Origin of the sequence: Plantactinospora sp. GCM10030261 (assembly GCF_042666615.1) — a bacterium.
GTDB lineage: Bacteria > Actinomycetota > Actinomycetes > Mycobacteriales > Micromonosporaceae > KBS50.
On record NZ_JBHTDD010000001.1, the window covers coordinates 562,833 to 617,950 of the forward strand.

The following is a 55,118-nucleotide window of genomic DNA, read 5'->3' on the forward strand; positions in this document are numbered from 1 at the left end:
GTACCCGGCTGGTGCGGCGTACCCGGCTGGTGCGTTGGCCGCCGGCCGGCAACCCCAGCCACCGCCGTCCAGCCCCACGGCCGTACCACCCGGTCCCGTGGCATCGGCGTCCGGCCGGGCTTCGCCGGAAGCCGGGTCGTCACCGGCCGGCGGGGCGTCGGTGACGGATCCGCCGGAATGCCGGGCCGTGACCGGGGCGGGCGCGGCGGACGGCGACTGGGGCGAGGCGTGTTACCGGTCGACCGGGTCGCTCACCGAGTGCTGGATCGTCGCGGAGTACCCCGGCCCTCCCGAGCGGCCCTTCACCGGGCGGGTGGAACTGGCGGTCCAGGACGGGAACGACCGGGGGTACGCGGTCGTGACGAGCAACTGGTTGACCACCGCTGAGATCTCCGGGACCGTCTGCGGACTCGTCATGGACCAGTACTTCCCCCGGTCCGGAGCCACCGTGATGGCGCGGCCGGCCGACGGTGCCCTGCCCACGCCATGGCGGGCGGCGATCGGCGCCGCCGGGGGAGTGCTCGTCGCGACGACCGTGGCCGGTGCGTACCTGTTGCTCGTGCGGCGTCGTCGTCAACAGGCCGACCGGCCCGGCTGAGGTCAGCCATTCGGAGATCTTGGACAGTTTCCGTCGTATCTGGACAGGAACTGTCCAAGATCTCGGCCGGCTGCGGGGAGTGCTCGCCACGATGGTCGGCGGCGGGCTCCGCGGGCCGCTACGACCGGCGGCGGTCGGGCGTTGGCACCGCGGGCCCCTATGGCCGGCGGCGGTCAATGTGGGCACCGCGGGCCCCTATGACCGGCGACGGGCGGGCGTTGGCACCGCGGGCCGCGGTGGCCGGCGGGCCTGGGCGACCGGCGGTAGCGGGGGCGGGACGCGAGGGAGGAGCCGCCGGCCGACTAGCATCACTGGAAGCCTGGGCCGACGCGCCGGCCCGCCGACCGCCGAGGAGTTTCCGTGTCCGCAGCACAGCCCGCCCGCCAGCCGATGGAGCCCATCGTCGTGCCGGCCGGGACGACGGCCGCCGACGCGGTCGGCGCGGCCGGCCTGCCGGGCGCCGGCCCCAAGGCGATCGTCGTGGTGCGGGAGACCACCGGCCAGGACGCCGGGAAGTTGCGCGACCTGGACTGGGTCCCCGCCGCCGACACCACCGTCGAGCCGGTCAGCGTCGACTCCCCAGACGGCCTCACCGTGCTGCGACACTCGACCGCGCACGTGCTGGCCCAGGCGGTGCAGGACCTGTTTCCCGAGGCGAAGCTCGGCATCGGCCCGCCGATCGAGAACGGCTTCTACTACGACTTCGCCGTCGACCGCCCGTTCCAGCCGGACGATCTCGCCAAGCTCGAGAAGCGGATGCAGGAGATCGTCAAGTCCGGCCAGCGGTTCCGCCGCCGCCGGTTCGCCAGCCTCGACGAGGCCAGGGCCGAGCTGGCGGCCGAGCCGTTCAAGCTGGAGTTGGTGGACGTCAAGGGCGACGGTCTCGACTCGTCCGAGGTGATGGAGGTCGGCGGCGGCGAGCTGACCATCTACGACAACCTGGCCGGCGGCGAGGACAAGGTCTGCTGGTCTGACCTGTGCCGCGGTCCGCACCTGCCGAACACCCGGCTGATCGGCGCCTTCAAGCTGATGCGTTCGGCCGCCGCGTACTGGCGGGGTTCGGAGAAGAACCCCCAACTCCAGCGGGTGTACGGGACGGCCTGGCCGACCCGGGACGCGCTCAAGGCGTACCTGAAACTGCTGGAGGAGGCGGCCCGCCGTGACCACCGCAAGCTCGGCGCGGACCTGGACCTGTTCAGCTTTCCCGAGGAGATCGGGTCCGGGCTCGCGGTGTTCCACCCGAAGGGCGGGATCATCCGCCGTGAGCTGGAGAACTACTCGCGGATCAAGCACGAGCAGGCCGGGTACGAGTTCGTCAACACCCCGCACATCACCAAGGAACAGCTGTTCCTGACCTCCGGGCACCTGCCGTACTACGCGGACACCATGTTCCCGCCCATGCACCTGGAGGGCGCGGACTACTACCTCAAGGCGATGAACTGCCCGATGCACTGCCTGATCTTCCGGGCGCGTGGGCGGTCCTACCGGGAGCTGCCGCTGCGGCTGTTCGAGTTCGGCACCGTCTACCGGTACGAGAAGTCCGGAGTGGTGCACGGGCTGACCCGGGTGCGCGGGCTGACCATGGACGACTCGCACATCTTCTGCACCCGGGAGCAGATGGCCGACGAGCTGAAGTCGCTGCTGCGGTTCGTCCTCGACCTGCTCCGCGACTACGGCCTCGACGACTTCTACCTGGAGCTGTCCACCCGCGACGATTCGCCGAAGTTCATCGGCTCCGACGAGGACTGGGCGGCCGCCACGGCGGCGCTGGAATCGGCGGCCGAGGAGTCCGGCCTGGACCTGGTGCCCGATCCGGGTGGAGCCGCCTTCTACGGCCCGAAGATCTCCGTGCAGGCCAAGGACGCCATCGGACGGACCTGGCAGATGTCCACCATCCAGGTCGACTTCAACTTCCCGAAGCGGTTCGACCTCGAATACCAGGCGGCCGATGGCACCCGGCAGCGGCCCGTGATGATCCATCGGGCGCTGTTCGGGTCGATCGAGCGGTTCTTCGGCGTGCTCACCGAGCACTACGCCGGTGCGTTCCCGGCGTGGCTGTCGCCGGTGCAGGTGGTCGGCATCCCGATCCGCGAGGAGCACGTGGCGCACCTGCACGAGTTCGTCCGGCTGTTGCGCGCCGAGGGCATCCGGGCCGAGGTCGACACCTCCGACGACCGGATGCAGAAGAAGATCCGTACGGCGCAGCAGCAGAAGATTCCATTCATGGCGATCGCCGGCGACGACGACGTGGCGGCGGGCGCCGTGTCCTTCCGCTACCGGGACGGGTCGCAGCGCAACGGCGTGCCGATGGCCGAGGCGGTGGCGCACGTGGTGGATGTCGTCCGGTCCCGCGCGAACGCCGGTCCGTCAGCGGAGCAGGCCGGTTCGGGTCCGGCGGCTGGTGGCTCGGCCGGTTCCGGTCCGGCGACCGCCGTGGGATCGCCGGCGTGACTGGCGCGCGGCACCCGGACACCGGGTTGGCGGACGGGCTGGAGCGGCTCTGGACGCCGCACCGGATGACGTACATCTCCGGGCAGGACCGGCCGGCCGAGGGCTACGAAAAGCCGGCCGGCTGCCCGTTCTGCCTGGCGCCCGACCGAGCCGGGGCGGACAGCCTGGTTGTCACCCGCGGCGAGGTGGCGTACGCGGTGCTCAACCTCTACCCGTACAACCCCGGTCACCTGCTGATCTGCCCGTACCGGCACGTCGCGGACTACACGGAGCTGACGGCGCCGGAGACGGCGGAACTGGCCGCCCTCACCCAGCGGGCGATGGCGGTGGTCCGCTCGGTGAGTGGCGCGCACGGGTTCAACATCGGGATGAACCAGGGCGGTGTCGCGGGCGCCGGGATCGCCGCTCACCTGCACCAGCACGTGGTGCCGCGGTGGGGCGGGGATGCCAATTTCATGCCGGTGATCGGCCAGACCAAGGTGCTGCCGCAGTTGCTCGCCGACACCCGGGACCTGCTCGCCGGCGCCTGGCACACCGGCTAACGATGCCCGGCCCTCGGCAGCCCCTTGATCGACTCGATGTGCGGCATGTCGCGGGATCGCGACCGCGTCAACCACTCGACGTGCCGCACATCGAGTTGATCAGGGAGTGGTTGGGTGGCGGGCCGCGGGTCAGCCGGGTCGTCCGGGTCGTGGTCCGGCGGCGGACGCGGGTCAGCCGGGTCGTGGTCCGGCAGGGTCCGCGGTGAGCGCCGGCACCAGCTCCGCCCAGCCTTCCACCCGGTGTACGCCGGGCAGATGGATCGAGTGCGCCGCGACCTCGGTGTCCCGTGGGCGGAACAGGAACCGGTGCGGCACGGAGGTCAGGTAGGACAGCACCTCCAGCCGGTCGTCGACAAAGTGGGTAAGCCCGAGATCCCGGGCGATCGGCGCCTTGTCGGGCCGGTGCCGGCAGAACCGTACCCGCTCCGGCGGGATGCCGGTCTGGTGGTGGAAGTCGTGGTGGGCGAGCCACTCCAGAGTGCGTCGTTGGGTCTGCTCGCCGCACTTGGAGACCAGCCAGATCCGCTCGCCGAAGGTCCCGGCGAGCGCGGCGAGCCCGTCGAAGGCACCGGGCATCTGCGGCGTACGCAGGTAGTTGCCGCCGAAGAACGACGTGTCGGCGTCGTCGTCGGCCGGTTGGATGATGACGCCACCGATGTCCACACCGAGCCGGTTGGTCTCGTCGAGTGCCCGCACAGCGATGATCGTGCCCGCTCGCGCGCCACCGCGCCATCGACAAAAGTGTTGATCAAGAGGTCGGCGGGTGATTCAGAGATCGAAAAGCCCGCTAACCTTTTGATCAACTGGGGGAGGGATGGGGTTCGGGCTGCCTGGGTCAGTGGCCGGCGCGGGTGGCGTGTTCTTTGCGTACCTGCTCGACCAGGTGGGACGGCATCGGCTCGTAGCGGGCGAACGAGCGCCGGAAGGTGCCCGCTCCCGAGGTCATCGAGCGCAGCTCGACCGCGTACCGGACCAGTTCGGTGGCCGGCACCTCGGCGCGGACGAATGTGCGTTCGGTGCCGGCCGGGTCGGCCTCGGTGCCCAGCACCCGCCCCCGTCGACCGGACATGTCGCTCATCACCGCCCCGACGAAGCTGTCGGGCACCCGGATCACCACCTCGTCCACCGGTTCGAGGAGGGTGACCTGGCCCTTCTCCGCCGCGTCGCGCAACGCCAGCGAACCGGCGGTCTGGAACGCGGCGTCGGACGAGTCGACGCTGTGCGCCTTGCCGTCGACCAGGGTCACCAACAGATCGACCACCGGGTAACCGGCCACGATGCCGCGTTCCATCTGGGCCCGGACGCCCTTGTCGACCGAGGGGATGTAGTTGTGCGGCACGGCGCCGCCCACCACCCGGTCGGCGAACTCGTATCCCGATCCGCGCGGCAGTGGCTCGACCTCGATGTCGCAGACCGCGTACTGGCCGTGTCCGCCGGACTGCTTGACGTGCCGGCCGTGCCCCTTGGAGGCGACGGAGAACGTTTCGCGCAGGGCCACCCGCACCGGTTCGGTGTCGAGGTCGACGCCACCGCCCCGCAACCGGTCCAGCACCACGTCCGCGTGTGCCTCACCCATGCACCACAGCACCAACTGGTGGGTCTCCGGATTGCGTTCCAGCCGCATCGTCGGGTCACCGGCGACCAGCCGGGCCAGGTTCTTGGCCAGCGCGTCCTCGTCAGCGCGGCTCTTGGCCACGACCGCCACGGGCAGCAGCGGCTCGGGCATCTCCCAGGGGGCGATCAGCATCGGGTTGTCCTTGACCGACAGGGTGTCCCCGGTCTCGGCGGTGCCCGACTTGGTGATCGCACAGATGTCGCCGGCGACGCACTGACCCACCTCACGCAGCGCGGCGCCGAGCGGGCTGTACACGTGCCCGATCCGCTCGTCCGCGTCGTGGTCGGGGTGGCCCCGGTCGGCCATGCCGTGCCCGGCGACGTGAACCGTCTGCTCGGGCCGCAGGGTGCCGGAGAACACGCGTACCAGGGAGACCCGGCCGACGTGCCGGTCGATTGTGGTTTTCACCACCTCGGCGACCAGCGGGCCGTTCGGGTCGCAGGTCAGCGGGTCGCGCGGCGAGCCGTCCAGCCCGGTGACCGCCGGCAGGTCGTGTTCCAACGGGGTGGGGAACGCCGAGGTGAGCACCTCCAGCAGCGCGTCGATCCCGACGCCGGTTTCGGCGCACACCGGCACCACCGGATAGAAGTGGCCGCGGGCGACCGCCTTTTCCAGGTCTTCGACGAGCACCTCCACCTCGATGTCCTCGCCGCCGAGGTACCGGTCCATCAGCGTCTCGTCCTCGCTCTCCGCGATGACGCCCTCGATGAGCTCGTTGCGGGCCTCGACGATGGCCGGCAGGTGCTCGGGGTCGGGCTCGCGGACCTCGGCCGGCAGCCCGGCCGAGTAGTCGAACACCCGCCGGGTGATCAGACCGAGCAGGCCCACCACGGACTCGCCGTCGTCGCCCAACATGGGCAGGTACAGCGGCAGCACATTGTCGCCGAAGACGCGCTGGCACAGGGCCACGGTCTCGTCGAAGTCGGCCCGCTGGTGATCCAACCGGCCCACCGCCACGGCCCGCGGCATGCCCACCGCGGCACACTCCTCCCAGAGTGCGGCGGTGGCGGCGTCCATCCCGTCGACCGCGGAGACGACGAACAGCGCCGCGTCCGCGGCGCGCAGCCCGGCCCGCAGTTCCCCCACGAAGTCCGCGTAACCCGGCGTGTCGAGCAGGTTCACCTTGATCCCCTGGTGTGTCAGGGGCGCGCAGGCCAACGCGACCGAACGCTGCTGGCGGACGGCGGCGGGGTCGTGATCGCAGATCGTGGTGCCCTCGGTGACGCTCCCGGCCCGACTGATCGTCCCGGTGGCGGCGAGCAGCGCCTCCACAAGCGTCGTCTTGCCGGCGCCGGAATGTCCGACCAGCACCACGTTGCGGACCCTGCCGGGTTCGTCCACCACCGGCGCGGAGCCGGTGACCCCCTTCTCCTGACTCTTCTGCGCCATCGGCGCACCTCCCTAGCCGGTGGATGGTAGCGACCGCCTGCTGAGATCCCACACCTCGTACGGGGGTGGACACAACCCCACGGAGCGAACTCAACACCAAGGGCCATATCCGCCGGCCCGCGGCGCCCGTTATGGTGGGGACCGCCATGGCGAAGATCTTCCAAGTGACCGCTCGTGCCGCGCTGACCCGCGTCGTCGAGCCGCTCGCCCGTGTCCTGCTGCGCGCGGGAGTCTCCCCGAACGCCGTCACCGTGACCGGCACGGCCGGCGTGCTGGTCGGCGCGCTCGGCTTCGGCGCCCGCGGGCAACTCGTCGCGGGTGCGGTGATCGTGACATTTTTCGCGCTGACCGACCTGCTCGACGGCACCATGGCCCGGATGCGCGGCGGTTCGTCGCGGTTCGGCGCGTTCCTCGATTCGAGCATGGACCGGGTGGCCGACGGGGCGGTGTTCGGCGCCGTCACCTACTGGTTGGCCACCCGGGACGACCATCTCGGGGTGGCGCTCGGCCTGACCTGCCTGGTCACCGGCCAGCTGGTGTCGTACGTGAAGGCTCGCGCCGAAGGGCTGGGTCTGACCGCAAACGTCGGTATCGCCGAACGGACCGAGCGCCTGATCATCGTCGGGATCGGCGGTCTGCTCACCGGCGCCGGGGTCGGCTGGGGTCTGGCGGCCTCACTCGCCGTGCTCGCGGTGCTGTCGATCGTGACGATCGGGCAGCGGGTGGCCCACATCTACCGGGCCGCCGAGCGGGCCGACGCGGAGGACATCTCCACATGAACATCGCCGACCTCGGCTACGCGGCGGCGTGGCGGCTGACCCGGACGTTGCCCCGGCCGGTGGCCGCGGCGGCGTTCGCAGCGGGCGCCGACCAGGCGTACCGCCGTCGGGGACGCGGCGTGCTGCGCCTGGCCGGCAACCTGCGCCGGGTGATCGGGCCGGAGCCGTCCGAGGCCGAGCTGGACGATCTGGTACGCCGGGGGATGCGCTCGTACGCGCGCTACTTCATGGAGGCGTTCCGGCTGCCGGCGCTGACCCGCGAGCAGGTGCGCATCGGTTTCCGGCTGGACGGCGAGGAGGTGCTCGCCGCCGACGTGGCGGCCGGCCGCGGCGCGGTGGTGGCGCTGCCGCACGCCGGTAACTGGGACGCCGCCGGCGCCTGGGTGGCGGCGATGGGCTGGCCGCTCGCCACGGTCGCTGAGCGGCTCAAGCCGGAAAGCGTCTACCAGCGGTTCCTCGATTTCCGGCGCGGGCTCGGAATGGAGATCGTCCCGCTCACCGGGGGCGAGCAGGCGCCCATCGAGGTGCTGTGCGACCGGCTGGCCAAGGGGTACGTCGTCCCCCTGCTCGCTGACCGGGATCTGTCCGCCCGGGGCATACCTGTGGATTTCTTCGGTGGTCGGACCCGGATGCCGGCCGGTCCGGCGCTGCTCGCCCTGCGCACCGGCGCCCCGCTCTACACCGCGGAGATGTGGTTCGAGCCGGATGCGCCGTGTGCCCGGTTGGTCGGTCCGATCTCGGTCCCTGACCCGGGGACCGGCACGCTCGCCGAACGGGTGGCGGTGCTGACCCAACGGATCGCAGACCAGCTGGCCGCCGGAATCGCCGCCCATCCGGAAGACTGGCACATGTTGCAGCGGCTGTGGTTGGACGTGCCGGAGACAGCCGGACCGGCGGGCTCGACAGCCGGACCGGCGGGCTCGACAGCCGACCCGACCGGGTCGTTGGAATCGTCCTCCGGCCCGCCCGGCGCTTCGGGCCCGGCCTGACGGGGGAGGTCCTGTGCGGATCGGCATCGTCTGCCCGTACTCGTTCGACGTGCCCGGCGGCGTGCAGGGCCACGTGTCCGATCTCGCGGAGGCGCTGATCGCACTCGGCCACGAGGTGAGCGTGCTGGCCCCGGCCGACGAGGACGCGCCGCTGCCGGCGTACGTCGTGCCGGCTGGTCGTTCGGTGCCGCTGCCGTACAACGGATCGGTGGCCCGGATCGCGTTCGGTCCGGTCTCCACGGCCCGGGTCCGGCGGTGGCTGGCGCGCGGCGACTTCGACGTGCTGCACGTGCACGAGCCGCTGACGCTGAGCATCTCGTTGCTGGCGGTGCTGTCGGCGCGCGGACCGGTGGTGGCGACCTTCCATACCGCGATGACCCGATCCCGGGCGCTGGCCGCCGCCCAGGGCATCCTGCAACTCGTCCTCGAGAAGATCACCGCTCGGATAGCGGTGAGCGCACTGGCCCGCCGGGTGCAGGTCGAACACCTGGACGGGGGCGCTGTCGAGATTCCCAACGGGGTGGCGGTGGCCAAGTTCGCCACCGCCGAGCCGCTGCCCGGCTGGCCCGGACCGGGCGGCGGCACGGCGGGGGGGACCACACCTGGCGGTGCGGACGGCGCGGGTCGTTCGGGCGGTGCGGACGGCTCGGACGGTGGGGGAGCGCTGGGCTTCCTGGGCCGGTTCACCGAGCCGCGTAAGGGCTTCGGCATCCTGCGCGAGGCGTTCCTGCCGTTGGCCCGGGCCCGCCCCGGGCTGCGACTGCTGGTGGCCGGGCCCGGTGAGGCGGCCGACCTGTACGCGGGCGTGCCGGCCGACCTGCGCGACCGGATCACCTTTCTGGGCAAGGTCAGCGAGGAGGACAAGGCCCGGATGCTGCGCAGCGTCGACCTGTACGTGGCCCCGAACACCGGCGGGGAGTCGTTCGGGATGATTCTCACCGAGGCGATGGCGGCCGGTACCACAGTGGTCGCCAGTGATCTGGACGCGTTCCGTCGGGTGCTGGACGGTGGCCGCGCCGGTCGGCTGTTTCCCACCGGCGACGCCGCGGCGCTGTCCGCGGCGCTGGGGGAACTGCTCGACGATCCCGCGACCCGCTCGGAGTTGTCGGACCGCGCCCGGAAGGTGGTCGCCGCGTACGACTGGCCGGTGGTGGCGCGCCGGGTGCTGGAGGTGTACGAGACGGCGATCGAGGCCACCGACGGCAGGGTGATCGACGAGGAGTGGACCGGGCCCCGGTGACGGGCCTGATCGACGAGGAGTGACCGCACCCGGGTGACGGGTGTCCGGGTGACGGGTGTCCCCAGGCTGGTTGGGGGAACCCGGCGGGGATCGCGGGGGGAGGGGCGACACTACGATGCCGGGCATGTGGTGGCTGGTGGGCGGTTGCGTCCTGCTCGTCCTGGTGTCGGCGTACCTGGCCTGGACGGCGGCCCGGGTCGATCGGCTGCACCTGCGGGTGGCGGCGGCGGCCCGGGCGTTGGACGCGCATCTGGTCCGGCGGGGCGCGGCGGCCGCGGTGTTGGCCGAGGAGCGCTCCGGCACCGACCTGTACGCGGACGATCTGTACGTCGCTGCCCGGATCGCCCTGGATGCCGCTCCGGAGGACCGGGAGGCGGCCGAGAACGACCTGACCCGGCAGTTGCGGCGGGCTCCGTTGCGGGCCGACGATCCGGCGGCGGCGGGCGTCGTCGCGGCCAGCCGTCGGCTCGCGCTCGCTCGTCAGGTCCACACGGATCTGGTACGGGACGCGCTGTCCGCTCGCGACCGCCCGATCGTCCGACTGCTTCGGATGGCTCGGCGACACGAGCGCCCGCGCTACTTCGATATCGACGATCCCACGCTGGAACTGCAGCCCGACGTGTCGGTGGCCTGACCAGGCAACAACGAATGGGCCGTCCGCTCTCCCCACACCGCGGCTACCCCCAGGTACGTGCGCCTGCGACCAAGGTCACCCTCGATCCGGGATCCAGGGCCCTCAGCTGCCGGACGAGGGCCCTGGATCCCGGATCGAGGGTGACGTTGCGGGATGGGTGACCCGGTGACCCGGTGACCCGGGCGGCTCGGGGCGGGATGACCTGGACCACAGTGCAGGCCACCGGGGTTTGGATTGGCCGTCGGCCGGTGTTCCGATCGGTCGTAGCATCAGCCCCGACAAGCCCGAACATCGCCGTTGAGGAGCGCAGACCCGTGTCCGAGAGCACCCAACCGAGCACGCCCACCAGCCCCGTCGTCGGCACCGCCCGGGTCAAGCGCGGCATGGCCGAGATGCTCAAGGGCGGCGTGATCATGGATGTGGTCACCCCGGAGCAGGCGAAGATCGCCGAGGATGCCGGCGCGGTCGCGGTCATGGCGCTGGAGCGGGTGCCGGCCGATATCCGCGCTCAGGGTGGCGTCTCCCGGATGAGCGACCCGGACATGATCGACGGGATCATCAACGCGGTGTCCATCCCGGTGATGGCCAAGGCGCGGATCGGCCATTTCGTCGAGGCGCAGGTCCTGCAGGCGCTCGGCGTCGACTATGTCGACGAGTCCGAGGTGCTCACCCCGGCCGACTACGCCAACCACATCGACAAGTGGGCGTTCACCGTGCCGTTCGTCTGTGGTGCCACAAACCTCGGCGAGGCGCTGCGCCGGATCACCGAGGGCGCCGCCATGATCCGCTCCAAGGGTGAGGCCGGCACCGGGGACGTTTCCAACGCCACCACCCACATGCGGAAGATCCGGCAGGAGATCCGTCGCCTCCAGACGCTGCCGACCGACGAGCTCTTTGTCGCCGCCAAGGAGCTTCAGGCGCCGTACGAGCTGGTCAAGGAGGTGGCCGAGGCGGGCAAGCTGCCGGTGGTGCTGTTCACCGCGGGCGGTATCGCCACCCCGGCGGACGCGGCGATGATGATGCAGCTCGGCGCGGAGGGCGTGTTCGTCGGCTCGGGCATCTTCAAGTCCGGCAACCCGGCACAGCGGGCCGCCGCGATCGTCAAGGCGACCACCTTCCACGACGACCCGGACGTCCTGGCGAAGGTCTCGCGCGGGCTGGGCGAGGCGATGGTCGGCATCAACGTCGACGACATCCCGGTGCCGCACCGCCTGGCCGACCGCGGCTGGTGACGTCAGGAAGGGCACCCTCCGAGTCTTTCCGCACGGAGGGGACCCTGCTTACCGGATACGGAGGGGACCAGCGGTGATCGGCGTACTCGCCTTGCAGGGTGACGTCCGGGAGCACGTCCGCGCCCTGACCGAGGTGGGCGCCGCCGCTCGCCCGGTCCGCCGCCCGGCCGAGCTGGACGATGTGGCCGGGCTCGTGATCCCCGGCGGCGAGTCGACCACCATGAGCAAGCTGGCCGACGTGTTCGAGGTCCGCGACCCGATCCGCAAGCGGATCGCGTCCGGCATGCCGGTGTACGGCTCCTGTGCCGGCATGATCATGCTGGCCACCGAGGTGCTGGACGGCCGCCCGGACCAGCGCGGCTTCGACGGCATCGAGATGACGGTGCGACGCAACGCGTTCGGCCGGCAGGTGGACTCGTTCGAGGCGCCGGTGGAGATCGCCGGGGTGCCCGGGCCGCCGTTCCACGCGGTCTTCATCCGGGCACCCTGGGTGGAGCGGGTCGGTGCCGACGTGGCGGTGCTGGGCCGGGTCACCGACGGGCCGGCCGCCGGGCGGATCGTCGCGGTCCGGCAGGGTAACCTGCTGGCCACGTCGTTTCACCCGGAGCTGACTGGTGACCTGCGGGTGCACGCCCTGTTCGCCGATCTGGTGAAGGCCGCCGGTTGAGCGGACGCCGGCGCCGCGGCGGAGGTGTTAACAAGAGGCCCGTTCCGTGTTGACAAGCACCACCTTTCCGGTGGCCGCCCGCCGTTCCAGGGCGGCGTGCGCGTCCGCGGCGCGGTGCAGCGGGAAGCGGGTGATCGGCGGCACCGGGCCGCCGGCCGCCGCCCGATCCAGTGCCCGGCCGGCCAGCTCCCGCCAGCCGCCGACCGGGGTGGCGTTCGGGCCGATCGCCCAGCTCGCGGTCAGTTGGCGGGTAACGAGATCGGTGGTGTCCAGTCGGGTCGGTTCCCCACTCGCCCACCCGTACAGCAGGATCCGCCCACGTCAGCGCCCCCGGGCCGCGACGGCCGGTCCGGTGCCGGTCCGCAGGGCACGCAGCGCGCCGCCCCAGGCGACCAGTTCGTCGACCATCGCGCGGAGCTTGTCCGGCTGGTTGCCGCTCGGGCGTACCTCGTCACCGGCGAAGTCCCTGGACAGCACCAGGGGCACCTGGCTGCGTACGTCGGCGAGCCTGAGTTCGCCCGCGACGAGCCGCAGGTGCTCGACGGCCCTGGTGCCGCCGTCAACGCCGTAGCTGACGAAACCAGCGGCCTTGTCGTTCCATTCGGCGAAGAGGAAGTCGAGCGCGTTCTTCAGGACGCCGGATGTCGAGTGGTTGTACTCGGGGGTGACGAAGATGTACGCGTCGTACCCGGCGATCGTCGCTGACCAGTCCCGGGTGTGCGGGTTGAAGTACTTGCCCATCATCGGCGGCACCGGCTCGTCGAGGTGGGGCAGCGGGTGGTCGGCGAGATCCACGATGTCGACGGTGGCGTCGTCGTGCCGGGCGAGCCCGGCGACCCACCGGGCGACCGTGGCGGCCCTGCGGCCGGGGCGGGTGCTGCCGACGCCGACGGTCGGGCCGATCGCGGGGGCGAGGGTGACCGCGATGCCGAGGGTCGCCATCACCCGACCGAGCCGGCGTGGGCCGACGGCCCGGCCGAGGATCGTCTGCCCGGCCGGGATGAGCAGGCCGGCGGTGGCGCCCTGGGCGATCCGGGCGGCGATCAGCCAGCGGATGTCGGTGGCGACCGCGCAGAGCGCCGAGGTGACGGTGAATCCGGCGAGGGCGGCCAGCCAGAGCCGGCCGACGCCGATCCGCCGGCCGAGCCAGCCGCAGGCGGGCAGGGACATGGCCATCGCGACGAGGTACGCGGTGGCGACCCACTGCGTCGTGTCGATGCCGGCGTCCAGGTCGTGGGCGATGGCGCCCATTCCCACCGAGACGATCGACGCGTCGAGGCCACTCATGAACGCCCCGAAGACGATGACCAGCGCAAGCCGCCAGGTCCGCCAGGGGATCGGTGGCTCGGTCATCCGGTACCCTCCCTGACAATGTTGGTCCGTCCAACGTTGGCCTGGCCAACATAACAAGCGATTGGTCAGGCCAACAATCGAGGTAGGGTGTGGGAGTGACCACCAAGCCCATCCAGCCCGCCCCCGGACCGCCCGAGCGGCTCCGTTGCCAGCCGAGTTGGCTTGTCAACCACGTGGGCATCCCGGCGAATCGGCTGGTCGTCGAGCGGTTGGGCCGCCCCGGTGCGCGATCCGACTACGCGATCCTGGCTGCCCTGGCGGAGTTTGGCCCGGTGAGCCAGGCCACCCTCGGCCGTCGGTTGGGAATGGACCGCAGCGACGTGACCGGTGTGCTCGACAGCCTTCAGGAGCGGGGACATGTGGTGCGGACCGTCGACCCCGACGACCGGCGGCGGAACGCGGTAAGCATCACCGACTCCGGGCGGGATGCCCTCCACCTGCTCGACACGGAACTCGACGCCGCGCAGGACGCCCTACTCGCGCCGCTGAGTCAGCACGAACGGGAACAGTTCGTGGCACTGCTGCAACGGCTCGTCGACCACCACACCAGCCGACAGTCAGCCGGCGACGGCACGTAACTGACCGGGGCGTCGTCCGAGGAGCAGATCCAGCTTGGCTGCCGACCCGGCGTCGGCCGGCAGGTGGACGACGATCCGCTGGTGGGCTGCCTCGGCGACATCCAGCGTCTCGTACGCCAGACGCAGCGGCCCCACCTCCGGGTGCCGCATCGTCCGGACGCCCGTCCGGGGGGCGGCGACCGGGCGTCGTCGCCACCGGTCGGTGAAGGGCGCGCCCACCGTGCGGGCCAGCCGGTCGGCGAACTGGTCGGTGGCGGGATCGCCCCGGCGCAGCCGGTGCAGCTCGGTGACCTGCTGGTCGACCAGCAGGTCGCGGTCCGGGAAGTGGTCGCGGGCCCGGTCGTCGGTGAGCGCGAACCACAGCAGGTTCGGCCGGTCCCCGTCCAGCAGCCCGATCGGGCGGGCCAGCCGGTCGTAGGCGTCGTTCCAGGCCAGCAGGTCGGCGAGCTGGTTGCACAGGTAGGCGGGCGTGTCCCGCAACGCGTCGAGCACCGCCCTGGTGGTCGGGCGGACGGTCCGCGCGGCCCGTGGTCGCTGGTCGGGGCACAACTGGCGGCGATGGCCGACCGTGGCGAGCTGCTGGAGGTACTCGCGGTCGGCCTCGTCGAGGAGCAGCGCGTCGGCGAGGGCGCCGAGGATCTCGGGTGACGGCCGGGTGTCCCGGCCCTGTTCGAGGCGGATCAGGTATTCCACGCTCACCTGGGCCAGGGTGGCCAGCTCCGATCGGCGCAGTCCGGGGGCGCGGCGGCGGGGTCCCGCCACCAGGCCGACCCGATCCGGTGGCAGGGCCTCCCGGCGGCTACGCAGGAACGCGCCCAGTTCGCCGTCCATCACCCGCCCAGTGTGGCACCAGGTTGTCGCGCGATGGTGGCCCGGACAGGGCCACCATCGCGCCGGCCTCCCGGCCGTCCCGGGGGGCGGCCGATGATCGTCGGCATGGAAAGCACGAACAACACCCGACCGATCCGGATCGGTCTGATCGTCGGTAGTACCCGCCCCGGCCGCCGTGGCGCCGCCGTCGCCCGCTGGGCGGAGCGGGTCGCCGCCCAGCATCCGGAGGTACGGACCGGTGCCGCCGAGATCGAGCTGATCGACCTGGCGGACCTGGCCCTGCCGATGCTGGACGAGCCGGTACCCGCGATGTTCGCCGACTACCGGATGCCGCACACCCACCGCTGGAGCGGCGTGGTGAACGCCTACGACGGGTTCGTCGTCGTCACCGCCGAGTACAACCACTCGGTCCCGGCCGCGCTCAAGAACGCCATCGACTTCCTGTACGCCGAGTGGAACGACAAGGTCGTCGGCCTGCTCAGCTACGGCGTGCAGGGCGGCAGCCGGGCGGCCGATCACCTGCGGCTGATCCTGGCCGAGGTACGCGCGGTGGTGGTGCCCACCCAGGTCACAATGCCGATCTTCAGCGACTTCGACTTCTCCGGCTCCGACCCGAACGATCCAACCGCGCCGGGCACGATCAGGCCGGCGGACGGGCGGGAGGAGTCCCTGACGACCATGGTGACCGAGATCCTGACCTGGACCCGGGCTCTGCGCCTGGCCAGAGCGGACACCCCCGAGCTGGTGGGGTGACCGTGGACGCGATCTTCATCCAGTACCGGGTCCGGCCCGAGTGCCTCGACGGACACCTGGCCCTGCTCCGGTCCGTACAGGAGGAGGTGGCCCGGCGCCGGCCGGCCGGGCTGCGTCTGCTGACCCTCCGCCTGGCGGACGGGCGGACCTTCGTCGACGTGGCAATGGGTCCGGACCTGCCGGAACCGCTGCCGTCGTTGGAGTCGTTCCGCCGCTTCCGGGCCGACCTGGAGGAGCGCTGCGAGGAGCGGAGCATGTCCGAGGTGACGGTGCTCGGGTCGTACGGCTTCGGGGAGTGATCCGCCGGCCGGGCTCGTCGTCCAGGGATGACGGCCCGGGTCGGTGCCGTGCGGTGCGGCGCCGGCGCCGGTCGGTAGGATTGCGGAAATTCGGCAGGGCATCGGCCCGCCGCGGCTCTTTCCGGAGCCGACCGGCACCTCTCCGCGTGCGCCGGCGTGAGCGGGACATCAGGGGCGGTGCTGCCGGCAGGTAGCGACGGAGGTAATTGATGTCCGGCCACTCCAAGTGGGCGACGACCAAGCACAAGAAGGCGGTCATCGACGCCAAGCGCGGCAAGATGTTCGCCAAGCTGATCAAGAACGTCGAGGTGGCGGCCCGCACCGGCGGCGGCGACCCCGCCGGCAACCCCACGCTCTACGACGCCATCCAGAAGGCGAAGAAGAACTCCGTACCGAACGACAACATCGATCGCGCGGTCAAGCGTGGGTCCGGTCTTGAGGCCGGCGGCGCGGAGTACCAGACGATCATGTATGAGGGGTACGGTCCGAACGGTGTCGCGCTCCTGATCGAGTGCCTGACCGACAACCGCAACCGGGCCGCGACCGAGGTGCGGACCGCGCTGACCCGCAACGGCGGCTCGTTCGCCGACGCCGGCTCGGTGTCGTACATGTTCACCCGCAAGGGCGTGGTGATCGTGCCGAAGGGCGAGCTGATCGAGGACGACGTGCTGATGGCCGTCCTCGACGCGGGCGCGGAGGAGGTCAACGACCTGGGCGAGGCGTTCGAGGTGGTCTCCGAGCCGACTGATCTCGTCGCGGTGCGGACCGCGTTGCAGGACGCCGGCATCGAGTACGAGTCGGCCGAGTCGTCGCTGATCCCGAGCGTGAACGTGCCGCTCGACGAGGAGGGCGCGCGCAAGATCTTCAAGCTGATCGACGTGCTGGAGGACTGCGACGACGTGCAGAACGTCTTCGCGAACTTCGACGTGTCCGACGAGATCATGGCGGCCGTCGGCTGACGTCGGCCCCGACAGAACACGTCCCGAACATCCCCGTCCGGGAGGTGTTCTCATGGTTCGCGCCCGTCGCGTTCGGCGATGGCCGGCAGGGCGCGGACGAACGACGCGAGGCTCTTGCCCGGTTCACCGTCGAGAACCCGGGCGGCCAGCCCGAACGGGAACCCGGTCACGCCGAGCACCGAGATCGCCGGGCCGGTGCGTGAGCCGGCGGTCTTGCCACACCGATCAAATTCGATGTCGGCGTACTTGGGGGGGTCCGGGCGGTCCGGACACCCCAACTACGCCGACATCGAGTCGATTATGAGAGCCCAGCCGGGACTCATTGACGTGACTGGTGACCGGCATCCGCTCGGCGAGGGCCAGTCCGCTCTCGACGATTCTCGCCGGTGGCGGACGAGCAGTACCTCGTCGTCCCTGCGGCAGGTGGCGTACGCGGTCAGCCGGAACGTCCCGATCGTCATGCTAGGAACGCTTGCGGGCGCGCAGGGCGAACGTGGTCGGGACGGGGGAGCCGCCCTCGGTGAACCGGTCGAGGGTCAACCCGGCCGCCAAAACGTGGTGCAGCAGGTCGGGCAGGGGCCAGTGACTGGCGCCGACCCGGTTACGTACCCCCTCGGTGGTCCACGAGTCGGTGGTCCAGTGGCCGTCGAGGTAGCCGGGCCGGATCACCACCGCGGTCGGGTCGGTATGGTCGGCGAAGCCGCCGCAGAAGCACGGATGCACGCCGATGTGGACGAACGTGCCGCCGTTGGACAGCACCCGGGCCGCCTCGCGCAGCACCGCCGGGTAGTCCGGCAGGTCGGTGTGTGCCATCACGGTGACGACCGCCGGCAGCGAGCCGTCCCGGAACGGCAGCCGGGCGGCGTCCCCGCGCGCCACGGGCAGCCGGCCCCGGGCGTACCCCAGCATCGCCGCGGACAGGTCCACCCCGACGGGCGTCCAGCCGAGTCCGCGTAGCTGTTCGGCATGGATCCCGGTGCCACAGGCGATCTCCAGGCAGGGACCGCTGCCCGGCCCGAGGAGTTCGGCGAGTCCGGCACGGACGCCGATCGGATCGCCGTCGGCCTGTCGGGGCAGGAACTCCTGCTCGTACCAGTCGGCTATCTCGTCGTACGCGGCCACCGGTGCCATCGGGTCACCCTTTCACGCGGTCGGATCGAATGGTGGCCCGCCGCCGGGGGTCCCGGGCGGCCGGCCCGCTACGGTTCACGGCGTCGGAGGGCTCGTCGGGGAGTCCCAGACGACCAGGATGAACAGGAAGAACAGCGCGCTTACCACCCCGAAGCCGGCCACCAGCAGCGAGGCCAGGGCCATGCCGTGCGCCTCCTTGCTCTTGAGCGCACGGAAGCCCAACGGGAGAGCCGCCAGCGAGAGGATGCCGCCGAAGCCGTAACAGATCGAGGCGGGCAGCGCCATCAGGGCCAGGAGCAGCGCGGCGGTGGCCATCCCGCGTCGGTCGCCGACGGGTGCGGCGGGCGTGGCGACGGCCGGTGGTGAGGATCGGGGGTCCCAGTGGAACCGCGGTGGCAGGTCGGCCAGGTGCCGGACGATGTCGCCGACGGTGACGGCGGAATGCACGGCCACCGTCCGTTGGTCGTACTCCTCCAGATCGAGGAAGCCCTCGGCGAGCGCCTTCGACAGCTGGTCGGCGGCGGCCGTCCGCTGCGCCGTGCCGACCCGCTCGTTGGGGTTGCTGAGCGCGTCATGCTGGTGCAACCGTCTCTCCTCAGCTCTGCGGGTGGCGGCCCGTGCCGCTGTTCGGGCCTGTTCCCGGTCGGCGACCGGGGAACAGGCCCGTCGCGCCGGTGCGAAAGTCTACCCAGGACGGCTCCCGGCGAGCGGCCCGCACCGGTGGACGGACGATGGTCCGTCGGCCGCCTCGACCATGGCCACCACGACGTCGACGAGCGCGGGATGACGGACCGCAGTAGCCGAAGCCCGACCAGGTAGGAGGTGGGGTACCGAGGGAGTACCGCAGGCGTATGAGGCGGCGCGTTGGTCGGGTGGCCTGGATAGCATTTCGGACATGGATCTTGTTGAGGCGCGGCGGCTGTGGGATCCGCAGCCCGGTTGGCTGAACACGGCGAGCTACGGGCTGCCGCCCCGGCCGGCGTGGGAGGCGTTGCGGGCGACGCTGGAAGACTGGCGGGTGGGCCGGACGTCCTGGGAGGGTTGGGACGAGTACGTCGCGCGATCGAGGGCCGCCTTCGCCCGGCTGACCGGGGTTCCGGTGTCCGATGTGGCCATCGGCGGCACCGTGTCCGGGCTGCTCGCGCCGATCGCCGCAGCGCTGCCCGTCGGCGCCACCGTGCTGGTCGCGGAGGAGGAGTTCACCTCCAACCTGTTTCCCTGGCTGGCGCAGGCCGAGCGGGGGGTCGAGGTCCGGACCGTGCCGCTGGCCGGGCTGCTCGACGCGGTCGACGCCAGCGTGGATCTGGTGGCGGTGAGCCTGGTCCAGTCGGCGGACGGCAGGGTGGCGCCCTACCGGGAACTGGCGGCCGCCGCGTCGGCCGCCGACGCGTTGCTGGTCGTCGACGCGACGCAGGCGTGCGGCTGGCTACCGTTCGACGGCACGCTCGCCGACGTGGTGGTCGTCCACGCGTACAAGTGGTTGATGGCGCCGCGGGGTGCGGCGTTCGGATACCTGGGGCCGCGGGTGCGGGACCGCACGATCGCGTCGGCCGCCGGCTGGTACGCGGGCGCGGACGTGCACGAGTCGTACTACGGGCTGCCGCTGCGGTTGGCGGACGGGGCCCGCCGCTTCGACACCTCGCCCGCGTGGTTCAGCTTCGTCGGTGCCGCGCCGGCCATGGAGTTGCTGCTCGACGTCGGTCTTCCGGCGATCCGGGCGTACAACGTGGGCTTGGCCAACCGATTCCTCGCCGGGCTCGGCCGACCTGCCGGCGACAGTGCCATCGTCGCCGTCGACGTGCCGGACGCGGAGCGGCGGCTGCGCTCGGCCGGGGTGCGCGCGGCGGTGCGCAACGGCCGACTGCGGGCCTCGTTCCACCTCTACTCGACCGACGCGGACGTGGACATGACGCTGGCCGCGCTCACCGGATGATCCGGTGAGCGCCGCCAGCGTGCGGACTGGCCGGGTGCCTGGGGTCGGCGCGGCACGGGCCGGTGATCGGGTCAGCGCGCGTGCCGGCGGGCCTTGACGATGGTGTCGATGATGCTCCAGACCAGCACGATCGCGATGCCGACAAGCGTCAGGTTGGTCACCAGTTCCGTGCCGCCCTCGCGCAACCAGGCGAAGCGGTCGATGAGCGCCGGATTGAGCAGCCTCTCGGAGAGCAGCAGCCAGACGACCGGGACGGCGAACGCCAGTTGGACGGCGACGTTTGCCGCCACCAGCGGCCAGGTCCACCGACCCACCCGGTACTTCACGATCTCGAAGGCGGCACTGACCAGCAGGACGGCCAGCACGACCGGCAACCAGAAGGTCCACAGGTCGGGGTCGAGGATCGGGATGTCCGTGCCGGAACCGCCGTCGACGAAGGACTGGTAATGCTGCCACGGGAACCAGGCGGCGAAGAGCAGGATCATCGCGATCGAGGCGGCGGTGTCGACGAGCGAGATGTCCCGGTCGACGGGCGTGTCGGGCAACCGGTCGACGGTCCACCGCGGCAGGTCGACCGTGGCGTTGGTCCATTCGAAGATCGCGAACACGAGGGTCACCCAGAAGGAGATCTGCACCGCGACCTGGAAGGCGACCACGACGCCGGCGCCGACGGCTCCCGCCGGGGCGTCACCGTCGGTCGCCTCGACCACGGCCACCACGACTCCGACGAGCGCCGGGATGAAGGACAGCAGCAGGCGCAGCAGCCGCCACCAGACCAGGTAGTAGGTGGGGCCGATGAGGTACAGCTGGCGGCCGGCGTACCGGGCGGCGAGCTGGTCCGGGTCGCCCAGCTCGGTGAGGACGTCGCGCTCGGCGGCGGTGCGGTCCGCACCGGCCGCGGTGCGGTCGGAGATCATGTCTTCGATGGAGGCGCGTAGCTCGTCGGCGATCTCCGTGCGACGCCCGGCCGGCACGGCGCGCAGGGTGGCGGCGAGGTACCGCTCGGTCAGGGTGGTCATCGGTCGGCTCCTTCGATAAGGCCGGTAAGTGAGGTCTGCACGGCGGCGAGGTCGTCGAGGAGCCGGCCCAGCAGCGTCTCGCCCTCGTCGCTGGTCCGGTAGAACTTGCGCGGCCTGTTCTCCTCGGTGTTCCACTCGCTGGTGAGCAGGCCCTGCTCCTCCAGCCGGCGCAGGAGGGGGTAGAGCGTGTTGGCGTCCACCGGGAAGCCGTGCCCGGTGAGCCGTTGCAGCAGCGCGTAGCCGTAGTCGGGCCGGCGCAGCGCAACCAGGCTCGCCATCACCACGGTGCCGCGGCGTAACTCCTGAAGGTGAGTTCGCAGCACGTCCTCGTTCATGTCTCACACCATACTGTGTGTCACACACTAATGTCTATGGCACTCCGTAGTGCGAGATACGACAGTGGGTTGGAAGACACGAACGCATAGGCCGGCTTCGACGGTGGCGGGCCACATGAGCGCAACGCCCCGGTGACCGGTGGTCGCGTTGACGCTCCACCCGGCCCGTCGAGGGTGGCGCCTCAGCCCGGTTCCAGACCCCGGAATGTGTGGGACGTCGACATAGTTAGCCGTCGCTGCCTTCCGTAGGTTTCTGCGAACACCTGTGACACCAGTCACCGGAAGTCGGGAATGCTGCGAAGGGGAGGGCGATGGCGGGCCAAGGGCTGCTCACCGTACGCGGACTGACGAGAGACTTCCGGGGCTTCCGCGCGGTCGCGGGGGTGGATCTCGACGTGGTCGACGGCACGGTGCACGCCCTGGTGGGCCCCAACGGCGCCGGCAAGACCACCCTGTTCAACCTGCTCACCGGCTTTCTCCGACCCACCTCGGGACGGATCGAGCTGGATGGCCGGGACGTCACCGGCCTGCCGCCCGAACGGATCGCCCGGCTCGGCGTCGCCCGGTCCTTCCAGATCACCAGCCTGTTTCCCCAGTTGTCCGGCCAGGAGCACGTCGAACTGGCGCTGCAGAGCCCCAGCGGACTCGGCTGGCGGTTCTGGCGCTCGGCCAAACTCATGCGCCGGTACGCCGACCGGGCCCGCGAACTGCTGGACATGGTGGGCCTCGCCGACGTCGCCGAGGTGCCGGCCGAGGCGCTCGCCTACGGCCGGAAACGCGCCCTGGAACTCGCCATCGCGCTGGCACTGGAGCCGCGGGTGCTGCTGCTCGACGAGCCGACCGCCGGTATGGGCCTGGAGGACGTGGACCGCACCGTCGAGCTGATCCAGCGGGTCCGGCAGGGCCGCACGGTGGTGCTCGTCGAACACAACATGAGCGTGGTGGGGCGGCTCGCCGACACGGTCACCGTGTTGCAGGCCGGCAAGGTGCTGGTGGAGGGGCCGTACCAGGAGGTCCGGGCGGACCAGCGGGTGATCGCCGCGTACCTGGGGGAGAGCAGCGACAGTGACGACGGCGCCGGCACCGGCCGTGCCGCGCAGGGAGGGACGGCGCATGCTGCGCGTTGACGACCTGTCCGCCTGGTACGGCGAGGCGCAGGTGCTCCGCGACGTGAGCCTGCACGTCGAGGCCGGCGAGGTGGTGACCCTGGTCGGCCGCAACGGCGCCGGCAAGACCAGCCTGCTGCGCTGCGTGATGGGTCTGCACCGGCAGCAGCGCGGCCGGATCGAGCTGGCCGGCACCGACCTCGGCCGACTGCCGGCGCACCGTCGAGCCCGCGCGGGCCTCGGCTGGGTGCCCGACGACCGGGGCAGTTACGCCAGCCTGTCGGTGGTCGAACAGCTGACCCTGCCCGCCGTGGTCGGACCGGACCCGTGGCCGCTCGACCGCGTCTACGAGGCCTTCCCGATCCTGTACGAGCGGCGCGCCGCCCCGGCCACCACCCTCTCCGGCGGTGAGCAGCAGATGCTCGCGCTGGCCCGGGTGCTGCGGATGGGGGCCCGACTGCTGCTCTGCGACGAACCGACCGAGGGCCTGTCACCGCTGCTGGTGCAGAAGGTCGGGGAGATCCTCCGGCAGGCCAAGGAGCACGGGGTCACGGTCCTGCTCGTGGAGCAGAACCTGCATTTCGCGACAGGCGTCGCCGACCGGCACTACCTGCTGGCGCAGGGCAGCGTCGTCGAGGCGATGGACAACTCCGAGGTGCGCTCCCGGGAGCGCGAGCTGCTGACGTACCTCGGAATCTGACAGAAAGCGACCGCGAGCCGCGCGCCGACGCGCGGAGGTGGAGGGATTGGCAATGCGTGCAACCGCGGGTCTGGCCGGCGCCGCTGCCCTGATGATGCTGGCCGCCGGGTGTGGCGGCGGCGGGCCGCAGGGATCCGGCGACAGCAAGCTGACCGACGACAAGATCGTGCTGGGGGTGCTGAACGACCAGTCCGGCGTCTACGCCGACCTGTCCGGCAGGAATTCGGTGAAGGCCGTCGAGATGGCGATCGCCGACTTCAAGGCCAAGCACGGCGACAAGGCGGTGACCAGCGACATCTCGGTGGAGACAGCCGACCACCAGAACAAGCCGGACGTGGCGAACAGCAAGGCCGCAGAGATGTACGACCGCAAGGGCGTCGACGCCATCCTCGACGTGCCCACCTCGTCGGCCGCCCTCAAGGTCGCCGACATCGCGAAGACGAAGAAGAAGCCGTACTTCAACATTGGCGCCGCCACCACCGAGCTGACCGGCAAGAGCTGCAACAAGTACACGTTCCACTACGCGTACGACACGTACATGCTGGCCAACGGCACCGGTAAGACGGTGACCGAGCAGGTCGGCAAGAGCTGGTACATCCTGTACCCGAACTACGCCTTCGGCCAGGACATGGAGAAGAGCTTCTCGGCGGCGATCACCGAGGCGGGCGGCACCGTGGTCGGCAAGGACGGGGCGCCCTTCCCGAACGAGTCGGGTGACTACTCGACCTACCTGCTGAAGGCGGCCGGGCTGAGCCCCAAGCCGGCCGTGCTGGGCACCATGCAGGCCGGTGCGGAACTGGTGAACGTGGTGAAGCAGTACAACGAGTTCAAGCTGCGGGACAAGGGCGTCAACCTGGCCGTCGGGCTGATGTTCATCACCGACGTCCACTCGCTGACCCCGGCCGCGCTCGCCGGGACCACCTACACCGACGCCTGGTACTGGAACTTCGACGAGGAGAACCGCGCGTTCGCCGACCGGTTCCTCAAGGAGACGGGTGTCCGTCCGACATTCGCACACGCGGCGAACTACTCGGCGGCGACCCAGTACCTGGAGGCCGTGCAGGCAGCCGGTAGCGATGACGGCGACGCGGTGGTGAAGCAGTTGGAGGGCAAGACCGTCAACGACGTGTTCCTGCGCAACGGCAAGTTCCGGGCCGAGGACCACCGGGTGCTGCACGACGCCTACCTGGCCCAGGTCAAGCCGGCTGCCGAGGTCTCCGAGCCGTGGGACTACGTGAAGATCCTCAAGACCATCCCGGCAGAGGAGGCGTTCCGGGCGCCGAGCAGCGAGTGCCAGATGTCATGACGGGTTTCCTGCAGAACACCTTCAACGGGTTGGTGAGCGGGGCGTTCTACGCCCTGCTCGCCCTCGGGCTGGCGGTCATCTTCGGAATGCTCCGGGTGGTCAACTTCGCCCATGGCGCCTTCTACATGCTCGGCGCCTTCGGGGCGTACGTCCTGCTCACCGAGGCCGGCGTGTCGTTCTGGTGGGCGCTGCTGATCGTGCCGGTGGTGCTCGGGCTCGTCGGCATGGCGCTGGAGCGGGCCTTCATCCACCGGCTCACCCGGCTGGACCCGCTGTACAACTTCCTGCTCACCTTCGGGCTCACCCTGGTCCTGCAGGATCTGGTGAAGTCCCGGTACGGGGTGCAGTCCAGCCCGTACGAAACGCCGTCGGCGTTGACCGGGACGGTGAACCTCGGGCTGTTCCAGTTCCCCACCTACCGGGTCTTCATCCTGGCCTTCGCGGCCGCCCTCTGCGTTGCCGTGTGGTGGTTGCTGGGGCACACCCGGATCGGCATGATCATTCGGGCGTCGACCGAACGTCCCGAGCTGACCCGGGCGTTCGGTATCGACGTCGGGCGGTGGGTCACGCCCGTATTCGGTTTCGGCATCGCGCTGGCCGGGCTGGCCGGGGTGCTGGCGGCGCCGATGCGGGCGGTGAACCCGCTGATGGGGGCCGACCTGATCATCGTGGTCTTCGCCGTCGTGGTGATCGGCGGACTGGGGTCGATCTTCGGCTCGGTGGCCGCCGGGTTCGCGATCGGGCTTGTCCAGTCGTGGAGCCTGGTCTACCTGTCCGACTATCCGATCATCGGCCAGACCATCGTGTTTCTGGTGATGGCGGCCGTGCTGCTGTGGCGCCCGGCCGGACTGTTCGGCCGTGAGGAGGCACCGGCATGACGCAGGCACCCAGCACCTCCGACGGGACCGCGGCAGTCGGCGCGCCACCGGCCGCCGACGACAAGCCCGGCAGCGGCCGGCCGGCACCGTCGGTGCTGGCCGCGGTCGGCACCGCGCCGTCCTGGCTGCGGTACGCGTTGCTCGCCGTCGGCCTGGGCGTCGCGCTGTGGCTGCCCAACGGGCTGTATCCGGCGGTGGCCGTGGACATCCTCTGCTGGGCGCTGTTCGCGGTCGCCATCGACCTGCTGCTCGGCTTCACCGGGCTGCTGTCGTTCGGGCACGCCGCCTTCTGGGGCACCTCGGCGTACGCCACCGGGATGGTCGCGATCGAGTTCGGCGTGCCGTTCCCGGTGGCCGTGCTCGGTGGCGCGGTGGCCGCCGCGGTGTTGGCCGTGCCGATCGGCTACCTGGCGGTGAAGCGCACCGGAATCTACTTCGCCATGGTCACCCTGGCGTTCGCGCAGATGATGTTCGCGGTCGCCAACGAGTGGCGGGGGTTGACCGGGGGTGAGAACGGGTTGCAGGGCATCCCCCGGGAACTCGCCGGGCTGGACCTGTCCGACGAGTACTACTTCTACTACGCGGCGCTGCCGATCGTGCTGCTGGCGTTCCTCGCTGCCTGGCGGATCGTGAACTCGCCGTTCGGTCGGGTGCTGGTGGGCATCCGGGACAACCCGGCCCGCGCTCGGGCGCTCGGCTATCCGGTGCACCGGTACAAGTTGACCGCGTTCGTGCTGTCGGCGTTCCTGGCCGGCCTCGGCGGCGGTCTGTTCGCCATCGGCCACCAGTTCGTCTCGCTGGACGTGCTGCACTGGACCACCTCGGGCGAGGGTGTGATCATGGTGGTGCTCGGTGGCATCGGCACCCTGTGGGGTGGAGTGCTCGGCGCGGCCCTCCTGGTGCGGTTGGAGGACTGGCTGTCGTTCTCCGGCTTCGACACGATCGGGCTGGTCACCGGGACGATCTTCGTGCTGGCGGTGCTGCTGTTCCGGCGCGGCCTGTGGGGGACGGCCGCCGATCTGGCCCGCCGGTACGCCGCCCGCCGCCGAGGCTGACCCGGGAAGGGGTCCCTCGTCGACGCATCACGTTGACGAGGGACCCCTTCCCGCATCCGGGCGCGGGGTCACCGGCGAACTTCCTGGGAGGACGTAGCGACCCCGGGGGGTGCGGCACGGTGCGTATCGGAGCGCCATGGGACACGGACCATTCGGACCGGACGCGGCTGGCGGCGGCCGCCGGCGAACTGGACACGGATCGGGTGGCGGTGCTGACGGTGACGATCGGGCGGCGGCGTGGCGTGGTCGCCCTGTGGGAGCGGGTGTGCGTACCGCTGCTGCGCGAACTGCGCGGGTCGGACGGTGTGGGCGTCGCGGTCGAGCATGCCCTCTCCGAGGGCATCCGGGCCGGTTTGGACCGGCTCGCCCGGACGGTGGGCCGGCCCGGGGCACCGGCCGGGGTGCTGCTGGCCGGTGCCGACGAGGAGGCGCACTGCCTCGCGCTGCACGCTCTCCGCGTCGCCCTCCGTGAGCGGGGGCAGGGCAGTCTCTTCCTGGGCGCGGCCGTGCCCTGGCCGGCGTTGCGTGGGGCGGCACGGCGGATCCGGCCGCACACCGTGGTCGTCTGGGCACAGACCACCCGGACCGGCCGCCGGCCCCCGCTCGACGCGCTCGCCGCCGACTGCCGGTGGGCCCGGGTCTACGGCGCCGGACCCGGTTGGTCCACTGTGGTGCCGCCGGTCGGGTCGGCCGTTGATGGCGCGATACCACCTGTCGGGTCGGCCGTTGATGGCGCGATACCACCTGTCGGGTCGGCCGTTGATGGCGTGCTGCCGCCCGCGTCCGCGTGGCTCTCCTCGCTTCCGGTCGCGCTGCTGGCCTGCCGGGTGCCGGGAGACGTGAATCACATTCGAAACGAAACGGTACCGTATCGCTAATCCGCTCCCTAGGCTGCTTCCCTAATACGAGTCTGTTCCGTATCGGATTTCAACGGGGTTCCGATCCCGCCGAGCCGACCGAGCCGACCGATCCGAATCCGCGGAGCAACCTGGGGGAAGCGGAGACATGGAGCTACGAGACAACACCGGGCATCCCCGCCGCTGGGCGATCCTGGGTGTCCTGGTCGTCAGCCTGCTGGTGGTGGTGCTCGACAACACGATCCTGAACGTCGCGCTGCGTACGCTGGCCGACCCGGTGCGCGGGCTGGGCGCCACCCAGGGCGAGCTGGAGTGGTCGATCAACTCCTACACCCTGGTCTTCGCCGGTCTGCTGTTCACCTTCGGGGTGCTCGGTGACCGGTTCGGCCGCAAGCGGTTCCTGCTGTTCGGGCTCGCGCTGTTCGGCCTCAGTTCGCTGCTGTCCGCGTACGCCCAGTCGCCCGGACAGCTGATCGCGGCGCGCGCCATGATGGGCTTCGGCGGCGCGGCCATCATGCCCGCCACCCTGTCGATCATCTCGAACGTCTTCGACCCCCGCGAGCGGGCGAAGGCCATCGGCATCTGGTCCGGCGCGGTCGGACTGGGCGTGGCCATCGGGCCGATCCTCGGCGGGGCACTGCTGGAGCGTTTCTGGTGGGGCTCGGTCTTCCTGATCAACGTGCCGGTGGTGCTCGGTGGCCTGCTGGCGGTGGGGCTGCTGGTCCCGGAGTCGCGGGATCCCCGACCGGGGCGGATCGATCTGGTGGGCGTGGCCCTGTCGGTGGTCGGCCTCGTCGCCCTCTCGTACGGCATCATCGACGGTGGTGAGCACGGCTTCGACCGGGGCGTGGTCTGGGCGGCCATCCTCGGCGGCCTCGCGGTGCTCGCCGGCTTCGTCGCCTACGAGCGGCGGATCGACCATCCATCGCTGGACGTGCGGCTGTTCCGGGTGCCCCAGTTCGCCGCTCCCGTCGCGGTGATCGGGTTGGTCTTCTTCGCCGCCATGGGCGTCATGTTCTTCAGCTCGTTCTATCTGCAACTGGTCCGCGGCTACACCCCCCTGCAGACCGGCCTGCTGTTCCTGCCGTTCGCCGTCGCCCAACTGGCCTTCGCGCCGCGCAGCGCGGCGATGGTCCGGCGATTCGGGGCCCGCGCCGTCTCGGCGGTCGGACTGACCCTGACCACCACGGCGTTGACCGCGTTCGCCCTGGTCACCGCCGACACTCCGATCTGGGTGGTGGGAGCCGTGTTCTTCGTGCAGGGCGTCGGGATGGCGAACATCATGCCGCCGGCCATGGAATCGATCATGGCTGCGCTTCCCCGTGAGCGGGCCGGGGTGGGTTCGGCGGTCAGCAACACGGTCCGGCAGGTCGGCGGTGCGCTCGGCATCGCGGTGCTCGGGTCCGTCCTCGCGGCCGTCTACCGCGACCGGATCGCCGACACCACCGGGGCGCTGCCCGTGCCGGCGCGGTCCGCCGCGAACGAATCCATATCCGGGGCATACGGCGTGGCCGGGCGACTCGGCGACGGCGGCGCGGCTGTGGTGTCCGCCGCGAACGACGCGTTCGTCTCGGCCATGCACTGGGCGGCCGCCCTGTCCGCGATCATTGCCGCGGCCGGCATCATCGTGGTGCTGCGCTGGATGCCCGGCCGTCCCGCGCGGCCGCCGGTCGAGCCGGAACCGGTGGGCGAGCCGGAACTGGCCACCGCGTGAGGGGTCGGAAACAATGGGGGACATGACCTCCACCTCCACGGACGCTCCGCGGTCGCCCGGGCGGCCGCGGAGCGTCCGCGCCGACGAGGCGATCGTCGACGCCGCGCTCGACCTGCTCGCCGAGGGGAGCACGATCGAGGCGCTGTCGATCGAGGCGATCGCCACCCGGGCCGGAGTCGGCAAGGCCACCATCTACCGACGGTGGCCCGGCAAGGAGGCGTTGCTGCTGGACGCGCTGCGGACGCTCAAGGGCCCGCCGCCCGAGCCGGCCGGACGCAGCGTCCGGGAGGACCTGATCACCCTGCTGACCGCGGCCGGTCGCCAACCCGATCCGCGGGCGGTCCGGATCATGCCGTGCCTGGTTCCCGAGGTGCACCGCAGTGCCGAACAGCACCGGCTCTACCAGGAACTGATCGAGCCACGCCGCCAGGCCATGCGCGAGGTGCTGCGTCGCGGCGTCACCACCGGTGAATTGCGGCCGGACATCGACGTCGAAGTCTGCATGATGATGATCACCGGTCCGATGTTGATGCACCGGTTGCTGCGGTGGCGCCCGGACATCGAGGACCGGGAACTCGCGGAGCGGATCGTGGACGCCATCTTCGCCGGGCTGACGGACTTGACCACGCGGGTGGCACCGGGCGGCGTCCATTCCGCGCCCGCCGATTCCGCGCCCGCCAATTCCGCGCCCGCCGATCCGGCGCCCGCCGATTCCGCGCCCGCCGGCGATGGCGAGGCGGTCCGATGACCCGCGACGAGGTGCTGGCGTTCTGCCTGGCCAAGCCTGGTGCCTGGCAGGATATGCCGTGGGAGGGCGACGTGGTGGTGAAGGTCGGCCCCAAGATCTTCGCGTTCTTCGGCGACGCCGGCCCCGCCGCCACGATCGGGGTCAAGTGCGGGCCGAATCGGGACGTGGCCGACGAGTGGCTGGCCCGCTACCCGGACGACGCGTCGGTGATGGCCTACATCGGTCGGTCCGGCTGGAACACGCTGCGCATCGGCGGCGCCATTCCGGACGACGAACTGATCGAGGCGGTCGACGCGTCGTACGCGGCGGTCGTCGCCAAACTCCCCAAACGAGACCGCCCCCCAACCTGACCCACCCGTCCCGCCACCCCACGCCACCCCCGCGCCATCTGCGGTGATCTTGCACTTTGGGTTGCGTCAAAAGGGTAGGAGAGCCATAAAGCGCCAACCCAAAGTGCAAGATCGGTGGGGGTGGGGGTGGGGGTGGCGCGGGTGGGGGTGGGGGTGGCCGCCGGGGGGAAGAGGTCCGCGATCGCGCGGGCGGTCGCCGTGGCCTCGGTGGTCGGGAAGTAGTGACCGCCCTCGACGACCCGACTGGACAGCACCCGTTCCGGCGGCAACCGGGACGCCACGGCGGCCGGGGTACAGAGCTGGTCACCGGCACCGATCAACACATGCACCGGAACGGTGACCGGACGGTCCAGCCCACCGGGCGCGAGTGCGACGTCCCGGCGGAACCTCGGCAGCAGCAGGCGGGCGATCTCCTCCTCGGTCAGCGACGTTTCCGGGAGCAGCCCGACCCGGCGTAGCCCGGCGATGAGGCGCGCGTCGTCGGTCGCGGTGAGCAGGTCGCGGACCGTCGGATCCGGATGCAGCGGCGGTGCGGCGAGGAGAATAGGCGTCTTGGCCAGGTCGTCGCCGGCCACCTCGGCGAGCCGGACGGCCAGCACCGCGCCGAGGCTGTGGCCGAGCAGCACGGCCCGGTCGGAGACGTGCGGCCGGAGGGCCCGCCACCAGCTCTCCGCCGCCTGGTCGAGATCCACACCGACGGGGTGGCGGGCCTCACCCGCCACCACCCGCCAGCCGGCCGGCAGGGCGACGGCCAACGGAGTGAACGAGCCGATCGATCCGCCCGCGTGCGGGATGCAGATCAGGGTGCGGTCCGACCCGTCCCGCAGCACCCGCACGGTCACCGTCACCCGGTCACCTCGGCCGCCCGCAGCTTGAACCGGGCCAGTTTGCCTGTCGACGTCACCGGCAGCTCGTCGACGACCCGCACCGCGACGGGCCGTTTGTACGGCGGCAGCCCGGTGCGGAACGCCTTCCAGGCCGACCGGCGCAGTTCATCCCGGTCCGTGTCGGAGGACGGCACCAGGTAGGCGACAGCCTGTTCCAGTCCGTGTTCGTCGCGCGTCCCGACCACCGCGCACTGGCCCACGCCGGGCAGGTCGCGGACCGCCGCCTCGATTTCGAACGGCGAGACTTTGTATCCGCCAAGGTTGAGCAGATCGTCCCGGCGGCACAGGTAGCCGATCCGGCCGTCCTGCTCCCGCCGCACGATGTCGCCGGTGTACGCCCCGCCGTCGGCGAATGTCCGCGCGGCGGCCTCCGGACGGTCCAGATATCCTGCGGCGACCGACGGACCGGCCACGTGCAGCCGCCCGTCGACGCCGTCGGGCAGGACGTGACCGTCGTCGTCCCGTACGGTAAGCGTCACACCGGGCACGGCGGTGCCGGTCGAACCCGGTTCGGTGCCCCGGGTGGCCACAACGATGTGCAGTACCTCCGTCGCCCCCAGCCCGTTGACCACCGGGACGCCGAAGGTGCGGGTGAAGTCCGCGCAGACCGGCGCGGGCAGATGCTCACCGGCGGACACGGCCAGCCGCAGCGAGCCGAGTTCGGGTGGCTCACCGGCACGCGCCCGGTCCAGCAGTGCCGCGTACACCCGGGGGACGGCGCAGAGCACCGTGGGCCGGTGCCGGGCGATACTGGCCGCCACTCCGTACACGTCGGGTGGTCCCTGCCGCAACACGGCGCTGGCCCCCGCCGCCAGCGGAAAGAGCAACGAGTTGCCGAAGCCGTACCCGAAGGATAGCTTCGCCGTCGACAGCACCCGATCCTCCGGACGCAGGTCGAGGAGGTGACCGAAGCCGTCGAGCACCGCCTCGATGCCGGCCGCCGTGTGCAGCACACCCTTCGGCACGCCGGTGCTGCCCGAGGTGTACTGGATCAGCACCACATCGGACGGTGCGACCACCACGGCCGGTGGCGGCTCTATCGGCTCCGCCGCGTCCGGATCCGCCCAATCGGGACCGCCCCGCGGGACCGCCAGCGGGCCGTCGGTCGGCAGCGACGCCGCTGCCTTGGCGTCGAGGTGCAGGTACCGGGCGCCGCAGTCGCCGGCGATGAACGCCACCTCCGTCGCGGTGAGCATCGAGCTGACCGGCACCGCCACCATCCCGCGCCACCAGAGGGCGAGGACCGCGACCACGGTGGTGATCGCGTCGTCCGCCACCACCAGGCCCGGCCCGCCGGCGATTCCGGCCCGGTCCAGGCGGGTCGCGTACGCGCGCACCGCCCGGTGCAGCTCGGCATAGCTGATCCGGCGGTCGGTGTCCAGATATGCGGTCGTGCCGCCGGCCGTCGCTATCCGGTGACCCACCAGCCGCTGAACCAGATCGACAGTTGTCATGACCAAACCTCCATGCAGGACGCGGTGCCGGCCGGCTCGACCGCAAGCGCGAGAACCGCCGGCTGGCCCGCCGCGCACAGGGTGGCCGCGCAGACCACGGCGAGGAAGCCGCCGGCGGCGCCGAAGTCGCCCAGCTCGCGCTCGATGTGCCAGACGGAACCGGCCAGTTCGGTGAGCGCGTCGGCGACCGCTGGGTCAGGGCTGGCGAGCACCACTCCGGCCACCGGGCCGGCCGCGTGGACAAGCTCACGTACGCCGTCGAGCCCGTGTACCGGATCGAAGCCGACCCGGCGGGACCGGCGGAGGGTGACCGCCCCGGCGACGCCAGGAGCGAGGGCCAGGCAGGCGGACCCCTCGGCTGGCGCCAACCCGTCGGACACCCCGGCGAGGCTCCATCTGCTGGTCACCGCCGAACCGCCGACCAGAGCGCAGGATGCCTCACCCGCGGCGAGGAGATGACCCGCCTCGATCACCGCGGCCATCCCGGCCGTCACCCCACCGACAAGCGTCTCGACCGGGCCGGTGAGCCCGAGCCGGATCGAGACGGTCGAGGCGGGACCGTTGTACGCCGCGAGGGGTGCGAGGATCGGACTGGTCAGCCCGGGATCGAGCAGTGCGGCGTCGAGGCAGACGCCGGCGTATTCCGGCAACCCGGCGGTGGAACTCGCCCACAGCACCGCCGTGGCGTCCGGGGCTTGCTGGACCGCCTCCGCCTCCGCCTCCGCCTCCGCCGCCTCCGCCCCCGCCTCCGCCGCCTCCGCCGCCGCGGCGAGGGCGAGCAGCGATTCGTGCGGCCAGTTGCGCAGCCCGCGCGCCGGAAGCCCGGGGGGCAGCCGAGGCTCGACGGAGGCGGGCACCCACCGATCGACCGGCGGCAGGTCGGTGTTCGCGGCGGTGAGGCTCCGCCCCGCTCCGGGAACCGGCACCTCGCCGGTGAGCTGCCGGATCAGGTCCGCCGGCGCGGTCACCCCCGGCATCCTCAACCCCAGCCCGCCAACGGCGAGTACGGTGCCGTCAGGCGTCATCGTCACCCTCCCGGCCGAGCAGCAGGGTGGTCACGCCGCCCCCGAACCCGGCCGCCGGACTGGCGACCAAGCGGACCGGGACCCGGCGGCCCTCAGCGGGAACCAGGTCGATACCGGCACACTCCGGGTCGGGGCGGTCCAGGGTGACGTTGCCGGGAATCAGGTCTCCGGCCAGCGCGCGTACCGCGATAACCGCCTCCAGCGCGGCGGCGGCGCCCACCGCGTGGCCCAGCTGGCCCTTGAGCGAGGAGACCACCGGCGGCCGGCGGCCGGCCAGCCCTTTGGCGGTGGCCCGCGCCTCCACGCCGTCGTTCGCCGGGGTTCCGGTGCCGTGCGCACAGACCCAGTCGATCTCCTCCGCCTGCCGGCCGGCCCGTCCGAGGAGCGTCTGCAGGGTGGTGACGAGCGCGGCGCCGTCGGGATGCGGATGGGTCATGTGGTAGGCGTCGGCTGACGACGCGCAGCCGAGCAGGCGGGCCCGGGGGCGCCCGCCCCGGGCGGTCAGTCGGTCGGCCCGCTCCAGGACCAGCACACCGGCGCCCTCCGCCGGCACCGTGCCGCGCCGGGCCACGTCGAACGGCCGGACCACGTCCGGAGCGAGCGCCCGCAGGGCGGTGAACATCGCGAAGACCTCCAGCGACAGTTCGTCCGCCCCGGCACAGATCGCCACGTCCACCTCGCCGGCCCGGACAGCGCGGTAGCCGGCGGCGATCGCCGCGTTGCCCGCTGAGCAGCCCGACGCGACCAGCACGGTCGGACCGGTGACCCGGACCACGCGGCGCACCACGTCGAGCAGCGTGCCGGGTCGGGCCCAGGCCCGGCCGCGCACCGCGAGCCCACGCGGACCGATCCCCCGATCCAGCAGCGGCCGGGTCGCCATCACCGACCCGACGAAGATGCCGACCCGCTCCCGGGTATCCGACCGGAGATCGCCACGGCCCGCCGGCCCGACCCGGTCACCGGACGTCGGCCCGACCGGCGTTCGAGACGCCGGCCCGACCCCGCCACCGGACGCCGACCCGACAAGCGTTCCGGCGCGGCTGGAAAGTGCCGGTTCTCCGGGTGACCGGCCAGCGTCGGCCAACGCTTCCAGGGTGGCCGCCGCCAGATACCTGGCGGCCAGTGACTCGTGCGTCGGCACCAGGTCGTCCAGCCCGGCCAGTGCGCCGGCCGGCACCTCACCCACCTGGCAGGTCGGGTATCCGGTGAGGTCGAACCTGCTCGCCGGACCGGTCAGCACGGCGTGGTCGCGCACCGCCGCCCAGAGCGCGTCGGCACCCAGACCCGCCACCGAGACCGCTCCGATTCCGGCCACCGCCACCGCCCGGCGGCCTTGCGGCGCACCGTCGTCAAGCAGCAATGGACACGCCCCGGGCCCGCAGCACGGTCAGCGCGTCGGCAAGGGTGTTCAGGTTCGCGGCCTCCTCGTCGGTGAGACGCACGCCGGTCCGCCTTTCGATCCGGACGACAAATTCGATCTTCTGTAGCGAGTCGATTCCGAGATCCTGATAGAAGTCGGCGTCATCCGTGACCTCGGCCGGGACGACCTCGAACGCGTCGGCCGCCAGGTCACGCAGGTCGGCAGCTGAAATTTCGTTCATCTTTTGCATGTCGACCCACTCCTCGTTCCGGTCCCATACCGCCCATGAGCCCCGGCTCGGGATGGATTTTCCACTGATCATTTTTTCTTTGCCATCGGTCGATATGTTGATGTCATTCTGGCGATATCGACCGCCCCTCCTGGCCCGGTGTCGGTGTGGCGATGCCCCTATCCTGGGTGACAATGTGCATCTGTGTCGCCACTCAGCGCAGTCGGGCGGATCGTCCGCGACTCGCAGGTTCGGCGAATATCCGCAGCTCAGATACCCTGGAACGGCTCCAGAGTCAGCCCCGCGCCGCCATCCCAGGGAGTCCCCTCATCATGAGTGTCGGCCCTCGATCCACCGATCCGTCGACCACCACGCCCCCGCCCCGAGCGACCCCGGACCGGGAGGCCATGGCCAGGCTCGACGCCCTGCTTCCCCGCCCACTCCGGGTGGAACAGCTGGCCGGCGCGGCATATCGCCTCACCCCCGAGACCACCATCCGGGCCACCGCCCAGCCGGACGCCCTGGACGTCGCGGAGCACCTCGCCGACCTGCTGCGCGGACCCACCGGCTATCCGCTGCCGGTGACCCCCGCCGGGGTGGCGACCGCCGACGGGGACATCACCCTGCTGCTCACCGACGACGCCGCCGAACCCGAGAGTGCCGGCGCCGAGGGCTATCAGCTGGACGTCACCGCCGACGCGGTCACGCTCCGCGGCCGCACCGCCACCGGGCTGCACCACGGCGTGCAGACGCTGCGCCAACTCCTGCCGCCCGCCGTTGACGGCCGTACCGCCCCAGGCCCGTGGACGGTGCCGGGCTGCCGGATCGCGGACCATCCCCGGTACGCGTACCGGGGCGTGATGCTGGACGTGGCCCGGCACTTCTTCGACGCCGACCAGGTGTGCCGGTTCATCGACCAGGTGGCCCGATACAAAATCAACTATCTGCACCTGCACCTCACCGACGACCAGGGCTGGCGGATCGCCATCGATTCCTGGCCCCGACTGACCGAGGTGGGCGGCGCCAGCCAGGTCGGCGGTGGCCCCGGCGGTTACTACACCAAGGCCGACTACCAGCGCATCGTCGGCCACGCGGCCCGCCGGCGGATCACCGTCGTTCCGGAGATCGACGTACCGGGGCACACCAACGCGGCGCTCGTCGCGTACCCGGAACTCGCCCCAGGCGGCCGCGCCCCGGTGGCGTACACCGGCACCGACGTCGGGTTCAGCGCGCTCGACGTGACGAACGGCCGGACGTACACGTTCCTGACCGACGTCCTCGGCGAAGTGGCCGAGCTGAGCCCGGGCCAGTTCCTCCATCTCGGCGGCGACGAGGCGTTCACCCTGCCGCCCGGCGCCTACACGGACTTCGTGAACCGGGCACAGGCAATCGTCGCGGCCACCGGCAAGCGGGTGTTGGGCTGGCACCAGACCGCCCCGGCGACACACGTCGACGGCCGGGTGTTGCACTACTGGGGCACCACGGCCGAACAGGCGCCGGTGGCCGACGCCGTACGCCGAGGGGCTGGGGTACTGCTCTCCCCCGCGGACCGGTGCTATCTGGACATGAAGTACACCGCCGACACTCCGATCGGCCACGACTGGGCCGGTCATATCGAGACCCGGCGCGCGTACGACTGGGACCCCGCCAGCTACCTGGACGGCGTACCGGCGGAAGCGATCCTCGGCATCGAGGCGCCACTGTGGACGGAGTCCGTGACCACACCGACCGAGATCGAGTTCATGGTCTTCCCGCGGCTGCCCGCCATCGCCGAGTTGGGCTGGTCACCGGCCGCCGGGCGGGACTGGTCGAACTTCCGCGCCCGGTTGGCGGCCCAGGCAACCCGCTGGCGGGCGGCCGGCATCGCGTTCCATCATTCGCCCGAGGTGCCCTGGCCCGCCCCGCGCACGGCGGCCGGTGTCGAACCCACCTCGACTCCCGCCGCCCCGTCCGCCGGAACGATGGCCGCGGCCGGACCGCCGGTTCCCACGCCCCGCGATCCGGCCGACGACGCCCCGGTCGGCTAACCACGTCAATCGAGGGCGGGAACCGCGGCCTGTCGCGAGGTCGCGGACGTGTCCGCGCGGTTGGCCCGGCGGACGGTGAGGCAGCCGAGGACCGCGAGCACCGCGAAACCCACGAGCACGAACTGCGCGGAGCGAACCATTGATGGTGCGCCGAGGTTCACCAGCACCCCGCCCAGCGCGGAACTGAGCGACAGGGCGACCAGTTCGACCGTGTTGGCGCCGGCCGCCGCCTTGCCCCCCGCCACGGAATCGCCCGACACGCTCATGGTCGCCACGATCAGATGCGGGAACGCGATGCCGATGCCGACACCGGCGACGATCAGGCCGATGAACCAGGTGGCGATGGTGAGTGCGCCCGCGTCCTCCCGTTGGCCCAGACCGGTCACGGCGAGACCGACGGCCAGCACGGCGGGGCCCAGCACGCGCAGCCGGCGCACGATCCGCGGGTCCGAGACGTTGGCACTGAAAATCATGCTCGTCGACCAGCCGACGGACACCGCGGCGCCGAGGAAGCCGGCCGCCAGAGGTTCGAGGCCACCCAGGCGCTGACCGAACAGTGGGGTGAACGCCTCCGTGGCGGTGCCCGCCGCAAGGATGGCGATCGTCAGGTAGAGCCACCTCAACGGACTGTTCGCCGCGTACGTCGTGGCCGGTAGCACCCGGGCGGGCCCTCGGCGCTCCCACACCACGAACGCGACGAGCAGCGACGCCGCGACCAGGCCCGCCGCGACCAACTGTCCGGGCCGGGTCAGCAGGCTGGCGACGCTGATGACGACGGTGGTCCCGGTCAGTAGCGCCAGGGAAAGGACCGGCATCGGTTCGACGACTTCCGAGCCGCCCCGGTTCGGCAGCACCCGCGTCGCCAGGACCGCGACGAGCGCGCCGATCACGGCGAGCACCACGAACGCCATCCGCCAGGCGGCGAACTGGGCGAAGAGGCCGCCGATGGCGGGACCGGCCAGGGTGCCGACACCCCACATGGCCGAGACCAGGGCGGTCGCTTTCGCCCAGAGGTTCTCCGGCAGCACGGCCTGCACCACCGCGTAGCCGAGCCCGGCGAGGATGCCCCCACCCACGCCTTGCAGCGCACGGCCGAGGAGCAGCACCTCCATCGTGGGGCTCACGGCACAGAGGAGCGTGCCCGCGATGAAGGGTGCCAGCGCGATCAGGTACGCCATTGTGGGTCCGCGCCCACCCAGCAGCCGGCTGACGAGCATGGAGGAGATCACCGAAGCGATCATGAATACGGACGTGCTCCACGCGTAGAGCCGTTCTCCTCCGATCTCATCGATCGCCGTCGGCAACAGGCTGGTGGTCAGGAAGATGTTGATGGCGTGCAACCCGACGCCGCCGGCAAGGACGACGGACGTGCCGACGTGCCCGGGTCCGAGGAGGTCGCGCCAGGTTCCGCTCGGTGGCTCTGTAACGGTGGACATGCGGCCAACCTAAGATCTCAAGGAAACTTGAGGTCAATTCGCCATGGTGGAGGTCACGCGTGTCCAAGGAACCGGACGACGAACTCACCATTGGCGACGTGGTGCGGCGCACCGGCGTCGCGGCGTCGGCGCTGCACTACTACGAACAGCTCGGCCTCATCTCCACCAACCGCACAGCCGGCAACCAGCGCCGCTATCCCCGACACATGCTGCGGCGGGTCTCCCTGATCCTGGTTGCGAAGCGGCTCGGCATCGGTCTCGCCGACGTGAGCGAGGTGTTCGCCACCCTGCCGATGGACAGCATCCCCACCGCCCGCGACTGGAAGCGAGTCTCCCGACGCTGGCAGATCATGCTGGAGGCGAGGAAGCGCGAGATCGAGCAGTTGCAACGGGAACTGACCGGGTGCATCGGCTGCGGTTGCCTGTCGATGGAAGCGTGCCGGCTGCTCAACCCGGAAGACGAACTCGGCACCCAGGGGCCCGGTCCTCGCCGGCTCGATGCCCGACCGGACAGGAGCGGGCGGGCCCGGTCCACCACGCCGCGCCACGGCAGTACGGCGACCGAGCAGCAGGAAAGGGCCGCTTCGACACCCGGACGAGGCAGCCGACGGGGCTGAGCCGGTCAGGGACGACGCCGGTCCAGGCCGTCGAGGAAGATGTCAAGCCCGGCAGCGAACCGGTCCGCCTCGTCGCCCGCGAACAGCTCGCCGAGAACCGCCACGGTGTGCGGGAACCGCTGTTCCGGTAAGGCGCGGTAGTACTCGGCGACCTGGTTCCACCGCTCGGTTCCCGACGCGGCGGAGAGCCGGCGGCGTGCTACGTCCAGCGCGTCGGCGGTGACGTAGAGGGAGAGGCGGTCGACCACCCAGGCGCTCACCCGGTCGTCGAAGCCGGCGGTACGGAGGATCGCGAGCAGCCCCTCGGCGATGCGCACGGGGTTGCCGCCGACCGGTCGACCGGAAAGGGCGACGGCGGCGATGTCGCCGTGTCCGAGCAGGACCCGGCGCACCTCGTGCGCCAGTTCGCGCAGCGGCCGGCGCCAGTCGTCGGCGTCGGGAGGCGGGATCCGTACCTCGCCGAGCACCTGATCGAGAACCAGTTCCAGGAGTTCGTCCTTGCCTGCGACGTGCCGGTAGATCGACGACGGGCCGGTCCCGAGCGCCTCGGCCACGGTGCGCATGCTGACCGCCTCGACCCCGGCACGCTCCACCAGTTCGAGCGCGGCGGTCACGATGACGGCCTGGGTGAGCGGTGCCCTGGTCCGACCCGACCGGGCCCGCCACGGCGGGACCGGAACCGCCTCGTCGCCTCGCTGGACCATGCCACCTCTCCTGTCGTTCCCAACCTATCGGCACTCAGATCTTGCGAACGCTGTTCGCATAGTGCGAACATCGTTCGCATGCCAACCACCAGTCGCCTCTCGTACCCCCTGCTCGCCCTCTCCGCCCCGATCCTGCTCATCGGGGTCGATGTCGTCGATGCCGCGACCCGGCCCGGATATGAACCCGCCCGGCACTGGATCAGCCACCTGTCGCTGGGTGACCGGGGCTGGCTCGGCACCGCGAAACTTGCCGTCGTCGGGCTGCTCATCCTGCTGGTCGCGATGGGGCTGCGCACCGCCTCGCGGGCAACAAGTGACCCCGTGAGGCGGGGCTCCTTCCTCGCCCACCGGTGGGTCGCGGCGGCAGGTTCCGGCCTACTGCTCGCCGCCGTTTTCCCGATGGACCCCGGGCTCGGCTTCCCGCCCGGCGCCACGCCTGGGCAGAGCTGGCGTGGCACCCTGCACGACCTCGCCGCCGGCGTGCTGTTCGTCTCGCTCACGGTGGCCGGCTGGCGGCTCGGCCGCGACCTGCACAGGGCTCACCACGGGACCGGCTGGCGTACGGCCGGCCGGGTCGTCGCCGCCACCGTCATCCTGGCCTTCCTGGCCTGCACGGCACTGGTTTCCCTGGACTACGCCGGGACGTGGCCGGGAGCGCCGAGCGGACTCCTGGAACGAATCGCCGCCTACACCGGTCTGGCCTGGGTGGGTGTGGCCGCCTCCCGGGCCCTGCGTACCCGACGGGAGCCATCTGCCGGCCAACCGCATACGCCGTGACGCGAGCTATCCGCCGGAGTCGGCCAGCTCGGCGCCGGCCGGCACCTCGTCGCTGTCCCGGTCCGCCAGCCACCCGTCGGGCAGGAACACCTTGCCCGGCGAGTTGGTCCGCCCGCGCGGCTGGCCAAGCGCCGCGGCCGGGAACGGCTCGGCCGGGTCCAGCTTGCCCAGCAGGTCGTCCAGCTCGGTCAGGCTGGTCACCATCGCCAACCGGCGGCGTAGCTCGCTGCCGACCGGGAAACCCTTGAGATACCACGCGACATGCTTACGGAAGTCGACGCAGCCGTCCCGCTCCGAATCGACGGGCCGGCTGGTGCCGTGCCGCCGCGCCGCCTCCGCCTCACTCGGGGAGAACGCGGCCACCAGCAACTCCGCGTGCCGCCGCATGGTGCTGGCCACTTCACCCAGATCCGGCAGCCGGCGCTCCGCCCGGCCGGCGAATGCCGCCGCCAGGTCCGCAAACAGCCACGGCCGGCCCAGACAGCCGCGCCCGACGACCACGCCGTCGGCCCCGGTGTACGCGATCATGCGGAGCGCGTCGTCGGCCTCCCAGATGTCGCCGTTACCGAGCACCGGCACGTCGAGCGCCTGCTTCAGGGTGCCGATGGCATCCCAGTCGGCGGTGCCGGAGTAGCGCTGGGCCGCCGTACGACCGTGCAGGGCGACCATCGCCACGCCGGCGTCCTGGGCGGCGAGCCCCGCCTCGACGTACGTCAGATGGTCGTCATCGATGCCCTTGCGCATTTTCACCGTGACCGGAACTCCGGCCGGCGCCGCGGCCTCGACCGCGGCCCGGACGATCCGGGCGAACAGCCGGCGGCGCCACGGCAACGCGGAACCGCCGCCCTTGCGGGTCACCTTCGGCACCGGGCACCCGAAGTTGAGATCCACGTGGTCGGCGAGTCCCTCGTCGACCACCATCCGCACCGCCGCGGCGGTAACCTCGGGATCCACGCCGTACAACTGGAGGCTGCGCGGACGCTCGTCCGCCCCGAAGGCGATCATGCGAAGGGTCTTGGGATTCCGCTCCACAAGCGCTCGCGTCGTGATCATCTCGCAGACGTAGAGACCACCGCCCTGCTCCCGGCACAACTGCCGGAAAGCGACATTCGTGATCCCGGCCATCGGCGCGAGCACCACCGGCGGCGACACCACATACCGCCCGAGCTTCAGCGGGCGTTCGACGGGAGCAGCGGAAACGGTCACCGTACGAGTGTAGAAGTGGTAAGCGTGCCGTCATCTGGAGGAGTTACGCGGAGACCGTCCCCGGCCCACTGCCCGGCCCGGAGTCGGTCTCCGACGCGCCCGGCGGCCGCCGACCGGAGCGGCCGGCGACCGACGGACGTCAGCTCACCGCGGGGACCACGACCAGAGCGGAGACGTCAACCACCACGGCCGTGGCACTGGACACGTTGATGGCGATGGCCGGATGCCCGCGGTGCGGGCCGATCTGGACCTCCACCAGGTTCGACAGGATCTGGTTCGCACCCCACCAGTTCAGCGAGGACGCCAACGGCTTCGGGGTGCCCGGCCGGTGGGCGGTCAGGAAGCCACCCGCCACCGTCCCGGTCACCGTCATGTTGGCGAACACGCTCTCCGCTACCGCCGCGCCCAACTGGTTGACCACGCCCTGGAGGGAGACGTAGATCGTTCTTCCGGCGCTCACCTGGCCCCTGCCGTTGACGAACTCCCCACCTTCGATGAGGTTGGAGCCATAGCGGCCCAGGTCACGGGTGTCCATGACCCGCTGGGGCAGGAACGGGATGGTGATGTTGGTCCAGCGGGTGGAGCCGGCCAGCGCCGGCCGCCCGGACGGCTTGCCGATGACGACGTCACCCTCGGTGGTGACGGCGATGTCCCCGGACCGCACCTGCTGCGGGATCTCCGCGGCCGGCTTGGGAGCGAGCACCAGCGGAGGCTCGTCACCGGAGTGCTCGACCCACAGGGCCGGTTGGGCGGCAGAGCGCATGCTCAACGTCGTACCGGCCGTGCCAGCGTCGTTCTCCCGACCGACCAGGACGGGATCGCCGGGCGCGGCACTGGCGGGCGTCGCCGCGGTGCTCGCCGCCACCGCACCCGCCCCGATCGCCGCACCGGCGCCCAGGATCCGACGGCGGCTCGTACTGGAGTGCGTCCGTTCCGTCTCCAACAGGGTCTGCTCCTCGATCTCGCGCTCAGCCATTCCGCCGCACCCTCAGCTTCCCGTCCCGCTTCTCAGGCGCTCCGCGTCGCGCCCCGGTCCGGCCCTTCCTGCCAGCTCCCGCGGCGGTCGCTCCGGCCGCGGTGATGTCGAACGGCGAGCTGACCAGGAACCCCGTCACGTCGAAGATCACAGCCGCCGGGCTGGATACGCTGATCGCGATGATGTCCTGGTAGATCACCCCGTTCTTGTCGTACCAGCCGAGTGGCGAGATGACCGCGTTCGACAGGATCTGCCCGCCCGTCCACCAGTTGATCGTTGAAGCCTCCGGGTAGGGGCCGACCCACACCTTGCCGAACCCGCCGGTCACCGTGCTCGCCACGGTGATGTTGGCCAGCACGCCGTACCCGTACTCGACCAGGTGCCTCAGGCTGACCACCATGAAGGAGTCGGCGACCGCCCGGCCGTACCGGTCGATGTCGCCGGCTCCCTCGACGAGGTGCGCCCGGCCAGCGGAGGTCCGGGTGTCCAGCACCCGGGTTGGCGCGATCGGCACCGGCATCGACGCGCTCGCCGTGGTCAGCAACGAGTGTCTACGGGCGTTGCCCTGCGCGTCGGTGCCCACGACGGAGAGGCCGTCAACCGTCGGGTGGAGCGCACCCGGCACCGCCGAGACGACACTCCCGCGGCTCAGCCGCAGGGTGGCGCCGTCGGGGTTGGCGACGGACAGGGTGGCCCCGTCACCTGCCGCGGCCCGCAGGGTCGTTGTGGACGTCCCGTCGTTGAGCTGGGCCAGCTTGACCGGGTCACCGTCGGCGGCCGCCGCGGGGGCGGCGGTCACAGCGGTGACGGTGGTGGTGGCGGCCAGGGCCGCGCCGCCGGCAACCGCGGCGGTGCGCAGCATCGCCCGCCGCGAGGCGCCCTCCTCGGACGTCGACATACCCGGGTCCTCCGTGGTGTTGTCCGCGGTCATGGTCAGCCCTCCAGCTCTGGAGCGGCCACGTCACCGCGACCGTTCGGCACCGTAGGCAGGTTGAGTCGCTGGGCCGCGCCGCCGACCCGCACCTGACCCGGATGGGCCACCACCAGTCCCGTCAGATCGAGAACGACCTGCGTCGGAGCGGCGGCGTTGATGGCGACGACGCTGCCGTAGCCCGCCAGGGCACCAAGCGGCGTGAAGACGAAGTTGGACAGAATCTGGCCGGCGGCCGACCAGTTCAACGTGGACGCGGTCGGCCGGGAACCGGATCCCCACACGGTGAGGAAGCCCGAACTCACCGTGCCGGTCACGGTCACGTTCGCCTTCATGGCGTAGCCGTCCTCGACGTAGCTGTCGAGGCTCACCACGATCGTGCCGCCCGCCTTGATCCGGCCGTTGGAGTCCAGATTCTCCCTACCGGAGACGATGTTCGACCGCAGGGCCGCGTCCCGGGTGTCCAGCACCCTGGTCGGCGGGACGGCGACCGACGTGGTAGCCCAGTCGCTGGTCCACACCCAGCCGTTTGTCTCCTCGCCGACCACTCCGGCCTTGACGAAGAGGTCGCCGTCCGTGTCCACGGCGATAGTGCCTACCGGCCTGTCGAACACCCCGGGATAGAGGTTGGGGCTCGGCACCAGGCGGAGCGGGACCCCGGCGGAGTTCTCCAGCACCAGGGTGGGGCCGGTAGCGGACGAGTTGGACATGAGCCTGGTGGCGACTGTACCGGCGTCGTTGTCCCGACCGGCCAGCATGTCGTCACCCGGCGCGGCCTGCGCGGTGCCGGGCATCGCGACCGCGGCGGCGCCGGCACCGGCGGTGGCCGCGGCTGCCGTCGCGGCCCGTCGCAGAAGCCGGCGACGTGCCGGATCGTGGTCGGCCGCGCGCCGCTGAGCATGCTGATGCGATTCCCGTGACATAGGCGATCCCCCGTGACGTTGGATGGTCACGGAATGCTGGCACGTCAGGAGAGTCGCCGCCTCCCCCGTTCGGGCGATCCACACGCGAACGGCCCCACCAACCCGTTCCGCGGGCGACGGGGCCGTCGACGATCCACTCAGCAGCCGGGGAGGCGCTCGACGAGGTAGGTCTCGACACGATCCAGGGAGACCCGTTCCTGGGCCATGGTGTCCCGATCCCGCACCGTCACCGCGTTGTCGTCAAGGGTGTCGAAGTCGACGGTGACGCAGAACGGCGTACCGATCTCGTCCTGGCGACGGTAGCGGCGGCCGATCGCCTGCGAGTCGTCGAACTCGACGTTCCACCGCTTGCGCAGCGCGGCGCTCAGATCCCGCGCCTTCGGCGACAGCGCCTCGTTGCGGGACAGCGGCAGCACCGCCACCTTCACGGGGGACAGTCGCGGGTCGAAGCGCATGACGGTGCGCTCCTCCATCTTGCCCTTGGCATTCGGCGCCTCGTCCACGTCGTACGCCTCGAGCAGGAAGGCGAGCACCGCCCGGGTCAGGCCGGCCGCCGGCTCGATCACGTACGGGATCCAGCGCTCGCTCTTGGTCTGGTCGAAGTAGGACAGGTCGACGCCGGAGTGCTTCGAGTGGGTGGACAGGTCGAAGTCGGTGCGGTTGGCAACGCCCTCCAGCTCGGAGAACTCGGTGCCGCCGAACCTGAACCTGTACTCGATGTCCACGGTGCGCTTCGCGTAGTGCGAGAGCTTCTCCTTGGGGTGCTCGTACCGCCGTAGGTTCTCCTCGCGCAGGCCGAGGTCGACGTACCAGTTCCAACGCTCGGCGAGCCAGTACTCATGCCACTCCTCGTCCGTGCCCGGCTGGACGAAGAACTCCATCTCCATCTGCTCGAACTCGCGGGTGCGGAAGATGAAGTTGCCCGGGGTGATCTCGTTGCGGAAGGACTTGCCGATCTGCGCGATGCCGAACGGCGGCTTCTTGCGCGCCGACGTGGCCACGTTGTTGTAGTTGACGAAAATGCCCTGGGCGGTCTCGGGCCGCAGATAGTGCAGGCCCTCCTCGCTCTCCACCGGGCCCAGGTAGGTCTTCATCAGGCCGTTGAACATCCGCGGCTCGGTGAACGAGCCCTTGGCGCCGCAGTTCGGACAGTTGATTTCCGACAGGGCGGCCGGCGGTCGGCCGTGCTTGGCCTCGAAGTTCTCCTCCAGGTGGTCAGCCCGGAACCGCTTGTGGCAGGCCTGACACTCGGTCAACGGATCGACGAACTCCTGGATGTGACCGGACGCCTCCCAGACCTGGCGGGCCAGGATGATCGCCGAGTCGAGACCCACCACGTCGTCGCGCTGCTGGACCATGGCGCGCCACCACTGGCGGCGGACGTTCTCCTTGAGTTCCACGCCGAGCGGGCCGTAGTCCCACGCCGAGCGGGTACCCCCGTAGATCTCGCTGGAGGGGTAGACGAAGCCCCGGCGCTTGGCCAGGCTGACGAGGGCGTCGATACGGTCGGCTGGCATGGGTTCCTCCTACGCCGACTGGCGGTCGGCGGGGATCGGTACGGACAAGATGGGTAACGTCGCAACCCACCGTACGGATTACGGGTAGCCCCGACCCAGCAGATTAACTGACGCCGCAGACCTCGAACTGGCCGGTGCCACGGTCCTGGGCCAGCGTGATCCGCTGGGCCTGCTGGTTCCCGCCGGAATAGGTGACGGTGACCGGCACGCTGATGTCCGTGCTGACCGTGGCCTCCCCGACGTCGTACGAGGCGATGTCCGGCTCGGCCGAGAGCCGGTCGGTGAACTCGCTGGGTGACTCCCGCTGCTGGTCTGAGTCGCAGAGCAGGCGGTAGGCGTCGTCGTATTCCTTGTCCTTGACGGCCCGCAGATAGTCCCCGACCACGACCTGGGCCTGTTCGTTGACCGCCTGGGTGCCGGAGACCACCAGCCCGACGAGGGCCGCGCCACCGCCGCCGCAGCACAGCACCGCGACGAGGGCGCCGGCGCCCAGCCCGAGCCACAGCCGCAGGCTGCGGCCTTCCGTGGGCGGCGCGGCGAACGGCGGCGTGGCCCCGGGGCCGGACGGCGGAGGCGGCACGCCGGGCCCGTGACCCGGCGGCCCGGACGGCGGAGGCGCTCCGGGTTGCGACGACGGGCCGGAGCCGTGGCCGGACGGCGACGAAGACCCGCCGGGTCCGGCTGGCGCCGGCGCGTCACGCCCGGTCGGGATCGCCGGCCCCACCGGTCCGGAAACGGTCATGAGGGCAAGAGTAGTGCCCGGAGGATCAGCGGAAGGGATCAGTCGCGCGATCGCTTGTCCCGACAACGACCGGACCGTCCGGTTCGGCGGTGGCAAGCGGCTCGTACGCGGATGGCTCGTCGAGCGATTCGGCGAGCAGCGGGGTGGCGTGGATCTTGACGTCGAAGGCGCCGAGGGCCCGGCGGTAGGTGCCCACCGACTCCCACTCCGTCACGAGGCACCAGTGCCGTGGGTCGTCCAGCGCCCGGAGCAGTTGCCCCCGGCGGTAGCCGGGCCGCGCGGCGAGCGCCGCCAGGGCGGCGTGCGCCCGCTCGGTGAACGACTCCGCGCCGTCCTCGTCGACCACGAACCGGTTCGTGACGAGCACCCGTACCTCCCGCTGAACGTAAGATCTCCCGATGCAGCGTACGCAGCCTCCGATGCTGGCCCGGCTCGCCCGGTTGAACCCGACCTCCGTGTTCCTCGCCACCCTGCTGCTCATCCTGATCGGCCTGTTCGCCCCCGGCGCCATCGGCGGCGTGGTGCTACTGGCGTTGGCCGGCGGCCTGGCGGCCCTGCTGGTCACCACCTGGCCGGTGCAGCGACCGGCCACCCGGGTCCTCCGCCTGGTGGTGCTGACCCTGCTCCTCACGGCAGCCCTCCTCAAGATCACAACCTGATCGCCCCCCTCCCCTCCCCTCCCCTCCCCTCCGCGCGTTGATCAAGAGGTTCGCGTCAGATTTCCGCGAGGACGTGACGCGAACCTCTTGATCAACGCGGCGGAGCGAGAGGTGGGGCGAGGGGTGGGGGCTGCGGGAGACATGCACCCATGCGTTTTTGACAATCATTCTCATCATCACGGAGAGTGGAACGCATGCGCCTCCGCTTCGCTCGTACCCTCGCCGCCGCCACCACCGCCATGCTCGGCCTCGGCGGCGTCGCCGCCTGCGGCTCCGGCTCCGCGTCAGCGGACGGCCGGCTGGCCGTGGTCGCCGCCTTCTACCCGTTGCAGTTCGTCGCGGAGCGGGTCGGCGGCGACGCCGTCCGGGTCACCAACCTGGTACGACCCGGTGCCGAGCCGCATGACCTCGAACTCACCCCCGACCAGGTCGGCAAGGTCAGCGAGGCGAAGCTGGTCGTCCACCTGTCCGGCTTCCAGCCCGCGCTCGACGAGGCGATCGCGCAGAACGCCGAGGACCGCGCCTTCGACGTGGCGACCGTGCAGCCGTTGCGGGCCGCCACCGGCGGACACGACCACGAACACGAGGGCGAGGCCGGACACCAGGGCGAGGCCGGACACCAGGGCGAGGCCGGACACCAGGGCGAGGCCGGACACGAGGGCGAGGCCGGACACGAGGGCGAGGCCGGACACGAGGGCGAGAACGCGGCGCGGGAGGGCGACGCCAAGGACCCGCACGTGTGGCTCGACCCCACCCGGCTCGCGACCATCGCGGACAAGCTCGCCGAGCGGCTCGGCACGGCGGATCCGGAGCACGCCAGCACGTACCAGGAGCGCGCCGGAGCGCTGCGGACCGAACTCGCGGCCCTGGACGGCGAGTACCAGACCGGGCTGCGCTCCTGCCAGCGACGCGAACTGGTGACCAGCCACGAGGCGTTCGGCTACCTCACCGACCGCTACAAGCTGGAGCAGATCGGCATCAGCGGGTTGACGCCCGAGAGCGAGCCGTCGCCGCAGCGGCTCACCGAGGTCGCCACCGAGGCCCGGGAGCATGGTGCCACCACCATCTTCTTCGAGACGCTGGTCAGCCCGAAGGTCGCCGAGACCATCGCGCGGGAGGTGGGCGCCGAGACCGCGGTACTCGACCCCATCGAGGGCCTGCGGCCGGACGCCTCCGGGGACTACCTTTCGGTGATGCGCAGCAATCTGACCACCCTGCGGACCGCGCTGGGCTGCTCGTGACCCAGGCCGTCATCGCCGTCGAGCACGGCACGATCGGGTACCCCGATCGTGCCGTGCTCCGCGACGTCTCCGTAGCCGTGGCGCCGGGCGAGGTGGTCGCCCTCCTCGGCGCCAACGGCACCGGAAAGTCCACGTTGATCCGTGCCGTCCTCGGCCTGGTGCCCCTGCTCGGCGGCTCGATCGAGTTGTTCGGCGTGCCGCTGCGACGGTTCCGGCAATGGGCCCGGATCGGGTACGTCCCGCAGCGGCTCGGCGCCGGCAGCGGCGTGCCGGCCACCGTCGCCGAGGTGGTCGCCGCCGGACGGCTGGCCCGGCGCGGCGTGCTCCGACCGCCAGGTGCGGCCGACCGGAGCGCGGTGACCGACGCCCTGCGGGCGGTGGGGCTGGCCGATCGCGCCGGCGACCCGGTCGGCACCCTCTCCGGGGGGCAGCAGCAGCGGGTGCTGATCGCCCGCGCGCTGGCCGGCCGGCCGGAACTGCTCGTCCTCGACGAACCCACCGCCGGCGTCGACGCGGCCAGCCAGGAGGCGTTCGCCGTGGCGCTGCGCGAGTTCGTCGGCGGTGGGGGCACGGTGCTGCTGGTGGCTCACGAGTTGGGGCCACTGCGCCCGCTTATCGACCGGGCCGTGGTGCTGCACAACGGAGGCATCGCCCACGACGGGCCGGTGCCCGAGCCGATCGGCCACCATGCTGACGACAACCACGACCATGTGCACCCGCACTGCGCGGACGAACCGGTCGGACCGGTGGGGATGTGGTCCGCGTGAACCTCTTCGCGTACGAATTCATGATCCGCGCCCTGGTAGGAGCGTTGATCATCGGACTGGCCGCTCCGGCGCTCGGCATCTACCTGGTGCAGCGTCGGTTGGCCCTGATCGGCGACGGCATCGGTCACGTCGCGCTCACCGGCGTCGGTGCCGGGCTGCTGCTGAACCAGTCGCCGGTGCTGGTGGCGGTGATCGTGGCGATCCTCGGCGCGGTCGCAGTCGAGCTGATCCGGGAGCGTGGCCGCACATCCGGAGACACGGCGCTGGCGATGCTGTTCTATGGCGGCATCGCCGGTGGCGTGGTGCTGGTCGGGCTCTCCGGCCGGACCACCAACCTCAGCGCCTATCTCTTCGGATCGCTTACCACCACCTCGAACACCGATGTGATCACCATCGGGGTGATCGGCGTCCTGGTGCTCGCCGCCATGCTCACCCTGCGGCCCGCGCTGTTCGCGATCTGCCACGACGAGGAGTACGCCCGGGTCTCCGGCCTGCCGGTCCGGGCGCTCAACCTGCTGCTCGCGGTGACCACAGCGGTAACCGTCACCATCGCGATGCGGGCCGTCGGCGTACTCCTGATCAGCGCGCTGATGGTCGTTCCGGTCGCCGCCGCGCAGCAGCTCACCAGAGGTTTTCTCGCCACCCTGGCGGGTGCGATGACGATCGGTGTGCTGTCGGCCGGGACCGGCGTCTGGCTCGCCGGCACCATCGACACCGCCCCCGGAGCGACGATCGTGGTGCTGGCGATCGCGGTGTTCCTCACCCTCGGCGTCGTCGCCGCACTGCGCCGCGGCGCCCGCCGGCGCGGCTCGGCCACCGCACCGGCCACCCCGGCCGTCCCGGTCGAACCGCCCGAGGTGGCGCTCGGTCGCTAGTCGGCAGCGAATCTGGTTATCGTTTAGAACATGTCGGGCAGGGCGGCGTACGAGGCGTACGAGGGGGCGGGAGACCTCCTCCGTGCCCTGGCGGCACCGATCCGGGTGGCGATCGTGACCGAACTCGCGGCCGGCGAGCGTTGCGTACACGAGTTGGTCGACAAACTTGGCGCCCCGCAGCCGCTGGTGTCCCAACATCTGCGGGTGTTGCGCGGCGCCGGGGTGGTCCACGGGTCCCGGCGCGGTCGGGAAATCGCCTACGCACTCGTCGACGAGCACATCGCGCACATCGTCGCCGACGCCATCAGCCACGCCGGCGAATCCCCCACCCCACCCCGCTGACCCACCCCCACGCGCGCCCCACCCCTTCGCGCTCCCCCCTCGCTCCCCATCCCGTCGCGCTCCCCACCCCGCTGATCATGAGTTGCCGTGGACCGGTACGGCGCGTCCGCGGGCGATAACCTCATGATCGACTGGGTGGGGTGGTAACTGGGCGGCGGACAGCCGGGAGCGGTCCGCCGTGACACGCTGTCGGGCGTGAAGATTTACGCCGACCGTTTCCCCATCGCCGTCCGCCAGCTCCTCACCGACCTGCTCGTCGTGGCCTGGGTGTACGCAAGCATCCGGTTCGCGATGTGGCTCCACGACCTGATCGAGAAGCTCGCCGTACCCGGCCAGAAGCTGGAGGGCGCGGGCGGCGGGCTGGCCGACAACCTCGCCGAGGCGGGTGGCAAGGTGGGCCGGGTGCCGATCGTCGGCGACGAGCTGACCGCGCCGTTCCGGCAGGCCGCCGAAGCCGCTCAGGCGGTCGCGGAGGCCGGCCGCGACCAGCAGGAACTCGTCGGCCAGTTGGCTTTCGCGCTCACCGTCGCGGTGCTGGTCTTCCCGCTGGGGCTGGTGCTGCTCGGTTGGCTGCCGCTGCGGGTGCGATGGGTCCGGCGGGCCAGTGCGGCTGCGGCCCTACGCTCCGCGCCGGCCGGCCGGGACCTGCTGGCCCTGCGGGCACTGGCCAACCAACCCCTGCGGCGGCTCAACCGCGTTGATCCGGACGTCGTCGAGGCGTGGCGCCGGGGCGACGAGGCCATCGTGGACGCGCTCGCCACCCTGGAACTGCGCGGCCTTGGACTGCGTCCGCACCGTTAGACCCTGCTCCGTCGCTGCTCGATGCCGGCGACCATGTCCGGCGGTCCGGCGGTCCGGCAGCCCGGCGCAGGGCCCTCACGTGATGCGACGGCGGACGTCCTCGACGGTGGACGGACCGGGCTGCCAGCCGGCCACCCACGGCTGGTCGGCCGCGGGAGTCAGCACGCCCTCCTCGAGGAACGCGTACCGGCCGGCCATCAGCCGCTTCGCGGCGGTGTTGTCGACCGGGTCGGTGTTGTCCCACAGCGCCGTGAAGAGCGCGTCCGCGCGCAGCCGGGCCTGCCGGGCGAACAGGTCGGCCAGTTCGAGGCCCTCGGGCCGGGTGTCCCGCTCGGCGTGGGCGCGCACACACACCGCCGATACGGCGAACAACTCGGCGCCGATGTCCACGATCCGCCCGAGGAACGCCTGCTTGCGCTCCATCTTGCCCTGCCAACGGGACATCGCGTAGAACGTGGATCGGGCCAGCTTGCGGGACGACCGCTCGACGTACCGCAGGTGCGCGGCGAGCGGCCCGAACTCGGCGTACGCCGACGGCGACTGTCCCCGGCCGAGCGCCAACGTGGGCAGCCATCGGGCGTAGAAGGCGCCGGCCCGCGCGCCCGCCTTCGCCTTGCGGCGCAGGTCGGCCTCGGGGTCGATGATGTCGCCCGCGACGGACAGGTGTGCGTCGACCGCCTCCCGGGCGATCAGCAGGTGCATGATCTCGGTCGAGCCCTCGAAGATGCGGTTGATACGCAGGTCCCGCAGGATCTGCTCGACCTCGACCGGCCGCTCACCGCGGGCCGCCAGCGACTCGGCGGTCTCGTACCCCCGGCCGCCCCGGATCTGGATCAGCTCGTCGACGATCTTCCAGGCCATCTCGCTGGCGTACAACTTGACCAGCGCGGCCTCGATCCGGATGTCGTTGCGGTCGTCGTCGGCGAGCAGGCAGCAGAGTTGCAACATGGTTTCCATGCCGTACGTGGTGCCGGCCATGAACGCGAGCTTGGTGGCGACCGCCTCGTGCTGGCCCACCGCACGTCCCCACTGCACCCGCTCGGCGGCCCACTCCCGGGCCACGTTCAGTGACCACTTGCTGGCGCCGACACACATGGCCGGCAGCGACAACCGGCCGGTGTTGAGCGTCGTCAGCGCGATCTTGAGGCCCTTGCCCTCGCCACCGATCACGTTCTCCCTGGGCACGATCACGTCGTGGAACCGGGTGAGGCTGTTCTCCAGCCCACGCAGCCCCAGGAACGCGTTGCGCCGCTCCACAGTGATCCCCGGCGAGTCGCCCTCGACCACGAAGGCCGTGATGCCGCCCCGCCGGCCCTCGCCGGCCGGCACCCGCGCCATCACCACCAGCAGCGTCGCCACCGTGCCGTTGGTGGCCCAGAGCTTGACGCCGTTGAGCCGGTAGCCGGTGCCGTCCTCGGTCGGCTCGGCCACGGTGGCGAGCCGCGCCGGATCGGAGCCCACGTCCGGCTCGGTGAGCAGGAACGCCGACACCTCCCCGGCGGCCAACCGGGGCAGGTAGCGCTGCTTCTGCTCGTCGGTGCCGAAGACCTTCAGCGGCTGCGGTACGCCGATCGACTGATGCGCCGACAGCAGCGCGGAGATCGCCGGGCTCACCGAGCCGACAAGCATCAACGCCCGGCAGTAGTCGAGATTGGACAGACCGAGGCCGCCGTACCTCTCGTCGATCTTCATGCCGAAGGCGCCCAGCCGGGCGAGGCCGCGGAAGACCTCGTCCGGGATGCGGGCGTCCCGTTCGATCTGCGCCCCGTCCACCTCGCTGCGCAGGTAGGCGTCGAGCTTGGTGAAGAACTGCTCGGCTGCCGCTGACCGGGTTGACGCCTCCGCCGGCCACGGATCGATCAGGTCGAGCCGGAACCGGCCGAGGAAGAGTTCCTTGCCGAAGCTGGGCTTGCCCCACTCGGACTCGCGGGCCGCCTCGGCGACCTGCCGGGCCTCCCGCTCGGTGACGGGGCCGGCCTCGGCGGTCAACGGTCCGGCCGTGCTGGAGTCGGCCACCGCGGGTCGCGCCGTGCCAGCCGCTACCGGACCCGCACCGCTCGGCTCGCCGGCCTCTGGTCCTCGGTCCCGCGTCGTCGTCATGGTCGCCCCCTTTGGCCGTTACGGCTGCCGCTCGCGCCTGTGACCGACGTTACTCCTCGGTCCTACCAGTGGGTAGGGTGCGACCGGTCGAACACCCGGCTCAGGACCGGTTGGCCCGCCTGCGCGCCTGGTCGCCCTGCTCGTCGGCGTCGTCGGGGTACTCGTCGTCCACGTCGTCGTCCGCCCAGCTGCGACGGAATGCCGGCAGCAGGATCCAGAACGTGAGGAACCAGAGTCCGGCCAGCACGGACAGCACGATCGCGATGGGCCGGGTGAGGACGAAGTCGGTGATCAGGAAGATGGCGCTGACCATCGAGATCAGCATGAAGACCAGGCCACCGGTGGCCATCCGGTGGGCGTACACCACCAGTTCCGGCTTGCGTCCCTGGCGGAACAGCGCCCGGTGGAACGCCACCGGAGAGATGATCAGTGCCGTGGCCGCCGCGGCGGCCAGCAACGCGACGACATAGGTGTCCTTCTGCAGGTCCGTCGTCTTGGGGAACTCGGCGCTGAACGGCAGGGTCAGCAGGAAGGCGAACAGAATCTGCACCCCGGTCTGCGCCACCCGCAGTTCCTGCAGCAGGTCAGCGAAATTGCGCTGCCAGCGCTCCCGCTCGGTCTCCTTGTCCACCGCCACCTCCGGCTCATACGTCGACGCGCCACGAACCCGAGGAGCATTCGTGACGCGTCGAGGAATTCCCGATCATGGACTTCGGCAAACGCGTGCCTTGACCGCGCTCGATCCGTAGGTAAGCGGGACGGACGGGAGTCAGACACCACGCCGCCGCGGCGCCGGGCGGTGGACGAGCGTCAGGCGCCGCGCCGGATCCGCCCGGCGTACCGCTGCTCCAGGACCCGGTTGTGCTCGTCTCCCGCCGGGATGTTCGCCGACAGGTACACGGGTGGCGTCTCCCCGGCGGCCACCATCCGGCCCACGACCTCGACCACGACCTGCTGCGCGAGCAGCGCCGCGGTGATCGACGACAGCGCCCCCACCGCCCCGCCATCGGGCAGTGGCAGCGCGGCGTCACCGTACGGCGCACCGTTGTCCAGCACCACGTCCGCGATGTCGAGGAGCCGGCGCCCGGAGGGATGGCGGGGCGGGACCGCCATCGAATGGGCCAGCGAGGTGAACGCGATCAACGGGTGCCCCCGATCCTTGACAAGCGTCGCGAACTCCACAATGGTCCCGTTGACCCCCGAGTTGGAGGCGATCACGAACAGGTCCGGCTCGCGGACGGGCGCCAGGTCGAGCAGCCGGCGCGCCACCGTGTGATCGCGCTCCAGCGTGGCGCCCAATACACTCGCCGGCTCACCGCCGTACAGCACCAGGTCGCGCATGGCGATCCGGTTGGTCGGCACCAGCCCGCCGGCCCGCCCCGCGATCTCCATGGACAGCGCCTCCGAGTGACCGGTGCCGAAGGCGTGCACGACGCCGTCCGCCCGCACACACGCGTACACCAGGTCAGCGGCCCGCCGGA

General features: G+C 71.3%; 56 protein-coding genes and 3 pseudogenes (2 of these 59 cut by a window edge). 32 read left to right on the forward strand and 27 right to left on the reverse strand.

The window, feature by feature from the left end; all coding sequences use genetic code 11:
* From ACFQUZ_RS02805 to ACFQUZ_RS02815, 3 genes and pseudogenes are all read left to right on the forward strand, one after another.
* Positions 1-598: the 3' portion of a hypothetical protein gene (locus ACFQUZ_RS02805; RefSeq protein WP_377437271.1), read on the forward strand. Its footprint begins 137 nt before the window's first position; 598 of the gene's 735 nt are visible here — the last part of the coding sequence; the start codon falls outside the window, past its left edge; the stop codon is at positions 596-598.
* A 390-nt stretch (positions 599-988) separates the two neighbouring features.
* A pseudogene (gene thrS / locus ACFQUZ_RS02810) lies at positions 989-2,977 on the forward strand (threonine--tRNA ligase); the annotation flags it as partial.
* Positions 2,978-3,045: 68 nt separating this feature from the next.
* On the forward strand, positions 3,046-3,591 hold the full coding sequence (locus tag ACFQUZ_RS02815) for an HIT family protein (protein WP_377437272.1): 546 nt from the start codon (positions 3,046-3,048) through the stop codon (positions 3,589-3,591).
* A gap of 171 nt (positions 3,592-3,762) precedes the next feature.
* Here the strand turns inward: ACFQUZ_RS02815 and ACFQUZ_RS02820 are convergent, their stop codons facing one another.
* The gene (locus ACFQUZ_RS02820; RefSeq protein ID WP_377437273.1) at positions 3,763-4,287 is read right to left on the reverse strand and encodes a hypothetical protein; all 525 of its coding nucleotides are present in this window, start codon (positions 4,285-4,287) and stop codon (positions 3,763-3,765) included.
* Positions 4,288-4,426: 139 nt separating this feature from the next.
* Complete coding sequence (locus tag ACFQUZ_RS02825) at positions 4,427-6,595, reverse strand: elongation factor G-like protein EF-G2 (protein WP_377437274.1); 2,169 nt, start codon at positions 6,593-6,595, stop codon at positions 4,427-4,429.
* Positions 6,596-6,741: 146 nt separating this feature from the next.
* Here ACFQUZ_RS02825 and pgsA point away from each other — a divergent pair, with 146 nt between their 5' ends.
* The 6 genes from pgsA to pdxT all read left to right on the forward strand — a co-directional run bounded on the left by pgsA (position 6,742) and on the right by pdxT (position 12,136).
* On the forward strand, positions 6,742-7,374 hold the full coding sequence (pgsA, locus tag ACFQUZ_RS02830) for a phosphatidylinositol phosphate synthase (protein ID WP_377437275.1): 633 nt from the start codon (positions 6,742-6,744) through the stop codon (positions 7,372-7,374).
* On the forward strand, positions 7,371-8,363 hold the full coding sequence (locus ACFQUZ_RS02835; RefSeq protein WP_377437276.1) for a phosphatidylinositol mannoside acyltransferase: 993 nt from the start codon (positions 7,371-7,373) through the stop codon (positions 8,361-8,363). Before pgsA ends, ACFQUZ_RS02835 begins: the two co-directional genes overlap by 4 nt.
* 13 nt (positions 8,364-8,376) lie before the next feature.
* Entirely contained in the window at positions 8,377-9,603 is a 1,227-nt protein-coding gene (locus ACFQUZ_RS02840) for a glycosyltransferase family 4 protein (protein WP_377437277.1), read from the forward strand.
* A 115-nt stretch (positions 9,604-9,718) separates the two neighbouring features.
* Complete coding sequence (locus tag ACFQUZ_RS02845; protein WP_377437279.1) at positions 9,719-10,237, forward strand: hypothetical protein; 519 nt, start codon at positions 9,719-9,721, stop codon at positions 10,235-10,237.
* Between the two features lie 314 nt (positions 10,238-10,551).
* Complete coding sequence (pdxS, locus tag ACFQUZ_RS02850) at positions 10,552-11,469, forward strand: pyridoxal 5'-phosphate synthase lyase subunit PdxS (RefSeq protein WP_377437281.1); 918 nt, start codon at positions 10,552-10,554, stop codon at positions 11,467-11,469.
* A 73-nt stretch (positions 11,470-11,542) separates the two neighbouring features.
* Positions 11,543-12,136: a pyridoxal 5'-phosphate synthase glutaminase subunit PdxT gene (gene pdxT / locus ACFQUZ_RS02855; protein WP_377437282.1), complete on the forward strand. Its 594-nt coding sequence runs from the start codon at positions 11,543-11,545 to the stop codon at positions 12,134-12,136.
* A 27-nt stretch (positions 12,137-12,163) separates the two neighbouring features.
* On the opposite strand, the gene ACFQUZ_RS02860 is transcribed toward pdxT, so the two are convergent.
* The 3 genes and pseudogenes from ACFQUZ_RS02860 to ACFQUZ_RS02870 all read right to left on the reverse strand — a co-directional run.
* Entirely contained in the window at positions 12,164-12,448 is a 285-nt protein-coding gene (locus ACFQUZ_RS02860; protein ID WP_377437493.1) for a zinc-binding dehydrogenase, read from the reverse strand.
* A 9-nt stretch (positions 12,449-12,457) separates the two neighbouring features.
* Complete coding sequence (locus ACFQUZ_RS02865; protein WP_377437495.1) at positions 12,458-13,039, reverse strand: NADPH-dependent FMN reductase; 582 nt, start codon at positions 13,037-13,039, stop codon at positions 12,458-12,460.
* Positions 13,034-13,489, reverse strand: a pseudogene (locus tag ACFQUZ_RS02870) (MFS transporter); the annotation flags it as partial. The pseudogene ACFQUZ_RS02870 and the gene ACFQUZ_RS02865, both read right to left, overlap by 6 nt.
* A 95-nt stretch (positions 13,490-13,584) precedes the next feature.
* On the opposite strand from ACFQUZ_RS02870, the gene ACFQUZ_RS02875 reads away from it, so the two are divergent.
* A complete protein-coding gene (locus ACFQUZ_RS02875; RefSeq protein ID WP_377437283.1) occupies positions 13,585-14,067 on the forward strand; it encodes a MarR family winged helix-turn-helix transcriptional regulator in 483 nt (160 codons plus the stop codon).
* Here ACFQUZ_RS02875 and ACFQUZ_RS02880 read toward each other — a convergent pair.
* Positions 14,047-14,898: a helix-turn-helix domain-containing protein gene (locus tag ACFQUZ_RS02880; RefSeq protein WP_377437497.1), complete on the reverse strand. Its 852-nt coding sequence runs from the start codon at positions 14,896-14,898 to the stop codon at positions 14,047-14,049. The two genes, ACFQUZ_RS02875 and ACFQUZ_RS02880, sit on opposite strands and share 21 nt — an antisense overlap.
* A 105-nt stretch (positions 14,899-15,003) precedes the next feature.
* Between ACFQUZ_RS02880 and ACFQUZ_RS02885 the strand changes: the two genes are divergently transcribed.
* The 3 genes from ACFQUZ_RS02885 (at position 15,004) to ACFQUZ_RS02895 (ending at position 16,909) form a co-directional block, all read left to right on the forward strand.
* Positions 15,004-15,651: an NADPH-dependent FMN reductase gene (locus ACFQUZ_RS02885; RefSeq protein ID WP_377437284.1), complete on the forward strand. Its 648-nt coding sequence runs from the start codon at positions 15,004-15,006 to the stop codon at positions 15,649-15,651.
* A complete protein-coding gene (locus ACFQUZ_RS02890; protein WP_377437285.1) occupies positions 15,648-15,950 on the forward strand; it encodes a hypothetical protein in 303 nt (100 codons plus the stop codon). Before ACFQUZ_RS02885 ends, ACFQUZ_RS02890 begins: the two co-directional genes overlap by 4 nt.
* Before the next feature lie 209 nt (positions 15,951-16,159).
* A complete protein-coding gene (locus ACFQUZ_RS02895; protein ID WP_377437286.1) occupies positions 16,160-16,909 on the forward strand; it encodes a YebC/PmpR family DNA-binding transcriptional regulator in 750 nt (249 codons plus the stop codon).
* Between the two features lie 462 nt (positions 16,910-17,371).
* Here the strand turns inward: ACFQUZ_RS02895 and ACFQUZ_RS02900 are convergent, their stop codons facing one another.
* Entirely contained in the window at positions 17,372-18,040 is a 669-nt protein-coding gene (locus ACFQUZ_RS02900) for a class I SAM-dependent methyltransferase (protein ID WP_377437288.1), read from the reverse strand.
* A 75-nt stretch (positions 18,041-18,115) separates the two neighbouring features.
* On the reverse strand, positions 18,116-18,625 hold the full coding sequence (locus tag ACFQUZ_RS02905) for a DUF1707 domain-containing protein (protein ID WP_377437289.1): 510 nt from the start codon (positions 18,623-18,625) through the stop codon (positions 18,116-18,118).
* A 310-nt stretch (positions 18,626-18,935) separates the two neighbouring features.
* Between ACFQUZ_RS02905 and ACFQUZ_RS02910 the strand changes: the two genes are divergently transcribed.
* On the forward strand, positions 18,936-19,973 hold the full coding sequence (locus tag ACFQUZ_RS02910) for an aminotransferase class V-fold PLP-dependent enzyme (RefSeq protein WP_377437290.1): 1,038 nt from the start codon (positions 18,936-18,938) through the stop codon (positions 19,971-19,973).
* Between the two features lie 71 nt (positions 19,974-20,044).
* Here the strand turns inward: ACFQUZ_RS02910 and ACFQUZ_RS02915 are convergent, their stop codons facing one another.
* Both ACFQUZ_RS02915 and ACFQUZ_RS02920 read right to left on the reverse strand, forming a co-directional pair.
* Positions 20,045-20,992 (reverse strand): permease prefix domain 1-containing protein, encoded by a 948-nt coding sequence (locus ACFQUZ_RS02915; protein ID WP_377437291.1) that lies wholly within the window; start codon positions 20,990-20,992, stop codon positions 20,045-20,047.
* On the reverse strand, positions 20,989-21,327 hold the full coding sequence (locus ACFQUZ_RS02920; RefSeq protein ID WP_377437292.1) for a PadR family transcriptional regulator: 339 nt from the start codon (positions 21,325-21,327) through the stop codon (positions 20,989-20,991). Before ACFQUZ_RS02920 ends, ACFQUZ_RS02915 begins: the two co-directional genes overlap by 4 nt.
* A 311-nt stretch (positions 21,328-21,638) precedes the next feature.
* Between ACFQUZ_RS02920 and ACFQUZ_RS02925 the strand changes: the two genes are divergently transcribed.
* The 9 genes from ACFQUZ_RS02925 to ACFQUZ_RS02965 all read left to right on the forward strand — a co-directional run bounded on the left by ACFQUZ_RS02925 (position 21,639) and on the right by ACFQUZ_RS02965 (position 30,041).
* A complete protein-coding gene (locus tag ACFQUZ_RS02925; protein ID WP_377437293.1) occupies positions 21,639-22,454 on the forward strand; it encodes an ABC transporter ATP-binding protein in 816 nt (271 codons plus the stop codon).
* Positions 22,441-23,133, forward strand: coding sequence for an ABC transporter ATP-binding protein (locus ACFQUZ_RS02930; protein ID WP_377437295.1), 693 nt, complete (start codon positions 22,441-22,443; stop codon positions 23,131-23,133). The genes ACFQUZ_RS02925 and ACFQUZ_RS02930 overlap by 14 nt, the downstream gene beginning before the upstream one ends.
* 52 nt (positions 23,134-23,185) lie before the next feature.
* A complete protein-coding gene (locus tag ACFQUZ_RS02935) occupies positions 23,186-24,439 on the forward strand; it encodes an ABC transporter substrate-binding protein (RefSeq protein ID WP_377437296.1) in 1,254 nt (417 codons plus the stop codon).
* Positions 24,436-25,317, forward strand: coding sequence for a branched-chain amino acid ABC transporter permease (locus tag ACFQUZ_RS02940; RefSeq protein WP_377437298.1), 882 nt, complete (start codon positions 24,436-24,438; stop codon positions 25,315-25,317). The genes ACFQUZ_RS02935 and ACFQUZ_RS02940 overlap by 4 nt, the downstream gene beginning before the upstream one ends.
* A complete protein-coding gene (locus ACFQUZ_RS02945) occupies positions 25,314-26,372 on the forward strand; it encodes a branched-chain amino acid ABC transporter permease (protein ID WP_377437299.1) in 1,059 nt (352 codons plus the stop codon). Before ACFQUZ_RS02940 ends, ACFQUZ_RS02945 begins: the two co-directional genes overlap by 4 nt.
* Positions 26,373-26,491: 119 nt before the next feature.
* Positions 26,492-27,250, forward strand: a complete 759-nt coding sequence (locus ACFQUZ_RS02950) for a transcriptional regulator (protein ID WP_377437301.1) — start codon at positions 26,492-26,494, stop codon at positions 27,248-27,250.
* A gap of 127 nt (positions 27,251-27,377) precedes the next feature.
* Positions 27,378-28,943, forward strand: coding sequence for an MFS transporter (locus tag ACFQUZ_RS02955; protein WP_377437302.1), 1,566 nt, complete (start codon positions 27,378-27,380; stop codon positions 28,941-28,943).
* Between the two features lie 22 nt (positions 28,944-28,965).
* Complete coding sequence (locus ACFQUZ_RS02960) at positions 28,966-29,691, forward strand: TetR/AcrR family transcriptional regulator (protein ID WP_377437304.1); 726 nt, start codon at positions 28,966-28,968, stop codon at positions 29,689-29,691.
* Positions 29,688-30,041, forward strand: a complete 354-nt coding sequence (locus ACFQUZ_RS02965) for an MmcQ/YjbR family DNA-binding protein (protein ID WP_377437305.1) — start codon at positions 29,688-29,690, stop codon at positions 30,039-30,041. Before ACFQUZ_RS02960 ends, ACFQUZ_RS02965 begins: the two co-directional genes overlap by 4 nt.
* Positions 30,042-30,229: 188 nt before the next feature.
* On the opposite strand, the pseudogene ACFQUZ_RS02970 reads toward ACFQUZ_RS02965, so the two are convergent.
* From ACFQUZ_RS02970 to ACFQUZ_RS02990, 5 genes and pseudogenes are all read right to left on the reverse strand, one after another.
* A pseudogene (locus ACFQUZ_RS02970) lies at positions 30,230-30,889 on the reverse strand (thioesterase II family protein); the annotation flags it as partial.
* Positions 30,886-32,382, reverse strand: coding sequence for an AMP-binding protein (locus tag ACFQUZ_RS02975; RefSeq protein ID WP_377437306.1), 1,497 nt, complete (start codon positions 32,380-32,382; stop codon positions 30,886-30,888). The pseudogene ACFQUZ_RS02970 and the gene ACFQUZ_RS02975, both read right to left, overlap by 4 nt.
* Complete coding sequence (locus ACFQUZ_RS02980; RefSeq protein WP_377437307.1) at positions 32,379-33,407, reverse strand: beta-ketoacyl synthase N-terminal-like domain-containing protein; 1,029 nt, start codon at positions 33,405-33,407, stop codon at positions 32,379-32,381. The genes ACFQUZ_RS02975 and ACFQUZ_RS02980 overlap by 4 nt, the downstream gene beginning before the upstream one ends.
* A complete protein-coding gene (locus ACFQUZ_RS02985; RefSeq protein ID WP_377437308.1) occupies positions 33,397-34,722 on the reverse strand; it encodes a beta-ketoacyl synthase N-terminal-like domain-containing protein in 1,326 nt (441 codons plus the stop codon). The genes ACFQUZ_RS02980 and ACFQUZ_RS02985 overlap by 11 nt, the downstream gene beginning before the upstream one ends.
* A 34-nt stretch (positions 34,723-34,756) precedes the next feature.
* A complete protein-coding gene (locus ACFQUZ_RS02990) occupies positions 34,757-35,089 on the reverse strand; it encodes an acyl carrier protein (RefSeq protein WP_377437310.1) in 333 nt (110 codons plus the stop codon).
* A gap of 101 nt (positions 35,090-35,190) precedes the next feature.
* Here ACFQUZ_RS02990 and ACFQUZ_RS02995 point away from each other — a divergent pair, with 101 nt between their 5' ends.
* Entirely contained in the window at positions 35,191-37,023 is a 1,833-nt protein-coding gene (locus tag ACFQUZ_RS02995) for a beta-N-acetylhexosaminidase (RefSeq protein ID WP_377437311.1), read from the forward strand.
* Between the two features lie 5 nt (positions 37,024-37,028).
* On the opposite strand, the gene ACFQUZ_RS03000 is transcribed toward ACFQUZ_RS02995, so the two are convergent.
* The gene (locus tag ACFQUZ_RS03000; protein WP_377437312.1) at positions 37,029-38,459 is read right to left on the reverse strand and encodes an MFS transporter; all 1,431 of its coding nucleotides are present in this window, start codon (positions 38,457-38,459) and stop codon (positions 37,029-37,031) included.
* Between the two features lie 59 nt (positions 38,460-38,518).
* Here ACFQUZ_RS03000 and soxR point away from each other — a divergent pair, with 59 nt between their 5' ends.
* Positions 38,519-39,076 carry a redox-sensitive transcriptional activator SoxR gene (gene soxR, locus ACFQUZ_RS03005; protein WP_377437314.1) on the forward strand — a complete coding sequence of 186 codons (558 nt, stop codon included), beginning with the start codon at positions 38,519-38,521 and terminating at the stop codon, positions 39,074-39,076.
* Between the two features lie 5 nt (positions 39,077-39,081).
* Here the strand turns inward: soxR and ACFQUZ_RS03010 are convergent, their stop codons facing one another.
* On the reverse strand, positions 39,082-39,780 hold the full coding sequence (locus tag ACFQUZ_RS03010) for a TetR/AcrR family transcriptional regulator (protein WP_377437315.1): 699 nt from the start codon (positions 39,778-39,780) through the stop codon (positions 39,082-39,084).
* A 78-nt stretch (positions 39,781-39,858) separates the two neighbouring features.
* Here ACFQUZ_RS03010 and ACFQUZ_RS03015 point away from each other — a divergent pair, with 78 nt between their 5' ends.
* The gene (locus ACFQUZ_RS03015) at positions 39,859-40,557 is read left to right on the forward strand and encodes a DUF998 domain-containing protein (protein ID WP_377437317.1); all 699 of its coding nucleotides are present in this window, start codon (positions 39,859-39,861) and stop codon (positions 40,555-40,557) included.
* Positions 40,558-40,563: 6 nt separating this feature from the next.
* Here ACFQUZ_RS03015 and dusB read toward each other — a convergent pair whose 3' ends face one another.
* The 7 genes from dusB to ACFQUZ_RS03050 all read right to left on the reverse strand — a co-directional run bounded on the left by dusB (position 40,564) and on the right by ACFQUZ_RS03050 (position 47,219).
* Positions 40,564-41,682, reverse strand: a complete 1,119-nt coding sequence (gene dusB / locus ACFQUZ_RS03020) for a tRNA dihydrouridine synthase DusB (RefSeq protein ID WP_377437498.1) — start codon at positions 41,680-41,682, stop codon at positions 40,564-40,566.
* 220 nt (positions 41,683-41,902) lie between these two features.
* Positions 41,903-42,739, reverse strand: coding sequence for a hypothetical protein (locus ACFQUZ_RS03025; RefSeq protein ID WP_377437318.1), 837 nt, complete (start codon positions 42,737-42,739; stop codon positions 41,903-41,905).
* Positions 42,732-43,637 (reverse strand): hypothetical protein, encoded by a 906-nt coding sequence (locus tag ACFQUZ_RS03030; RefSeq protein WP_377437320.1) that lies wholly within the window; start codon positions 43,635-43,637, stop codon positions 42,732-42,734. Before ACFQUZ_RS03030 ends, ACFQUZ_RS03025 begins: the two co-directional genes overlap by 8 nt.
* Positions 43,638-43,672: 35 nt before the next feature.
* On the reverse strand, positions 43,673-44,593 hold the full coding sequence (locus ACFQUZ_RS03035; RefSeq protein WP_377437322.1) for a hypothetical protein: 921 nt from the start codon (positions 44,591-44,593) through the stop codon (positions 43,673-43,675).
* Between the two features lie 137 nt (positions 44,594-44,730).
* Positions 44,731-46,110, reverse strand: coding sequence for a glycine--tRNA ligase (locus tag ACFQUZ_RS03040; RefSeq protein WP_377437323.1), 1,380 nt, complete (start codon positions 46,108-46,110; stop codon positions 44,731-44,733).
* A 103-nt stretch (positions 46,111-46,213) separates the two neighbouring features.
* Positions 46,214-46,690 carry a hypothetical protein gene (locus tag ACFQUZ_RS03045; protein WP_377437325.1) on the reverse strand — a complete coding sequence of 159 codons (477 nt, stop codon included), beginning with the start codon at positions 46,688-46,690 and terminating at the stop codon, positions 46,214-46,216.
* 187 nt (positions 46,691-46,877) lie between these two features.
* On the reverse strand, positions 46,878-47,219 hold the full coding sequence (locus tag ACFQUZ_RS03050) for an antibiotic biosynthesis monooxygenase (protein WP_377437327.1): 342 nt from the start codon (positions 47,217-47,219) through the stop codon (positions 46,878-46,880).
* 31 nt (positions 47,220-47,250) lie between these two features.
* Between ACFQUZ_RS03050 and ACFQUZ_RS03055 the strand changes: the two genes are divergently transcribed.
* The 6 genes from ACFQUZ_RS03055 to ACFQUZ_RS03080 all read left to right on the forward strand — a co-directional run bounded on the left by ACFQUZ_RS03055 (position 47,251) and on the right by ACFQUZ_RS03080 (position 51,537).
* Positions 47,251-47,511: a DUF6703 family protein gene (locus tag ACFQUZ_RS03055; RefSeq protein ID WP_377437328.1), complete on the forward strand. Its 261-nt coding sequence runs from the start codon at positions 47,251-47,253 to the stop codon at positions 47,509-47,511.
* 194 nt (positions 47,512-47,705) lie between these two features.
* The gene (locus ACFQUZ_RS03060) at positions 47,706-48,752 is read left to right on the forward strand and encodes a metal ABC transporter solute-binding protein, Zn/Mn family (RefSeq protein WP_377437330.1); all 1,047 of its coding nucleotides are present in this window, start codon (positions 47,706-47,708) and stop codon (positions 48,750-48,752) included.
* Positions 48,749-49,519 (forward strand): metal ABC transporter ATP-binding protein, encoded by a 771-nt coding sequence (locus ACFQUZ_RS03065; RefSeq protein ID WP_377437332.1) that lies wholly within the window; start codon positions 48,749-48,751, stop codon positions 49,517-49,519. The genes ACFQUZ_RS03060 and ACFQUZ_RS03065 overlap by 4 nt, the downstream gene beginning before the upstream one ends.
* Positions 49,516-50,394, forward strand: a complete 879-nt coding sequence (locus ACFQUZ_RS03070; protein WP_377437334.1) for a metal ABC transporter permease — start codon at positions 49,516-49,518, stop codon at positions 50,392-50,394. Before ACFQUZ_RS03065 ends, ACFQUZ_RS03070 begins: the two co-directional genes overlap by 4 nt.
* Positions 50,395-50,424: 30 nt before the next feature.
* A complete protein-coding gene (locus ACFQUZ_RS03075; protein ID WP_377437336.1) occupies positions 50,425-50,736 on the forward strand; it encodes an ArsR/SmtB family transcription factor in 312 nt (103 codons plus the stop codon).
* 195 nt (positions 50,737-50,931) lie between these two features.
* Complete coding sequence (locus ACFQUZ_RS03080) at positions 50,932-51,537, forward strand: hypothetical protein (RefSeq protein ID WP_377437337.1); 606 nt, start codon at positions 50,932-50,934, stop codon at positions 51,535-51,537.
* A 75-nt stretch (positions 51,538-51,612) separates the two neighbouring features.
* Here the strand turns inward: ACFQUZ_RS03080 and ACFQUZ_RS03085 are convergent, their stop codons facing one another.
* From ACFQUZ_RS03085 to ACFQUZ_RS03095, 3 genes are all read right to left on the reverse strand, one after another.
* Positions 51,613-53,637, reverse strand: a complete 2,025-nt coding sequence (locus tag ACFQUZ_RS03085; protein WP_377437338.1) for an acyl-CoA dehydrogenase family protein — start codon at positions 53,635-53,637, stop codon at positions 51,613-51,615.
* Between the two features lie 100 nt (positions 53,638-53,737).
* Positions 53,738-54,268, reverse strand: a complete 531-nt coding sequence (locus tag ACFQUZ_RS03090; protein WP_377437339.1) for a DUF6328 family protein — start codon at positions 54,266-54,268, stop codon at positions 53,738-53,740.
* 179 nt (positions 54,269-54,447) lie between these two features.
* Positions 54,448-55,118, reverse strand: partial view of a sugar isomerase domain-containing protein gene (locus ACFQUZ_RS03095; RefSeq protein WP_377437340.1) — the 3' portion only. 79 nt of this gene lie beyond the right edge of the window; 671 of the gene's 750 nt are visible here — the last part of the coding sequence; its start codon lies beyond the right edge, outside the window — the gene reads right to left on this strand; its stop codon occupies positions 54,448-54,450.

Excerpts from the sequence above, each read along its gene's own strand:
- pgsA (WP_377437275.1), top strand. The coding sequence starts at position 6,742 with ATGGCGAAGATCTTCCAAGTGACCGCTCGTGCCGCGCTGACCCGCGTC.
- ACFQUZ_RS03055 (WP_377437328.1), top strand. The coding sequence starts at position 47,251 with ATGCAGCGTACGCAGCCTCCGATGCTGGCCCGGCTCGCCCGGTTGAAC.
- ACFQUZ_RS02940 (WP_377437298.1), top strand. The coding sequence starts at position 24,436 with ATGACGGGTTTCCTGCAGAACACCTTCAACGGGTTGGTGAGCGGGGCG.
- ACFQUZ_RS02930 (WP_377437295.1), top strand. The coding sequence starts at position 22,441 with ATGCTGCGCGTTGACGACCTGTCCGCCTGGTACGGCGAGGCGCAGGTG.
- ACFQUZ_RS02935 (WP_377437296.1), top strand. The coding sequence starts at position 23,186 with ATGCGTGCAACCGCGGGTCTGGCCGGCGCCGCTGCCCTGATGATGCTG.
- ACFQUZ_RS02885 (WP_377437284.1), top strand. The coding sequence starts at position 15,004 with ATGGAAAGCACGAACAACACCCGACCGATCCGGATCGGTCTGATCGTC.
- ACFQUZ_RS03030 (WP_377437320.1), bottom strand. The coding sequence starts at position 43,637 with ATGTCGACGTCCGAGGAGGGCGCCTCGCGGCGGGCGATGCTGCGCACC.
- ACFQUZ_RS02825 (WP_377437274.1), bottom strand. The coding sequence starts at position 6,595 with ATGGCGCAGAAGAGTCAGGAGAAGGGGGTCACCGGCTCCGCGCCGGTG.
- ACFQUZ_RS02900 (WP_377437288.1), bottom strand. The coding sequence starts at position 18,040 with ATGGCACCGGTGGCCGCGTACGACGAGATAGCCGACTGGTACGAGCAG.
- ACFQUZ_RS02920 (WP_377437292.1), bottom strand. The coding sequence starts at position 21,327 with ATGAACGAGGACGTGCTGCGAACTCACCTTCAGGAGTTACGCCGCGGC.
- ACFQUZ_RS03085 (WP_377437338.1), bottom strand. The coding sequence starts at position 53,637 with ATGACGACGACGCGGGACCGAGGACCAGAGGCCGGCGAGCCGAGCGGT.
- dusB (WP_377437498.1), bottom strand. The coding sequence starts at position 41,682 with ATGGCCGGGATCACGAATGTCGCTTTCCGGCAGTTGTGCCGGGAGCAG.
- ACFQUZ_RS02880 (WP_377437497.1), bottom strand. The coding sequence starts at position 14,898 with ATGGACGGCGAACTGGGCGCGTTCCTGCGTAGCCGCCGGGAGGCCCTG.
- ACFQUZ_RS02910 (WP_377437290.1), top strand. The coding sequence starts at position 18,936 with ATGGATCTTGTTGAGGCGCGGCGGCTGTGGGATCCGCAGCCCGGTTGG.
- ACFQUZ_RS02845 (WP_377437279.1), top strand. The coding sequence starts at position 9,719 with ATGCCGGGCATGTGGTGGCTGGTGGGCGGTTGCGTCCTGCTCGTCCTG.
- ACFQUZ_RS03015 (WP_377437317.1), top strand. The coding sequence starts at position 39,859 with ATGCCAACCACCAGTCGCCTCTCGTACCCCCTGCTCGCCCTCTCCGCC.
- ACFQUZ_RS02925 (WP_377437293.1), top strand. The coding sequence starts at position 21,639 with ATGGCGGGCCAAGGGCTGCTCACCGTACGCGGACTGACGAGAGACTTC.
- ACFQUZ_RS02945 (WP_377437299.1), top strand. The coding sequence starts at position 25,314 with ATGACGCAGGCACCCAGCACCTCCGACGGGACCGCGGCAGTCGGCGCG.
- ACFQUZ_RS03075 (WP_377437336.1), top strand. The coding sequence starts at position 50,425 with ATGTCGGGCAGGGCGGCGTACGAGGCGTACGAGGGGGCGGGAGACCTC.
- ACFQUZ_RS03025 (WP_377437318.1), bottom strand. The coding sequence starts at position 42,739 with ATGGCTGAGCGCGAGATCGAGGAGCAGACCCTGTTGGAGACGGAACGG.
- ACFQUZ_RS02980 (WP_377437307.1), bottom strand. The coding sequence starts at position 33,407 with ATGACGCCTGACGGCACCGTACTCGCCGTTGGCGGGCTGGGGTTGAGG.
- ACFQUZ_RS03035 (WP_377437322.1), bottom strand. The coding sequence starts at position 44,593 with ATGTCACGGGAATCGCATCAGCATGCTCAGCGGCGCGCGGCCGACCAC.
- ACFQUZ_RS02960 (WP_377437304.1), top strand. The coding sequence starts at position 28,966 with ATGACCTCCACCTCCACGGACGCTCCGCGGTCGCCCGGGCGGCCGCGG.
- ACFQUZ_RS02835 (WP_377437276.1), top strand. The coding sequence starts at position 7,371 with ATGAACATCGCCGACCTCGGCTACGCGGCGGCGTGGCGGCTGACCCGG.
- ACFQUZ_RS02965 (WP_377437305.1), top strand. The coding sequence starts at position 29,688 with ATGACCCGCGACGAGGTGCTGGCGTTCTGCCTGGCCAAGCCTGGTGCC.
- ACFQUZ_RS03040 (WP_377437323.1), bottom strand. The coding sequence starts at position 46,110 with ATGCCAGCCGACCGTATCGACGCCCTCGTCAGCCTGGCCAAGCGCCGG.
- ACFQUZ_RS02990 (WP_377437310.1), bottom strand. The coding sequence starts at position 35,089 with ATGATCAGTGGAAAATCCATCCCGAGCCGGGGCTCATGGGCGGTATGG.
- ACFQUZ_RS02975 (WP_377437306.1), bottom strand. The coding sequence starts at position 32,382 with ATGACAACTGTCGATCTGGTTCAGCGGCTGGTGGGTCACCGGATAGCG.
- ACFQUZ_RS02895 (WP_377437286.1), top strand. The coding sequence starts at position 16,160 with ATGTCCGGCCACTCCAAGTGGGCGACGACCAAGCACAAGAAGGCGGTC.
- ACFQUZ_RS03060 (WP_377437330.1), top strand. The coding sequence starts at position 47,706 with ATGCGCCTCCGCTTCGCTCGTACCCTCGCCGCCGCCACCACCGCCATG.
- ACFQUZ_RS03000 (WP_377437312.1), bottom strand. The coding sequence starts at position 38,459 with ATGTCCACCGTTACAGAGCCACCGAGCGGAACCTGGCGCGACCTCCTC.
- ACFQUZ_RS02955 (WP_377437302.1), top strand. The coding sequence starts at position 27,378 with ATGGAGCTACGAGACAACACCGGGCATCCCCGCCGCTGGGCGATCCTG.
- ACFQUZ_RS02995 (WP_377437311.1), top strand. The coding sequence starts at position 35,191 with ATGTGCATCTGTGTCGCCACTCAGCGCAGTCGGGCGGATCGTCCGCGA.
- ACFQUZ_RS02915 (WP_377437291.1), bottom strand. The coding sequence starts at position 20,992 with ATGACCACCCTGACCGAGCGGTACCTCGCCGCCACCCTGCGCGCCGTG.
- ACFQUZ_RS03010 (WP_377437315.1), bottom strand. The coding sequence starts at position 39,780 with ATGGTCCAGCGAGGCGACGAGGCGGTTCCGGTCCCGCCGTGGCGGGCC.